64 protein-coding genes and 6 pseudogenes (2 of these 70 running past the window's edge) are annotated in these 52,297 nt (G+C 58.5%); 33 read left to right on the top strand and 37 right to left on the bottom strand.

The window, feature by feature from the left end; all coding sequences use genetic code 11:
- A protein-coding gene (locus ACM5SV_RS27920) for an NmrA family NAD(P)-binding protein (protein WP_419425458.1) crosses the window boundary here: on the bottom strand, positions 1–543 show its 5' portion. 330 nt of this gene lie to the left of the window's left edge; the window shows 543 of its 873 coding nt (coding positions 1–543); the start codon lies at positions 541–543; its stop codon lies beyond the left edge, outside the window.
- 44 nt (positions 544–587) lie between these two features.
- Positions 588–1,010 (bottom strand): DoxX family protein, encoded by a 423-nt coding sequence (locus tag ACM5SV_RS27915; protein ID WP_128405839.1) that lies wholly within the window; start codon positions 1,008–1,010, stop codon positions 588–590.
- Between the two features lie 113 nt (positions 1,011–1,123).
- Here ACM5SV_RS27915 and ACM5SV_RS27910 point away from each other — a divergent pair, with 113 nt between their 5' ends.
- Positions 1,124–2,029 (top strand): LysR substrate-binding domain-containing protein, encoded by a 906-nt coding sequence (locus ACM5SV_RS27910; RefSeq protein WP_222017750.1) that lies wholly within the window; start codon positions 1,124–1,126, stop codon positions 2,027–2,029.
- A gap of 258 nt (positions 2,030–2,287) precedes the next feature.
- On the opposite strand, the gene ACM5SV_RS27905 is transcribed toward ACM5SV_RS27910, so the two are convergent.
- On the bottom strand, positions 2,288–3,271 hold the full coding sequence (locus ACM5SV_RS27905; protein ID WP_222017748.1) for a phosphotransferase enzyme family protein: 984 nt from the start codon (positions 3,269–3,271) through the stop codon (positions 2,288–2,290).
- Between the two features lie 140 nt (positions 3,272–3,411).
- On the opposite strand from ACM5SV_RS27905, the gene ACM5SV_RS27900 reads away from it, so the two are divergent.
- On the top strand, positions 3,412–3,861 hold the full coding sequence (locus tag ACM5SV_RS27900; protein ID WP_409936803.1) for a hypothetical protein: 450 nt from the start codon (positions 3,412–3,414) through the stop codon (positions 3,859–3,861).
- A gap of 236 nt (positions 3,862–4,097) precedes the next feature.
- On the opposite strand, the gene ACM5SV_RS27895 is transcribed toward ACM5SV_RS27900, so the two are convergent.
- A complete protein-coding gene (locus ACM5SV_RS27895; RefSeq protein ID WP_222017746.1) occupies positions 4,098–4,433 on the bottom strand; it encodes an ArsR/SmtB family transcription factor in 336 nt (111 codons plus the stop codon).
- A 107-nt stretch (positions 4,434–4,540) separates the two neighbouring features.
- On the opposite strand from ACM5SV_RS27895, the gene ACM5SV_RS27890 reads away from it, so the two are divergent.
- A complete protein-coding gene (locus tag ACM5SV_RS27890) occupies positions 4,541–5,287 on the top strand; it encodes a glucose 1-dehydrogenase (protein WP_222017744.1) in 747 nt (248 codons plus the stop codon).
- 175 nt (positions 5,288–5,462) lie between these two features.
- Here the strand turns inward: ACM5SV_RS27890 and ACM5SV_RS27885 are convergent, their stop codons facing one another.
- Positions 5,463–6,362 (bottom strand): AraC family transcriptional regulator N-terminal domain-containing protein, encoded by a 900-nt coding sequence (locus ACM5SV_RS27885; protein WP_419425457.1) that lies wholly within the window; start codon positions 6,360–6,362, stop codon positions 5,463–5,465.
- A 151-nt stretch (positions 6,363–6,513) separates the two neighbouring features.
- Here ACM5SV_RS27885 and ACM5SV_RS27880 point away from each other — a divergent pair, with 151 nt between their 5' ends.
- Positions 6,514–7,272, top strand: a complete 759-nt coding sequence (locus tag ACM5SV_RS27880; RefSeq protein ID WP_222017742.1) for an SDR family NAD(P)-dependent oxidoreductase — start codon at positions 6,514–6,516, stop codon at positions 7,270–7,272.
- Positions 7,273–7,316: 44 nt separating this feature from the next.
- Positions 7,317–7,991: a glutathione S-transferase family protein gene (locus ACM5SV_RS27875; RefSeq protein WP_221971306.1), complete on the top strand. Its 675-nt coding sequence runs from the start codon at positions 7,317–7,319 to the stop codon at positions 7,989–7,991.
- On the opposite strand, the gene ACM5SV_RS27870 is transcribed toward ACM5SV_RS27875, so the two are convergent.
- Positions 7,948–8,865, bottom strand: coding sequence for an AraC family transcriptional regulator (locus tag ACM5SV_RS27870; RefSeq protein ID WP_222017740.1), 918 nt, complete (start codon positions 8,863–8,865; stop codon positions 7,948–7,950). The genes ACM5SV_RS27875 and ACM5SV_RS27870 overlap by 44 nt on opposite strands.
- A 157-nt stretch (positions 8,866–9,022) precedes the next feature.
- Between ACM5SV_RS27870 and ACM5SV_RS27865 the strand changes: the two genes are divergently transcribed.
- Positions 9,023–9,409, top strand: coding sequence for a limonene-1,2-epoxide hydrolase (locus ACM5SV_RS27865; protein WP_222017738.1), 387 nt, complete (start codon positions 9,023–9,025; stop codon positions 9,407–9,409).
- A gap of 186 nt (positions 9,410–9,595) precedes the next feature.
- Here the strand turns inward: ACM5SV_RS27865 and ACM5SV_RS27860 are convergent.
- Both ACM5SV_RS27860 and ACM5SV_RS27855 read right to left on the bottom strand, forming a co-directional pair.
- A pseudogene (locus ACM5SV_RS27860) lies at positions 9,596–9,793 on the bottom strand (transposase); the annotation flags it as partial.
- Between the two features lie 59 nt (positions 9,794–9,852).
- The gene (locus ACM5SV_RS27855; RefSeq protein WP_222017735.1) at positions 9,853–10,395 is read right to left on the bottom strand and encodes a BA14K family protein; all 543 of its coding nucleotides are present in this window, start codon (positions 10,393–10,395) and stop codon (positions 9,853–9,855) included.
- Positions 10,396–10,804: 409 nt separating this feature from the next.
- On the opposite strand from ACM5SV_RS27855, the gene ACM5SV_RS27850 reads away from it, so the two are divergent.
- A complete protein-coding gene (locus ACM5SV_RS27850; protein ID WP_222017733.1) occupies positions 10,805–11,476 on the top strand; it encodes a hypothetical protein in 672 nt (223 codons plus the stop codon).
- A 107-nt stretch (positions 11,477–11,583) separates the two neighbouring features.
- Here ACM5SV_RS27850 and ACM5SV_RS27845 read toward each other — a convergent pair whose 3' ends face one another.
- On the bottom strand, positions 11,584–12,474 hold the full coding sequence (locus ACM5SV_RS27845; RefSeq protein ID WP_222017731.1) for a LysR family transcriptional regulator: 891 nt from the start codon (positions 12,472–12,474) through the stop codon (positions 11,584–11,586).
- A 104-nt stretch (positions 12,475–12,578) separates the two neighbouring features.
- On the opposite strand from ACM5SV_RS27845, the gene ACM5SV_RS27840 reads away from it, so the two are divergent.
- Positions 12,579–13,448 carry an SDR family oxidoreductase gene (locus ACM5SV_RS27840; protein WP_222017729.1) on the top strand — a complete coding sequence of 290 codons (870 nt, stop codon included), beginning with the start codon at positions 12,579–12,581 and terminating at the stop codon, positions 13,446–13,448.
- Between the two features lie 115 nt (positions 13,449–13,563).
- Here the strand turns inward: ACM5SV_RS27840 and ACM5SV_RS27835 are convergent, their stop codons facing one another.
- Positions 13,564–14,256, bottom strand: a complete 693-nt coding sequence (locus tag ACM5SV_RS27835; RefSeq protein WP_164054747.1) for a type 1 glutamine amidotransferase domain-containing protein — start codon at positions 14,254–14,256, stop codon at positions 13,564–13,566.
- Between the two features lie 121 nt (positions 14,257–14,377).
- Here ACM5SV_RS27835 and ACM5SV_RS27830 point away from each other — a divergent pair, with 121 nt between their 5' ends.
- Together ACM5SV_RS27830 and ACM5SV_RS27825 are read left to right on the top strand one after the other, a co-directional pair.
- Positions 14,378–15,310 (top strand): LysR family transcriptional regulator, encoded by a 933-nt coding sequence (locus tag ACM5SV_RS27830; RefSeq protein ID WP_222017727.1) that lies wholly within the window; start codon positions 14,378–14,380, stop codon positions 15,308–15,310.
- A 301-nt stretch (positions 15,311–15,611) separates the two neighbouring features.
- The gene (locus ACM5SV_RS27825) at positions 15,612–15,971 is read left to right on the top strand and encodes a VOC family protein (RefSeq protein WP_003546229.1); all 360 of its coding nucleotides are present in this window, start codon (positions 15,612–15,614) and stop codon (positions 15,969–15,971) included.
- A 55-nt stretch (positions 15,972–16,026) separates the two neighbouring features.
- Here ACM5SV_RS27825 and ACM5SV_RS27820 read toward each other — a convergent pair whose 3' ends face one another.
- The 6 genes from ACM5SV_RS27820 to ACM5SV_RS27795 form a co-directional block, all read right to left on the bottom strand.
- Entirely contained in the window at positions 16,027–16,401 is a 375-nt protein-coding gene (locus ACM5SV_RS27820) for a VOC family protein (RefSeq protein WP_017993297.1), read from the bottom strand.
- Between the two features lie 110 nt (positions 16,402–16,511).
- Entirely contained in the window at positions 16,512–17,132 is a 621-nt protein-coding gene (locus tag ACM5SV_RS27815; RefSeq protein WP_222017724.1) for a glutathione S-transferase family protein, read from the bottom strand.
- Positions 17,125–17,610 (bottom strand): SRPBCC family protein, encoded by a 486-nt coding sequence (locus ACM5SV_RS27810; protein WP_012756484.1) that lies wholly within the window; start codon positions 17,608–17,610, stop codon positions 17,125–17,127. Before ACM5SV_RS27810 ends, ACM5SV_RS27815 begins: the two co-directional genes overlap by 8 nt.
- Positions 17,603–17,935 carry an ArsR/SmtB family transcription factor gene (locus ACM5SV_RS27805; protein ID WP_221975360.1) on the bottom strand — a complete coding sequence of 111 codons (333 nt, stop codon included), beginning with the start codon at positions 17,933–17,935 and terminating at the stop codon, positions 17,603–17,605. The genes ACM5SV_RS27810 and ACM5SV_RS27805 overlap by 8 nt, the downstream gene beginning before the upstream one ends.
- 297 nt (positions 17,936–18,232) lie before the next feature.
- Complete coding sequence (locus ACM5SV_RS27800) at positions 18,233–18,553, bottom strand: DoxX family protein (protein WP_113546259.1); 321 nt, start codon at positions 18,551–18,553, stop codon at positions 18,233–18,235.
- A gap of 1 nt (position 18,554) precedes the next feature.
- The gene (locus ACM5SV_RS27795; RefSeq protein WP_128405851.1) at positions 18,555–18,935 is read right to left on the bottom strand and encodes a DUF4267 domain-containing protein; all 381 of its coding nucleotides are present in this window, start codon (positions 18,933–18,935) and stop codon (positions 18,555–18,557) included.
- 123 nt (positions 18,936–19,058) lie between these two features.
- Here ACM5SV_RS27795 and ACM5SV_RS27790 point away from each other — a divergent pair, with 123 nt between their 5' ends.
- The 3 genes from ACM5SV_RS27790 (at position 19,059) to ACM5SV_RS27780 (ending at position 20,793) form a co-directional block, all read left to right on the top strand.
- The gene (locus ACM5SV_RS27790) at positions 19,059–19,661 is read left to right on the top strand and encodes a TetR/AcrR family transcriptional regulator (protein WP_128405852.1); all 603 of its coding nucleotides are present in this window, start codon (positions 19,059–19,061) and stop codon (positions 19,659–19,661) included.
- Positions 19,662–19,955: 294 nt separating this feature from the next.
- Entirely contained in the window at positions 19,956–20,318 is a 363-nt protein-coding gene (locus tag ACM5SV_RS27785; protein ID WP_222017722.1) for an ArsR/SmtB family transcription factor, read from the top strand.
- Positions 20,299–20,793, top strand: coding sequence for an SRPBCC family protein (locus ACM5SV_RS27780; RefSeq protein WP_222017720.1), 495 nt, complete (start codon positions 20,299–20,301; stop codon positions 20,791–20,793). The genes ACM5SV_RS27785 and ACM5SV_RS27780 overlap by 20 nt, the downstream gene beginning before the upstream one ends.
- A 136-nt stretch (positions 20,794–20,929) precedes the next feature.
- Here ACM5SV_RS27780 and ACM5SV_RS27775 read toward each other — a convergent pair.
- The 3 genes and pseudogenes from ACM5SV_RS27775 to ACM5SV_RS27765 all read right to left on the bottom strand — a co-directional run bounded on the left by ACM5SV_RS27775 (position 20,930) and on the right by ACM5SV_RS27765 (position 24,351).
- Positions 20,930–21,665, bottom strand: a pseudogene (locus tag ACM5SV_RS27775) (phosphotransferase enzyme family protein).
- A gap of 115 nt (positions 21,666–21,780) precedes the next feature.
- On the bottom strand, positions 21,781–23,715 hold the full coding sequence (locus tag ACM5SV_RS27770) for an adenylate/guanylate cyclase domain-containing protein (protein WP_222017715.1): 1,935 nt from the start codon (positions 23,713–23,715) through the stop codon (positions 21,781–21,783).
- A gap of 357 nt (positions 23,716–24,072) precedes the next feature.
- Complete coding sequence (locus tag ACM5SV_RS27765; RefSeq protein ID WP_026157280.1) at positions 24,073–24,351, bottom strand: hypothetical protein; 279 nt, start codon at positions 24,349–24,351, stop codon at positions 24,073–24,075.
- A gap of 135 nt (positions 24,352–24,486) precedes the next feature.
- On the opposite strand from ACM5SV_RS27765, the gene ACM5SV_RS27760 reads away from it, so the two are divergent.
- The 4 genes from ACM5SV_RS27760 (at position 24,487) to ACM5SV_RS27745 (ending at position 25,932) form a co-directional block, all read left to right on the top strand.
- Positions 24,487–24,783 carry a type II toxin-antitoxin system RelE/ParE family toxin gene (locus tag ACM5SV_RS27760; protein WP_012756493.1) on the top strand — a complete coding sequence of 99 codons (297 nt, stop codon included), beginning with the start codon at positions 24,487–24,489 and terminating at the stop codon, positions 24,781–24,783.
- A 9-nt stretch (positions 24,784–24,792) separates the two neighbouring features.
- Positions 24,793–25,101 (top strand): HigA family addiction module antitoxin, encoded by a 309-nt coding sequence (locus tag ACM5SV_RS27755; RefSeq protein ID WP_221975345.1) that lies wholly within the window; start codon positions 24,793–24,795, stop codon positions 25,099–25,101.
- Between the two features lie 128 nt (positions 25,102–25,229).
- Entirely contained in the window at positions 25,230–25,577 is a 348-nt protein-coding gene (locus ACM5SV_RS27750) for a hypothetical protein (RefSeq protein WP_222017713.1), read from the top strand.
- 1 nt (position 25,578) lies between these two features.
- Positions 25,579–25,932 (top strand): hypothetical protein, encoded by a 354-nt coding sequence (locus tag ACM5SV_RS27745; protein WP_222017710.1) that lies wholly within the window; start codon positions 25,579–25,581, stop codon positions 25,930–25,932.
- Between the two features lie 35 nt (positions 25,933–25,967).
- Here the strand turns inward: ACM5SV_RS27745 and ACM5SV_RS27740 are convergent, their stop codons facing one another.
- The 3 genes from ACM5SV_RS27740 to ACM5SV_RS27730 all read right to left on the bottom strand — a co-directional run bounded on the left by ACM5SV_RS27740 (position 25,968) and on the right by ACM5SV_RS27730 (position 28,070).
- Positions 25,968–26,546 carry a DUF308 domain-containing protein gene (locus ACM5SV_RS27740; RefSeq protein WP_222017709.1) on the bottom strand — a complete coding sequence of 193 codons (579 nt, stop codon included), beginning with the start codon at positions 26,544–26,546 and terminating at the stop codon, positions 25,968–25,970.
- Positions 26,547–26,779: 233 nt separating this feature from the next.
- Positions 26,780–27,409 carry a hypothetical protein gene (locus tag ACM5SV_RS27735; RefSeq protein WP_419425456.1) on the bottom strand — a complete coding sequence of 210 codons (630 nt, stop codon included), beginning with the start codon at positions 27,407–27,409 and terminating at the stop codon, positions 26,780–26,782.
- 70 nt (positions 27,410–27,479) lie between these two features.
- Complete coding sequence (locus ACM5SV_RS27730; RefSeq protein ID WP_222017705.1) at positions 27,480–28,070, bottom strand: TetR/AcrR family transcriptional regulator; 591 nt, start codon at positions 28,068–28,070, stop codon at positions 27,480–27,482.
- Positions 28,071–28,268: 198 nt separating this feature from the next.
- Between ACM5SV_RS27730 and ACM5SV_RS27725 the strand changes: the two genes are divergently transcribed.
- The 3 genes from ACM5SV_RS27725 to ACM5SV_RS27715 all read left to right on the top strand — a co-directional run bounded on the left by ACM5SV_RS27725 (position 28,269) and on the right by ACM5SV_RS27715 (position 29,620).
- A complete protein-coding gene (locus ACM5SV_RS27725) occupies positions 28,269–28,988 on the top strand; it encodes an SOS response-associated peptidase (RefSeq protein WP_128411576.1) in 720 nt (239 codons plus the stop codon).
- Between the two features lie 75 nt (positions 28,989–29,063).
- Positions 29,064–29,384, top strand: a complete 321-nt coding sequence (locus ACM5SV_RS27720) for a hypothetical protein (RefSeq protein ID WP_222017703.1) — start codon at positions 29,064–29,066, stop codon at positions 29,382–29,384.
- Entirely contained in the window at positions 29,381–29,620 is a 240-nt protein-coding gene (locus tag ACM5SV_RS27715; protein ID WP_222017701.1) for a hypothetical protein, read from the top strand. Before ACM5SV_RS27720 ends, ACM5SV_RS27715 begins: the two co-directional genes overlap by 4 nt.
- A 24-nt stretch (positions 29,621–29,644) precedes the next feature.
- Here the strand turns inward: ACM5SV_RS27715 and ACM5SV_RS27710 are convergent, their stop codons facing one another.
- Positions 29,645–30,472 (bottom strand): oxidoreductase, encoded by an 828-nt coding sequence (locus ACM5SV_RS27710; RefSeq protein WP_222017698.1) that lies wholly within the window; start codon positions 30,470–30,472, stop codon positions 29,645–29,647.
- A gap of 79 nt (positions 30,473–30,551) precedes the next feature.
- Here ACM5SV_RS27710 and ACM5SV_RS27705 point away from each other — a divergent pair, with 79 nt between their 5' ends.
- Positions 30,552–31,490: an AraC family transcriptional regulator gene (locus ACM5SV_RS27705; protein WP_222017696.1), complete on the top strand. Its 939-nt coding sequence runs from the start codon at positions 30,552–30,554 to the stop codon at positions 31,488–31,490.
- 8 nt (positions 31,491–31,498) lie between these two features.
- Here the strand turns inward: ACM5SV_RS27705 and ACM5SV_RS27700 are convergent, their stop codons facing one another.
- On the bottom strand, positions 31,499–32,101 hold the full coding sequence (locus ACM5SV_RS27700; RefSeq protein WP_012756505.1) for a TetR/AcrR family transcriptional regulator: 603 nt from the start codon (positions 32,099–32,101) through the stop codon (positions 31,499–31,501).
- Between the two features lie 51 nt (positions 32,102–32,152).
- Here ACM5SV_RS27700 and ACM5SV_RS27695 point away from each other — a divergent pair, with 51 nt between their 5' ends.
- The 4 genes from ACM5SV_RS27695 to ACM5SV_RS27680 all read left to right on the top strand — a co-directional run bounded on the left by ACM5SV_RS27695 (position 32,153) and on the right by ACM5SV_RS27680 (position 34,433).
- On the top strand, positions 32,153–32,602 hold the full coding sequence (locus ACM5SV_RS27695; protein ID WP_012756506.1) for a VOC family protein: 450 nt from the start codon (positions 32,153–32,155) through the stop codon (positions 32,600–32,602).
- 193 nt (positions 32,603–32,795) lie between these two features.
- The gene (locus tag ACM5SV_RS27690; RefSeq protein WP_222017694.1) at positions 32,796–33,194 is read left to right on the top strand and encodes a hypothetical protein; all 399 of its coding nucleotides are present in this window, start codon (positions 32,796–32,798) and stop codon (positions 33,192–33,194) included.
- Between the two features lie 185 nt (positions 33,195–33,379).
- Positions 33,380–33,787, top strand: a complete 408-nt coding sequence (locus ACM5SV_RS27685) for a GFA family protein (RefSeq protein WP_222017692.1) — start codon at positions 33,380–33,382, stop codon at positions 33,785–33,787.
- Between the two features lie 169 nt (positions 33,788–33,956).
- Complete coding sequence (locus ACM5SV_RS27680) at positions 33,957–34,433, top strand: hypothetical protein (RefSeq protein ID WP_222017768.1); 477 nt, start codon at positions 33,957–33,959, stop codon at positions 34,431–34,433.
- 659 nt (positions 34,434–35,092) lie between these two features.
- Here the strand turns inward: ACM5SV_RS27680 and ACM5SV_RS27675 are convergent.
- The gene (locus ACM5SV_RS27675) at positions 35,093–35,974 is read right to left on the bottom strand and encodes a dienelactone hydrolase family protein (protein WP_419425455.1); all 882 of its coding nucleotides are present in this window, start codon (positions 35,972–35,974) and stop codon (positions 35,093–35,095) included.
- A 716-nt stretch (positions 35,975–36,690) separates the two neighbouring features.
- Here ACM5SV_RS27675 and ACM5SV_RS27670 point away from each other — a divergent pair.
- The 4 genes and pseudogenes from ACM5SV_RS27670 to ACM5SV_RS27655 all read left to right on the top strand — a co-directional run.
- Positions 36,691–36,927 carry a spike base protein, RCAP_Rcc01079 family gene (locus ACM5SV_RS27670; RefSeq protein WP_222017688.1) on the top strand — a complete coding sequence of 79 codons (237 nt, stop codon included), beginning with the start codon at positions 36,691–36,693 and terminating at the stop codon, positions 36,925–36,927.
- Positions 36,928–36,949: 22 nt separating this feature from the next.
- Positions 36,950–37,423 carry a terminase small subunit protein gene (locus ACM5SV_RS27665; protein WP_222017687.1) on the top strand — a complete coding sequence of 158 codons (474 nt, stop codon included), beginning with the start codon at positions 36,950–36,952 and terminating at the stop codon, positions 37,421–37,423.
- Positions 37,389–38,093: pseudogene (locus ACM5SV_RS27660) on the top strand (terminase); the annotation flags it as partial. The gene ACM5SV_RS27665 and the pseudogene ACM5SV_RS27660, both read left to right, overlap by 35 nt.
- Positions 38,086–38,786, top strand: a pseudogene (locus ACM5SV_RS27655) (tail fiber domain-containing protein); the annotation flags it as partial. The pseudogenes ACM5SV_RS27660 and ACM5SV_RS27655, both read left to right, overlap by 8 nt.
- A gap of 454 nt (positions 38,787–39,240) precedes the next feature.
- On the opposite strand, the gene ACM5SV_RS27650 reads toward ACM5SV_RS27655, so the two are convergent.
- A complete protein-coding gene (locus ACM5SV_RS27650; protein ID WP_260690419.1) occupies positions 39,241–39,609 on the bottom strand; it encodes a hypothetical protein in 369 nt (122 codons plus the stop codon).
- Positions 39,610–39,677: 68 nt separating this feature from the next.
- Here ACM5SV_RS27650 and ACM5SV_RS27645 point away from each other — a divergent pair, with 68 nt between their 5' ends.
- Positions 39,678–41,000 carry a hypothetical protein gene (locus ACM5SV_RS27645; RefSeq protein WP_260690418.1) on the top strand — a complete coding sequence of 441 codons (1,323 nt, stop codon included), beginning with the start codon at positions 39,678–39,680 and terminating at the stop codon, positions 40,998–41,000.
- Between the two features lie 2 nt (positions 41,001–41,002).
- Positions 41,003–41,344 (top strand): hypothetical protein, encoded by a 342-nt coding sequence (locus tag ACM5SV_RS27640; RefSeq protein WP_222017770.1) that lies wholly within the window; start codon positions 41,003–41,005, stop codon positions 41,342–41,344.
- A gap of 63 nt (positions 41,345–41,407) precedes the next feature.
- Here the strand turns inward: ACM5SV_RS27640 and ACM5SV_RS27635 are convergent.
- Positions 41,408–41,644: pseudogene (locus ACM5SV_RS27635) on the bottom strand (IS66 family transposase); the annotation flags it as partial.
- A 167-nt stretch (positions 41,645–41,811) separates the two neighbouring features.
- Between ACM5SV_RS27635 and ACM5SV_RS27630 the strand changes: the two are divergent.
- Positions 41,812–43,131 carry a hypothetical protein gene (locus ACM5SV_RS27630; protein ID WP_222017685.1) on the top strand — a complete coding sequence of 440 codons (1,320 nt, stop codon included), beginning with the start codon at positions 41,812–41,814 and terminating at the stop codon, positions 43,129–43,131.
- 112 nt (positions 43,132–43,243) lie between these two features.
- On the opposite strand, the gene rffA is transcribed toward ACM5SV_RS27630, so the two are convergent.
- From rffA to ACM5SV_RS27585, 9 genes are all read right to left on the bottom strand, one after another.
- Entirely contained in the window at positions 43,244–44,392 is a 1,149-nt protein-coding gene (gene rffA, locus ACM5SV_RS27625; protein WP_222017683.1) for a dTDP-4-amino-4,6-dideoxygalactose transaminase, read from the bottom strand.
- The gene (gene rfbA / locus ACM5SV_RS27620; RefSeq protein WP_164578185.1) at positions 44,382–45,275 is read right to left on the bottom strand and encodes a glucose-1-phosphate thymidylyltransferase RfbA; all 894 of its coding nucleotides are present in this window, start codon (positions 45,273–45,275) and stop codon (positions 44,382–44,384) included. The genes rffA and rfbA overlap by 11 nt, the downstream gene beginning before the upstream one ends.
- 92 nt (positions 45,276–45,367) lie before the next feature.
- Complete coding sequence (locus ACM5SV_RS27615) at positions 45,368–46,249, bottom strand: class I SAM-dependent methyltransferase (protein WP_222017681.1); 882 nt, start codon at positions 46,247–46,249, stop codon at positions 45,368–45,370.
- On the bottom strand, positions 46,246–46,632 hold the full coding sequence (locus ACM5SV_RS27610; RefSeq protein ID WP_246711488.1) for a GtrA family protein: 387 nt from the start codon (positions 46,630–46,632) through the stop codon (positions 46,246–46,248). Before ACM5SV_RS27610 ends, ACM5SV_RS27615 begins: the two co-directional genes overlap by 4 nt.
- A gap of 10 nt (positions 46,633–46,642) precedes the next feature.
- Complete coding sequence (locus ACM5SV_RS27605; RefSeq protein ID WP_419425454.1) at positions 46,643–47,584, bottom strand: hypothetical protein; 942 nt, start codon at positions 47,582–47,584, stop codon at positions 46,643–46,645.
- Positions 47,581–48,246, bottom strand: a complete 666-nt coding sequence (locus tag ACM5SV_RS27600; RefSeq protein ID WP_222017676.1) for an acetyltransferase — start codon at positions 48,244–48,246, stop codon at positions 47,581–47,583. The genes ACM5SV_RS27605 and ACM5SV_RS27600 overlap by 4 nt, the downstream gene beginning before the upstream one ends.
- Before the next feature lie 2 nt (positions 48,247–48,248).
- Positions 48,249–48,878 (bottom strand): class I SAM-dependent methyltransferase, encoded by a 630-nt coding sequence (locus ACM5SV_RS27595; protein WP_222017674.1) that lies wholly within the window; start codon positions 48,876–48,878, stop codon positions 48,249–48,251.
- Positions 48,862–49,788 carry a glycosyltransferase family 2 protein gene (locus ACM5SV_RS27590; protein WP_222017672.1) on the bottom strand — a complete coding sequence of 309 codons (927 nt, stop codon included), beginning with the start codon at positions 49,786–49,788 and terminating at the stop codon, positions 48,862–48,864. Before ACM5SV_RS27590 ends, ACM5SV_RS27595 begins: the two co-directional genes overlap by 17 nt.
- Complete coding sequence (locus ACM5SV_RS27585) at positions 49,785–50,477, bottom strand: WbqC family protein (RefSeq protein ID WP_222017670.1); 693 nt, start codon at positions 50,475–50,477, stop codon at positions 49,785–49,787. The genes ACM5SV_RS27590 and ACM5SV_RS27585 overlap by 4 nt, the downstream gene beginning before the upstream one ends.
- Positions 50,478–50,819: 342 nt before the next feature.
- Between ACM5SV_RS27585 and ACM5SV_RS27580 the strand changes: the two are divergent.
- Positions 50,820–50,987, top strand: a pseudogene (locus ACM5SV_RS27580) (transposase); the annotation flags it as partial.
- Between the two features lie 297 nt (positions 50,988–51,284).
- On the opposite strand, the gene ACM5SV_RS27575 reads toward ACM5SV_RS27580, so the two are convergent.
- Positions 51,285–52,297: the end of a thiol-disulfide oxidoreductase DCC family protein gene (locus ACM5SV_RS27575; protein ID WP_222017668.1), read on the bottom strand. 1,033 nt of this gene lie beyond the right edge of the window; 1,013 of the gene's 2,046 nt are visible here — the last part of the coding sequence; its start codon lies beyond the right edge, outside the window; it ends in the stop codon at positions 51,285–51,287.

Genomic DNA, 52,297 nt, shown 5'->3' with positions numbered 1-52,297 from the left:
GCCGATGTCGTTCGTCGCGACCATGGTCGATTTCCGGTTTGTCGGATTGTAGAAGACCGGTAGCGTTCCGCCCTGCGCGACCTGCAAGCCGAAAAGGAAATTTTCGAAGAATCCGCCTGCGCGCACAAATGCGACTGGCAATATCAGGTCGCGAAAACCTTGCTCCAGAAGCGACAAGGCCGTGATTACCCCGTGCCCGGTGGTTCTGTTCGCACCCATTGACGAAAGCGCAACCACTCGCGGCGGCGCTGCCTTAGCGAGCGCTTCGACATAATTTGCAATCACGCCTTTTGCTTCTTTGTAATCGGGCGACGGCGCCCAGACAGGGGGCAGCATGACAAACGCGCCTTCGACGCCTTTGAGCGCTCGCTCGATGGCTGCCGGATCGTTCCAATCGCCGTCAACCAGTTCCACGCCCTGGTTCGCCCAGTTAACCGCCTTCTCGCGGTCGCGGACCAGCGCGCGCACCTTCTTGCCTTGCGCTAGCAAATGCCTTGCCGTCGCGCCGCCCACGTTTCCCGTGATTCCCATTACTAAAAACATGCGTTTTTCCTGATGTTGAGGGACAGAGCACTGTCCCGGTTGGTTCAATGAACGAGCGGTAGAATGGCCCGGATGCGGGGATCGCGCAGATAGAGGCCGCCCCAAGTCATCGCGCCCAGAAGCAGCGAAATGATTTCCGGCGGCGACCCGAACTCACCGATGCGGACATGGGCGCAGATCGCGCCTCCCAAAAAGCCCGTCACCAGGATCGCGCCGAGGACGGCGGTGGCCGGGATGGCGTAGAGGATGGCGCAGGCGAGAATGATCGGACCGACGACTTGGGTTAGATCCATCGCGAACCCTGTTTCCTGCAACATGCTCGCGATCTGCGCCGGCGCGAAAAGCTGAATAGTGCCGTCTGCCACCAGAGCGATAACGACAAACGCGCTCATGATCCGGCCGGCCCACAGGGCGCGATGCAAGGTCACTGCTTTAGGCACCTGATGCAGTTTCATGGTTTCGGACACTTTCTCCGGTGGGGAACCTCATTTTCCGGAGCTTACTGTGCCTCGCACATGTGATAAATACTGCCAAAAAGAACGCATTGTTCTTTCAGGATGAAACAATATCAAGGCGTGAAATGCAAAACCTCGAACCCATCCTCATATTCATAACGGTAGCCGAAAGGGGGAGCTTCACCCGCGCGGCCGACAGCCTGGGCATCCATAAGGGGCGGGCCTCCACGGCGGTCCGGAAGCTGGAAGAAGATGTCGGTGTCAGGCTCCTGCATCGGACCACGCGCAGCGTGCAGTTGACGGAGGATGGACGCGCATTTCATTCCCGTGCCCGCGATCTGCTTGCTGAAGTCGATGACTTACACTCGATGTTTGCTGGCGACCGCGTGGCACTCCGCGGGCGTTTACGGGTCGATCTTCCGACCGAGGTGGCGCGCACAACGATCGTGCCGGCCTTGCCTGACTTCATGGCGGCTCACCCCGACTTGGAGCTGGAAATGTCGAGTACGGATCGACAAGTCGATCTGGTTCAAGAGGGGTTCGACTGTGTATTGCGGCTTGGACCCATCAGGGACGAAACGCTGGTTGCTCGCCCGCTTGGCCTGTTGCGCATGGTCAACGCTGCGAGTCCGGCTTATCTGGCGCGCTATGGCATCCCTCGATCGCTGGAAGATCTCCAGCGTCAGGAACATCGGACAATTCATTTTTCGACGATGCTGGGCGCAAGACCCTACGGATGGGAATATCCGGACGGCGACAGCTACGCGACGCTTCAGTTGCCAGGTGCGCTGCACGTCAACAGTGCGCAGACCTACGACGCCGCTGCCCTCGCCGGCCTTGGCTTGATTCAGGCGCCACTCTTGGGGATTGGCCAATACTTTAAGAGCGGAGCGCTTGTGGAGATCATGCCCGATTTTCGTCGCCGGGCGCTCCCCGTGTCCCTCATCGTAGCACATCGGAGCAATCTGTCGCGCCGAGTCCGCGCATTCATGAAGTGGATCGAAGATGTGCTGACGCCGTATCTGGAATAGATGGCCGATTTCGGGACGACCCACTTTGCCCGAGAACGGCGAGGAGAAGGCGCAAAACAACCTTATCCTTCGATAACGAAAAAAGTCCGCTTAGGGCCAACGGGGCCGGTGGCCCCTAAGTGCTGATATCCCCGACAAGTCCCATACATCGACCTTCACGGGCGTCGCTTTACCTGCACCAGAACTGGGCGAAGGTCGAAGCGATTGCCGACTGCGCCGACGCACCGCCGATCCTCCGGCTGCCGAGCAGAGCTGAATTCAGAGCAGCCGATCGATACATCGCTCGGTCTCCCACCTCCTGAGGAAATTTGCTTCCCGGGCAATCCAGCCGACGGTCTCGTTTCCCCATTCCTGTGCCCGGCTGGCATATTCGCCCATCAGCCAGATGTGGCGGACGATCACAAACCGGTGGGCGGCTTCGAAGTCGTCCGGCGTGATCGGCCGGACGGCCCGATAAGCTTCGACGAAGGCGTCCCACATGGCGGTTGACCTCCGACCGAAGGATGTTTGCGCCCACAAAAACACCGACAGGTCGTAGGCGAGATATCCCGGACCTCCATCATCGAAGTCGAAAAAGACGGCTTCGCCGGCGTCGTTGATCCGCGCATTGAAGCCGTGACAGTCACCATGGCAATAAGTCGACGTCAAATCGCCGAAGGCTTCGATCGCCTTTGCGGTCCGCGCCGCGATGTCTTCAAGATCGCTGCGGACCTCGGCGTCTTCCACGACGCCGCTATCACATATGCGGGCGAGGGGCCGATGCAGCAGGTGTTCGAGGTCGAGCCGATAGAGCGCTCCGTCCGGCCGGAATGTCTCGGCGGCGTTGTGCATCAAAGCAAGGGTCTTGCCGTTGGACCGTGCGTCGCCGGCATCCGTCGCATCCGGCTTGCGGCCCTCGATCGCCCGGAAGAGCACTGCCTGACGCGGACCCTCCGGCGCCTGTCCCTCAACGAACAAGCTGCCCTCGCGTGTCGGGATGGGTCCGGCGACCGGAACGCCTGATTGCGAGAGATGCGCCAGGAATGCCGTTTCGGTCTTGACGTCGGCCGGGCCACGGGCGCGGCGGTGGGAAAGCCGGAACACGTACCGCTCGCCGCTGCTTGCGACGGCCAGATACACATCATTCAGGCCGCGTTGAAGCAACCGGCAGGAAACCGGCCCGGCAAGCGGATAATGCCGATCGATGAACTGTTCGATGGCCGCAACCTGCGGGGTCGAATAGAGCGGATTGAAGTCGAGCATGGGCGCTGTACCATCGGGCTTTTCTGGCAGGCTGCTTCCGCGGTGAAAAGACTATGAAGGCGGTGGCGGCCGCAGGCACGTGCGATTGCAATAGGCTGCTGATTGGATAAGCTGAATGGCGCTATTAATAAAACCAAGAGATGAAAAACAAAATGCAGGCTTCGCGATTTTTGAAAGAAAACTCTATTTCGATTTCTGTGCTTTCCATCATTTTAGCTCTGTCTGGATGCGTCACCACTCAAGACGGTGTCGCTATTTCTGCGGATCACAGTCGGGCTCTGAGTGGAGAGCGGACAAAGATGGGCCAGTCCTACAATTTGAATGAAGATTGCACGGCTGCAACAATCGCCAATATAAAATTGGTAGAAGCCCCGGCGCATGGCTCAGTTGAATTCGTCAAAGAGAATATTTATTCAAATTACAAGGATGGCATCCGCATTAAATGCAATTCCAGGAAATCTCTAGGCGTGTCGGAATACTATACTTCCAACAGCGGCTATTCTGGAGGTGACATGTATAAGGTGAGGGTGTCCTACGGCGAGGGGACCATCAAGGACGTCACCGTCAACATCAATGTGATCAAGAACTAAGCTAAGGCCAGCGATATCGATCGCGTCGATCATCGGCAAAGCCTGGGCCTCCGTCGTCGGTGGAAAGGGCAACTGGATCCATGCGACCATTCGTGTCGCCTGCAAGCACCTAGCCGAACCTCCGTCGGCAGCGGCCATTGGGGGCTATGCTGCTCTATCTCTTTGTTTTCACGCAATTCCGGACGGAAAACCGCTTCGCACTTTTCCTGGAATTCCTCTAGGGGCGATCAGTCCGCCTACGGCTGCCCGGGAAGCTGGCCGTAAGCCGTCAGGATGGCCCTGATCAGGCCCGGGAAGCGCTCGTCCAGCTCGGTGCAGCGCGTTTGATTGCGCATCTCCACACCCTGGCGCTCGCTCATGATCAGCCCGGACTCGCGCAGCACCTTGAAATGGTTGGACAGCGACGACTTTGGAATGACGCGGTCGCCGAGATCGGCAAGCGCAGAGCACGTCCCGCCATTGCTGGCGCCGGCAAGCTTTGCATAAATGGCAACGCGCTCCGGATCGGACAGCGCATAGAGGATCGCCTCGGGCTTGATGTCCTCCAGGGCTGGGTGAAAGAGCGGTCTCATGAATTTTATATAGCGTCCCTTGACATCGAGATCAACAGTTCCGAATTTCTGAACTATGGAACAAGCCTGCCAATCCCGGCGGCTATCCAGATCTGAAGGAACGAGAAATGGCTAAGCTCACAGGAAAGGTCGCTGTCGTAACGGGCGCCTCCAAAGGCATTGGCGCTGCGATTGCCAAGGCGTTCGCAGCTGAAGGTGCAAAAGTGGTGGTCAACTACGCGTCGAGCAAGGCGGGAGCCGACGCCGTGGTTGAGGCGATCAGCGCGGCCGGTGGCAAAGCCATTGCGGTGCAGGGCGATGTTTCGAAGGCCGGTGAGGCACAGGGACTGGTCGATGCTGCGGTCAAGGAGTTCGGCAAGCTCGACGTGCTGGTCAACAACTCAGGCGTCTATGAATTCGCGCCGATCGGTGAGGTGACCGAGGAACAGTATCGTCGCATGTTCGACGTGAATGTTCTCGGTGTTCTCCTGACCAGCCAGGCAGCGGTCAAGCATCTCGGCGAGGGCGGCAGCATCATCAACATCTCGTCGGTGGTCACCAGTCTGGCGCCGCCAGACTCCGCCGTCTATACCGGGACGAAGGGAGCCGTCGAGGGCATCAACAGCGTGCTTGCCAAGGAACTCGGCCCGCGCAAGATCCGCGTCAACGCCATCCTGCCAGGGATCGTCGAGACCGAGGGCACGCACTCGGCCGGCGTCATCGGCTCGGATTTCGAACAGACCCTGGTCGCCCAGACGCCGCTCGGCCGCATCGGCCAGCCGGATGATATCGCCGGTGTCGCCGTCTTCCTCGCTTCCGACGATGCCCGCTGGCTGACCGGCGAACGATTGGCCGCCAGCGGCGGTTTTCGCTAAAGCGCGTCGCGATCTTTTAGATGCGCTTGGCCCACGCTTTTGGGTCTTGGTTTTGCGCATGTCGCGCAAAACCGCTGCACAGTTTTGCGCGACATGTTTTAGTAGGGTGAGACGCACCCCCACCGCAATGCGGGCTGGCAGCTCGGCGTCTTGGAGATTGGCCCGCCGCAGACGTCTAAGCCACCGTCGGGTGTTCAATCGCTTGACGCATCTCCTGGACATGCCGCGCCGGCGGCGCGCCAAATTGCCGAAGATACTCGCGGCTGAATTGCGAGGCGCTCTCGTATCCGACCGCGAACGCCGCATCCGACGCGCTATGGCCGCCCGCTAGCAACAGTTGGCGGGCTTCCTGCAATCTGAGCTGCTTTTGATACTGAAGAGGACTGAAGCCAGTGATCGCCAGGAAATGGCGATGCAAGCTTGCGCGGCTCATCCCGCTGGCATCGCAAAGGGCCTCGATGCGAAGCTGCGCGTCGGGGTGGTCCCTAATCCACGCGATGGCGCGCCGGACGCGGGCCAAGGCACCTTCAGGCCGTGCGATCTGACGCAGCAATCGCCCCTGTGGGCCCTGCAGCAACCGGTAGAGTAGCTCGCGCTCGATCATCGGGCTGAGAATGGGAATATCCGCCGGGTTATCGAGCAACGACAGCAACCGGAGCAATGTATCGCGAAGCGGAGCGATCATTGGATTGACCGCGACGCCCATGCCTTTCTGATCGCTCTCTCGTACGGAGGGCATGGTCGCAGCCAGCTCTGCCAACAGCCCCGGCTCCAGGACGAGTGAGACCGCGACATAGGGGCGACCCTTGCCGGCATCCAGAATTTGCCCAGTCAGCGGTAGGTCGAGAGCACTGATGAAAAACTGCGCGCTGTCGTAACTCAGAAGGGTGTCGCCGATTGCAACGCGCTTAGACCCTTGCAGAATGAAGCAGATCATCGAGCGATAAAGGCAAGGCACCTTGCCCATGGTGTCTTGTCCTACGAACATGTCGAGGCGGGGGATCAGTGTGTCCGTCGAGCCCGTCGCGGCATGACGCAACACAATGTCCAGATGCAGCGCGAGATCGTCTGTCATTTCTCCAGTGTGCCACGGCTCCGCGAAAAAGCAAAGGTTTTGAGACAATCAGGCAAGAGGTTGAGCCGATCGGGCGTGTTCCCAACCCGGCGTTTGCCTATCTTGGATCCAACAAAAGCGCCTGAGGGCGCGACATCCGAGAAAGGCAGCCATGACCCACCCTATCGCACTTATCACCGGCGCAAGCCGCGGCCTTGGCCGCAACATGGCGCTTCACCTGGCCAAGCGGGGGGTCCATATCATCGGCACCTGCCGTAATGGTATGACCGAGGCCAACGCCTTGCGTCAGGAAATAGAAGCGCTGGGCGGCAAGGCGTCGATGCTGGCGCTCGATGTAACCGACACGGCGAGCTTCCCGGCATTCGTTGGCGCCGTCACCGAGACGCTCAGGTCGGACTTCCACCGAGATCGTTTCGACTATCTCGTCAATAACGCCGGCAACGGCCTGTTTTCGAACTTTGTCGATGCGACCGAGGAGCAGTTTGCTTCCCTGGTTTCTACCCATCTCCAGGGCCCCATTTTCCTGACCCAGAAGCTTCTGCCGCTGATCGCGGATGGCGGGCGCATACTGAACGTCTCCTCTGGCTTCGTGCGCTTCACCTTGCCGGGATACAGCCTCTACGCAGCAATGAAGGCGGCGGTCGAGGTGCTTTCACGTTATCTGGCTGTGGAGTTGGGTGAACGCAGGATTCGCGTCAACGCCATCGCGCCGGGCGCTATCGCAACCGATTTTGGTGGCGGCGCAGTGCGCGATAATGAGGGCGTGAACGCATACGTGGCGCAGGGCATCGCGCTGGGCCGCGTCGGCCTTCCGGACGATGTGGGCGGCGCCGTCGCCGCGATCCTGTCCAACGACATGGCTTGGGCCAATGGCACCACGTTCGACATCTCGGGAGGACAATTGCTTTAGACCAGGCAAGTGCTCCCCAGATTGTCGGTTATCGAGAGGCTATCATGACGACCAGCAAGCTCACCCTCATCAGCCATCCGCTTTGCCCGTTCGTTCAGCGTGCGGCGATCGTCCTTTTGGAGAAGGGCGTGTCGTTCGACAGGATCGACGTCGATCTCGCTGACAAACCGGACTGGTTCCTGGCGCTTTCTCCGACAGGCAAGGTGCCCTTGCTGAAGGTGGAGCGGGCGGATGACAGGGACGCAACTCTGTTCGAAAGCATGGTGATCTGCGAATATCTCGAAGAGACGCAGGGCGGCGCAAGGCTCTACTCTGAGGACGCGCTGTCGCGCGCTCAACAGCGCGCGTGGATCGAATATGGCACGGCGACCCTCGCCGAAGCCTGGCAATTCCTTAACGCCAAGGATCGTGCGACCGCAGACGCCAAGCGGGCAGCGTTCCGAAACCGGCTAGAGAGGCTCGAAGATGTGCGTGACCGGGGGCCCTACTTCTCTGGATCGACGTTCAGCATGGTCGATGCGGTGTTCGCGCCTCTGTTCCGGTATTTCGACCTCATCAACCCGACCGTGACGCAGATGATATTTCAGGGGCTCCCACGCGTATCCATATGGCGTGAGGCTTTGGCACTACGAGCGAGCGTCGTCGCGGCCGTGGGGCGGGACTACGGTCGCCGTTTCAAGCAACATCTGGCCGAGCAACAAGCGATCTTGGCCGATTGATTCCCCCCAAGCCCGCTTTCGCTCTCTCGGTGTCTTGACCCGGCGGCGCTCCGAAGAGACGCTTGTACTCACGGCTGAACTGCGAGGCGCTTTCATAGCCGACCGCAAACCCCACCTCGGCTGCACTTACCTGGTTCGCGATCATGCGACGGCGGGCCTCGTGGAGCCGGATATATTTCTGATACTGAAGCGGGCTGACGGCGGCAACGGCTTTAAACCGGTCGTAAAAGACGGATACGCTCATACCCGCGAGTGCAGCGACCGCCTTGAAATTGAGGCGCTCGGTGTAGTGATCGCGGATCCAAGCCATGGCCTTTCGGATGTGCATCAGGCGCGAGTCAGATCCGGCAATCTGACGGAGCAGGCCGCCGTGCGGTCCCATCAGCAGCCGAAACATGAGCTCGTGCTCCAGAGACTGAGCCATGACGGGTATTTCGGTTGGGCGATCGAGTAGTTCCAGTAGTCTACCCCAAGCGCCCAGAAGCGACGCGCTCGCGGTGCTAACGCCGTATCCCGATTCAATCGGCAACTCTGGTATCGCTGCCATTTCAAGTACGAGATCCGACAGCAGAGCTGGGTCCAAAAATAGACCGATTGCGAGAAACGGTTGATCCTCTGACGCCTCACAGATCTGACCCAACGCAGCGATCTCAGCCGCGACAATCATGCTTTGACCAGGACCGTACTCAAACATCTTGTCGCCGATAAACATGCGCTGAGTTCCCTGGATCACCAGGGACGCCGCAGGATCGTAGATCAGCGGGTCAATCTCGGTTGTGTGGTCGAGGGTGTAAGCGAACAGTCTCGGCAGTTGAGGACTCTGACGGCCAGCGTGGCGCACCGCCATGGCGCGGATTTTGTCGAGTTCGCTCATCATGGCATCTTAATTCGATTGCCCAGAATTATCAATCATTCCGGAAAATCAGGCAATGATAGCGGAAGATCTGGCATCGTGGCGTCGCGGTTCAAAGCCTATCTTCAGGCTCAACACCGAGGCCATGAGGCTTCTAAATCACCGATGAGGAACTGCCATGCCCACCCCAATCGAAACTGTTTCGGCTTTTTGCGCCACGTTCGTTGAAGACGGCGGAAGGCCAGCCGTCCGTCGCTGGTTCACACCCAGCACGCGCTGGGTCAACGAAGGTGTTTCAGTTACGACGGGCGCCGAAGAGGCTATCGCCATGATCGACGGGCTGGAAACGTCGATGGGCATCTCGACGGTCCATATCGACATGCTCGCGATTGCCGCCGACGGATCTCGCGTTCTGACCGAAAGGCTCGACCGGTTCGAGCGTGCCGACGGCAGCGAAATCGGACGCGTGATGATCATGGGCATTTTCGAGATCGAAGGTGACAAGATTGTCGAGTGGCGGGACTATTTCGACGTTACAGCCGTCCAGAAGTTCGCTGCCGGCTGAGACGCCGGCTTGCGAACAAAGGGGCTGGACGCGGAGATTATTGTCTCCGCGATCGCGCCCAATTGGGAACATCCCCTTTTTAAGCAGGCTCGCAGCCGTCCGGCGGGCTTTCAGATGAGTCGCGTCGATCATGATGCGCTCAGGCCTGGGCCGTCCGCCGGTGAGCCCGGCGAAGATCCAGTCGAAGACGCCGAGCCGGCTCCAGCGGATGAAGCGATTGTAGAGCGTTTTGTGCGGCCCATAACCTGCCGGCGCGTCCTTCCACTGCAGGTCATTGCGGATCACGTAGACGATCCCACTCGACCGCGGAACCCCGCGCGACAGCGGGAAGAACGGCGATATCCGCGCCATCTGGCGCTTGCTCAGCGGAAACAAATCACCCATCACTGACCTCCTGTTGGAAGCCAGAATCACATCTCAAACCAAATTAATAGGTCCTGATCCTAGTAGGGCGAGACGCACGCCCGTCGCCGACCGTAATAGGGCTGGAACGTGTTGTCGTAAGCCCTGTAAGACCGGTAGCGCGAGTAGCACCAGCTCGTATGTCCGTTGCCGCCACTATAGACCTGGCGGTACGAGCGCGGCGCGTAGTAGCGCGGACGGTAAATGGTCGAGCCGTAGTAGCGCGGCGGACCGTAATAGGGCGATCCGTAGTAGCCCCGGTCGTAGTAGCCCTGATCGTAGTAGCCCCGACCGTAATAGCTTCGGCCATAATACGGCTGCGCCAGCATTCCGCCGATGATTGCGCCGGTCGCGAGCCCGCCGAGACCCCAAGCCCAATTGTCGTTGCGGTAGCCACCCCCGCGGTAGCCTCGATAGCCGCCTCGGTATCCACCGCGGTAGCCGCCGCGATAATTTCTGTACTGGACCGGCTGTGCCTCTGCGGCTTCGATCTTCGGCACGGCAACGGTGGGAAACGCCATGGCCGGCGGGACGCTCGTCAGCGCCGTCACCAGCGACAGGATAACGATTGCTAACCTTTTCATTGGCTCATCTTTCCTTCGTAAGCGCTGCGCGACGCATGCGGCGCGCAAGGACGTTTCAGCCCCTAAATGCACTGGTTAATTTTACCCTAAAATCGACTTTGAATCGAGGAATTATGCAGGAAGGCTTTTCTTCGACGGCGGGGTCGCGGCGAAAGCACGCTCCCACCCTCCGTCGTCTCGTATAAGCCGGTGCACGCTCCATGAATCATGCGACGTGGGGCACGGCATATGTCGTCGGGCGGCGCTGCGTCTGCGCAACTCCGCACTCCTCTCGTTGGACGCCGACGTGGAGAAAGCATTGCGCGACCTTGCCCACGAATTCGGCGTGACGTGCAGTCATATTGACGCCGACGGCGTCACGATAGACTGATAGGTCTTCTGGGGACGTGCAAAGTGGGGACGAGTTTGCATGAAAAATTTCTTATCGCTATGCGCAGGGGTTGGGTTTCTCGCATCAGGAGCGATTGCACAAGACGTGACGCCGGGATCGGTTGGGGAGCTAATGAATGAAATTGCAAGCACCAACCCTTTGCTCCACGTGATTTTCACAGATCATATGGATGAAGCGAAGGAGATAAACGAGAAGTTTAAGGCAGGAGACGAGGAGGCCGCGTTGAAAGCGGCGTACGACATGCTTCGAAAATACGGACACCCGGCACTCTCGCGTGCGAGCGACGCTTCTGCGATTGAGGTGCTGAAGAAGGCAGGCGATGTCATTGATGCTCTGGGCGATCACTATCCGCGAGGATGCATCGAGTTAGTTCACAATGATATCTCTGACGAAGCGCTGACTTTTCGCAGCGTGAATGAAGCCTATCGGAAGTATCAGAAGGCTGAGCTTGATGCATATGAGGATGGAAAGTATCGCGAACCGATTCCGAGGATGGAAATCGGAGATATGTTCCAGGTAGTTACCGAGGATCTGAAAGTAAGCAGAGACGAGATACATACGTTGCTGAATCCAGAGAACGTTGCCGCCATCGAACTATGCGCAATTATAAGAAAGAACTTCAACGTATCGGCCGTGCGGGAGCCATTGCGCGGGCCATACGCGAGGGCCAATATATCATCGAAGAAATAAGCATTTCCGAATTGTGGTAGAGAAATGGGCGCGCCGTTGGAAACAAAGTAGCGAGCTAGAGAGCCTAACGCGGTAAACCCGCCGAAAATGCCGGCAAAGCGCGGTCATCACCTGCCGATATAGGCGGCCAGTTCGTCAGCCGTCCCATTGGGGAAGGCCTGTTTGAGAAAGTCCAGGAACGCCGAGACGCGCGCGCTGAGCAGCCGCCGTGAGGGGTAGAGCGTCCAGAGAGCGATTTCGGGGCCGTCTATATCCCCCCAATTGACCAATGTGCCGTCCGCCAGGTCGTGGCTCACCAGCGAAATCGGAAGACGTCCTGCGCCGACGCCAGCGCGCACCGCATCGCGGACCATGATCAGCGTCGCCAAGGTGAGCACAGGTTCGATCCTGATCGTCGACCGACCGCCTGATGTCTTCACCTGCCATGTTTGGGCTTCGCCCACCCCGCGCGAAACGCCGGGAGCGGCGTGTCCGCCGGTCGGGCGGGGAAGATCGGGGCTTGCCACCACCACCAGCCGGTCGCGCAGAAATACTCGTCCGACCAGGCTTTCGTCGGGATCTGGATTGACCCGGATGACCAGATCGTAGCCTTCCTCGATCATATCGACGGGCCGGTCCTCACTTGTCACCTCAAGCCTCACCTCCGGATATTTGAGGGCAAAGCCGGCGGCGATCCTCCCCATTGCGGTCTGGGAAAAATGCAAGGGTGCGCTGATCCGCAATCTGCCCTTGGGTTTTTGACCGCCGGAGGCAATCGCCGACGCCGTCTCGTCCAGTTCGGCGAGCAGCGCCCCCGTCCGCTCGAACAGCGCCCGTCCTTCCTCGGTAAGCTTCAGATTACGCGCACCCCGTTCAAACAGCCGCAAAGCGAGGCTGCTTTCCAGCTCGGCGACACGCCGCGACAGGGTTGCCTTCGGCCGGCCGGTGGCCCTTGCCGCTTTTCCGAAGCCACCATGGCGGGCAACGAGATTGAAATCGGCAAGTGCAAGAAGATCCATAAGTGTTCCACCAGCGAGACGGCGTGTCTAAAATCGCTGTCTATCGGACTACCAGTGAACCACACATATTCGAGGTGTCAAGCAACCCAACACGGAGAAAGACCATGACCATTCTCGTCACCGGCGCCACAGGCAATGTTGGCCGCCAAGTCGTCGAACACCTCGTCAAGCGCGGCGCCGATGTCCGCGCTCTTGTCCGCGACCCATCGAAAGGCGAATTCCCGGCTGGCGTCAGCGTCGTGCAGGGCGACTTCCTGGACGTCGACTCGCTGCGCAACGCCATATCAGGCGTGTCGACCCTGTTCCTGCTCAACGCCGTGGTGCCGGACGAATTCACCCAGGCTTTGATCGCGCTGAACGTCGCCCGGTCGGCCGGCATCGAGCGGATCGTCTATCTGTCGGTGATCCACGCCGACGTCTACGTCAACGTGCCGCATTTCGCCGGCAAGTTCGGCGTCGAGCGGATGATCGAAGAGATGGGTTTCAAGGCGACGATCCTGCGCCCGGCCTACTTCATCCAGAACGATCTGACGGTCAAAGACGTCATCACCGGCTACGGCGCCTACCCGATGCCGATCGGGCCAAAGGGTCTCGCCATGATCGACGTGCGTGATATCGCCGAGATCGCCGCCCTTGAACTGCTGCGCCGCGAACAGGCTGCAGCGCCGCTGGCGCTCGACCGGATCAACCTCGTCGGTCCGGAGACCCTGACCGGAACCGATATCGCCGCCATCTGGTCCGACGTGCTCGCCCGCCCGATCCACTATGGCGGCGACAACACCGAGGGCTTCGAGCAAAATCTCAAGCAGTTCATGCCTGCCTGGATGGCCTATGACATGCGGCTGATGGGCGAGCGCTTCCTGACTGACGGGATGCTGCCTGAGGCCGGCGACGTCGAGCGCCTGACAAAGCTGCTCGGACGCCCGCTGCGCTCCTATCGCGCCTTCGCCTCCGAAACTGTTGCTTCCGCCTGAGGAAGCAACAGAAGCGGACCCGCGAACTGCTGGCAGAGGGAAAGCTCTGAGTATCGCCGCAACAAAAATAACAGAGCGGCTGGTCCTGGGTTTATCCCCGACCAGCCGCCGTGTGTCAGGCGGCCTTTGCCGCCGTCAGGGCAGCGAGCAGAATGCCGGCAGTCTCCACCGATGAACCGGGGTTCTGCCCGGTGATGAGCAGGCCGTCCTTGATAGCATAGGACGACCAGTCATCGCCGCTGGAATAGATGCCGCCGTTCTCCTTCAACATGTCCTCGACCAGGAACGGCACCACCTGGGTGAGACCGACGCCGTCTTCTTCGGAGTTCTTGAAGCCGGTGACTTGTCTGCCCTGAACCAGCGGCGTGCCGTCCAAAGCCTTGACGTGGCGCAGCACACCCGGGGCGTGGCAGACAAAGGCGACGGGCTTGCCGGCCTGATAGAGCGATTGGATGAGGGCGATCGAATTCTTGTCTTCCGCCAGATCCCACAGCGGGCCATGGCCGCCCGGATAAAACACGGCGTCGTAATCGTCAGGGGAGACCGAAGCGAGCTTTACGGTCGAGGCGAGTACCGCCTGGGCATCCGGGTCGGCATGGAAGCGGCGGGTCTGGTCGGTCTGGAAGCCGGGTTCGTCGCTCTTCGGGTCGAGAGGCGGCTGTCCGCCCTTCGGCGATGCGACGGTGATGTCGGCGCCGGCTTCGAGGAAGGCATAATAGGGGGCGGCAAACTCTTCGAGCCAGAAGCCGGTCTTCCGGCCGGTGTCGCCCAGTTCGTCGTGCGAGGTGAGAACCATGAGGATTTTCATCTGGAGATCCTTTCGAGACAGATGTGATCGGTTGCTTTCGATGAGGGGATCATGCCTCGGCGGCTCTCATTCCGGAAATTTATTTCTTTGATTTCAGTTATTCATTCGGCAATATATCTGGATGAAGTATGACCTCAACCTCCTGCCTGTCTTCGTGGCGCTGATGGAAGAGCGCAATGTCACGCGCGCAGCCGAACAACTGGGCATGACGCAGCCGGCCGTCTCCAACGCCTTGAACCGCCTTCGCGAGACGCTGCGCGATCCGCTGTTCATCCGCGAGCGCTATGGCATGAAGCCGACTGAGATGGCAGAGGCGCTTGCTCCGGTGATCCGCGGGGCATTGGCGAGCCTGGATGACGTCATTCTCGGTCAGCAGGCGTTCGATCCGGCGCGAGCGACACGGCAGTTCACCATCGCCCCGAACAGTTACGTCGAGTTTGTCCTGATGCCGGTGATCGTGGCGCGGCTGCGCGAATGCGCGCCCGGGATCAGGCTGCGCCTGACGCCCTTCGGCAATGATCTGGCCGAGACCGGCGCGATGTCAGGGGCGACGGAAATGGTGCTCGGCAGGATCGTCGAGCCGCCTGATAACATGGTCGTGCAGCATCTCATGGATGATGGGCTGGCCTGTGTGGTGCGCAAAGATCATCCCGAGATCGCCGAAAGCATTTCCGAGGAGCAGTATCAGCGGATGCGGCATGTCAACGTGCTTCCGCCCGGCCGGATGCGCGTCGGCCTGTTCCAGATGCTGCAGCAGGCCGGTCTCAGGCGCGACGTCTCGGTCTCCGTCACCCATTTCCTGGCAGTCCCGGAAATGGTTGCTGTCACCGACTACTGCGCTACACTGCCCCGGCTGATCTGCCAGCGCCTTGCCCGCGACCCGCGTCTCAAAGTCCTGCCCGCACCGGTCGATCTCGGCAGCTTCCCGGTCGAGCTGGCATGGCATGTCCGCTACCGAAACGACCCCGCCCATCGGTGGCTGAGATCATTGATATCAGAGGTGGCAAAGGAAATCTCCGACGCTGCGGTGGCAGAAGCGATGGCTGGAAAGTGAAAACGCGTGTTCGAGGCCTCGGCGAGGCCTTCATGGGCGAAATTGCGGGGCAAAAATCGGTGTTGATGGCACCCAATCACGGGATACGTCGCTGTTCCTGCTGCAGGCGCCACCCCGCGCTCCGTCCTCCTCGGGCTTGACCCGAGGATCCACTCTGGCCTCCTCCCTTCCGGGAAGTGGATGACGCGAGCGCCTGCCGGTGATCAGCCAGCCCGAAGCGGACACCGCGTCCCTCCCAACCTTCAGGTTGCACACGTGCCCGATCGATTGCATTGTTCTGTTTCAAGATGAGGAGAATTCCATGCCGAAGGCCGTTGGAATCGGCGGTGTGTTTTTTAGGGCGGCGAACCCGGCCGGCCTGGCTGAATGGTATCAAAAGCATCTCGGTATTGACGACCTGCACAAGTCGGTGTGGCATCAAGAGGCCGGGATGACGATATTTGGTCCGTTCTCGAAGGATACCGACTATTTCGGTCGTGCGGAACAACAATGGATGGTCAATTTCCGCGTGGACGATCTCGATGGGCTGATCGCCAGCCTGACGGCAAGTGGGATCGCGGTGGAAACCCGGGACGAGTGGAACTCGGAGGTAGGCCGCTTTGCCCGGATTCACGATCCCGAAGGCAACCCAGTCGAGCTGTGGGAGCCGGCGCAGGATTGATGGCACATGGGTCGCTCTCGACCACGCTGTCCAGTAGGCGCTGCTGAAGGCTATCTCATTTCGTCGGCTGCGATCGTACGGTCAGTTTATTTCCGTCAGGATCGCGAAGATAGGCGACGAATGACCCGTTCGGACGTTCCCGTGGCGGGCTCTCGATCGCTGTGCCACCATGCGCAGTACCGGCGGCATGCCACGCTAGAACATGGTCGGGGCTCGCGGCGGCGATACCGATAGTCCCACCGTTGGCTACGGTCGCCGGCTTGCCATCAATCGGTTTCGTGATCATCAGCCGACCACCCTCGTGGACATAGATCAGCCTGCCTCTTGCATCCATCTCGCCGGGCTTGCCTCCCAATGCAGCGAACGTGGCGTCGTAGAAGTTTCTGGCCCGCTCCAAGTCGTTGCTTCCAATCATCACGTGGGTGAACATGCTTCATCTCCAGAAACGTAGCCAATAGATCAGTGGCCGATCTCGATAATTTGCGTGCCTTTGCCAACGCCTTTGACCCTGGCAAAAAAAGGTCCTTCGCCCGTACCCTCTTAGGCTGGGAACGGGTTTCGCCACGCATCTAGTTGTTCAAGCCGTTCGTACCACGCCTGTATATGCCGAAACTCGGCAAGTGGAATCTCAGCAGAAGTCGCATAAGGAAGTGCAGCGGCCAATGCGAAATCTGCGACAGTCAGTGTCTTCCCGACCGCGACGCTGTTAGTGGCCAAATGGTCGTCGAGCACGCGAGCATGTAGTCGGAAGCTCGTCTTCGCATCTTCGATCACGGCGACGTCAGGCTCCCCGCCGAACAACGGCTTGATCAAGGTTTCAAACCACAGCGTTGCCCCGTGCTGGGTGAAGTGACTGGCATCCCAACTCAACCAGCGCAGCACGTCGATCTGCCGGTGGTCATGCGGCCAAAAATCCGATTCGATGCTGTCAGACAGCCTGCACATGATGGCGTTCGCTTCCCATAAAGTTCCGGCATCATCCTGCAGTACCGGGACTTTCCCGTTCGGGTTCAGCGCCAGGAATTCTGCGGTGCGCTGTTCTCCGCTTGCCAGGTCAACCCTGACGAACTCGACGTCGGCTTTGAGAAAACGAGCGGCGGCGCAGGCCTTCCGGGGATTGAGCGTCTCGCAGTAATAGAGCTTCATCGCCGCCTTAGGCATGATCCGGCCCTTCGGGTCTAGTCCCGAGAAAGAAGCTCAACCGCTCGAGACTTTGCGACCAGCCGTCTTCGTGACCCTTTAGTGACGATGCGCTATCAAATCCACTCTGCCGAAACGTCATTTCCGTGCCTCCGTCGCTGTCCCTGAACGTGATGGTGACGACCGTTTCCGGGCTGTTTTCGCCGCTTGCGAGCTCCCAGGCATGTGTGAAGACAAGCCTGTGCGGCGGCTCGACCTCCAGATATTTTCCGCCGACCCAATGCTCTTCTCCATCTGGCGCGATCAGACAGGCGCGGTGTCTGCCGCCTGGCCAGGCTTCAAGCCGATCGCCCACCGCCTTGAAACCGTGAGGACCGCACCATTGCACCAACGCTTTCGGGTCGGTCCATGCCCTGAAAACCAGATCGCATGGAGCATCAAACCTTCGGACAAGAACCAAGTCGCGGGTGTTGTCGGTGTCGGTCTCTGGATTAGTCATTGTCGTATCCTTGTACCTTGGACAGATAGTCATCGAGACGATCAAAGCTTTGATCCCAGAAGCGTCTGTAATCGGCGACCCAATCAGCAATCGTCTTCAACGCAGCCGGCTCGAGCACGCGGGGACGCGAATTCGCTTCACGGCCGGAGCGGATCAATCCGGCCTGTTCCAGGACCTTGAGATGCTTGGATATGGCAGGCTGAGACAACTCGAAGGGATCAGCGAGTTCAGCCACCGTCGCCTTGCCGTTCGCAAGCCGCCCAAGAATTGCGCGCCTCGTGGGATCGGCGAGTGCGGAGAAAATCGCATCGAGCTTGTCGTCCATATATCACCACATAGCTATATAGCCATGTGGATATATTTTGTTCAGCGAAATGTCAACGGTTTTGCATGGGCGAAATCACGGGGCAAAAATCGGTGTTGATGGCTCCCGATCATGTCGGGAGACGTCGCTGTTCCTGCTGCAGACGTCATCCCGCGCTCCGTCCTCCTCGGGCTTGACCCGAGGATCCACTCTGGCCTCCGCGATCAGCCGCGGGCATGGATCCCAGGCTCAGGGCCTGGGATGACGGAGGGTGGGGGCGGGTTGCCCACGCCTGTCGGTGAAGGCGGCCGATCGTGCTCAAGATGAGATCGCGGCAACAGCAATCAAGGTGACAAAGACGCTGAGCGGCGCAAGATGTGCATGGTCGCGGTGGCGTAGAACCGTAAAAACCGCAGCCGCGATGATGACCGCCCCAAGCGCCACGCCGACAATGCGACTGGCAGGAAGCGCAATCAGCACGGCGCTCGATATTTCCAGTCCACCGGTGACGATGCCCCACCAGCGCGGATAGCCCCAGCGGGCGAAATCATCTTGCGTCCCGGACGTACCGATGGCGTTGACGAGGCCGGCGCCAGCGAATGCGACAACCAGGAACCAGATTGCAAGAAGGTGAACCATCTCAGTCAGCCCCGATCATCATCGGGATGGCAACCAGGACCATGATCATTGCCGTCAGGCCATGAATGGCGAAGGCGCTTTTGGTGGAGCCTTTCGCGGCGAGGATGAGCAGCATGTCACCTGCGGGGATCATCGCTTCGATCAAAAGCACGATGCCGACCTCGCGCTCAACGCCCCACACCATGAACGCCAGCACCAGCAATCCGGCGACGATATCGCGCACCCCTTTGAGGCGAAGCCACCAGGCGACGTTTGGGCCATCTTCAGGCAGCGGCAGGCCGAAGCCGCGCATCGTCGTCGTTGGGCTGGCAATATAGCTGGTGCCGATCGCGATAATCGCGAGGGCAAGCAGCAACCCTGTGCCATTTAACAACCACTGCATTATGCACTCCTTCTGTCGATGCTATATAAAATAGCGTTGCTAAATAAATGCGCTAGCATTGCTAGTTTGTCAAGCGTGGATATAATCTTCGCTATTGATCTGCCGGCCGTGGAGATTTTGGAAATGGGTACCGTAGAGCGAAAAACTCGGGAAAGGGCCGAGCGCGAAGATCGCATTGTCGCGGCGGCCCGTGCCGTCGCAGAAAGCGAAGGATGGGATGCGGTGACGATCCGCCGCCTAGCCAAGGAAATCGAATACAGCCAGCCGGTCCTCTATTCGCATTTCGCCAACAGGGACGCCATCGTTGCCGCAGTCGCCGTCGAGGGCTTCAAGGAGCTTGCAACCGTTCTCCAGGCCGCGGCGGGCGAGGCGAAGGGACGACGACAGTCCCTCATGGACGTCGCGATGGCCTATTTTGCCTTCGCCCTCAGTCGCCCGGCACTCTACGAGGCGATGTTTATCCTGCCGACCCAGTTGCAGTTCGCCGAGGCTGAAACGAGACCGGAACTTCGGGCCGGTTTCGATGCCATCGCTGCTGCCGTGTCTCCGTTCTGTGCCGATGCGGAGATCGTGACCGAGACCTTCTGGGCAGCCCTTCATGGACTTGCCGAGCTCGAACGTGCAGGCCGCATCAGGCCCGGTATGCGTGACAGACGCATCGCGCTTGTTGTCCAGGCGATCATCGATGCAGGGGTTCATCAAACCGGGTCGTCAGATCAGGTCTGAAGGCTGGGCCGGTGGCCGCCGCACTGCGAGAACTGGCTGGCGCCTATTTCTCCTCCTTCATTCCTGTGCTTGTCACAGGAATCCAGCCACGGCGCGTCCGTGCCGTGAATGACTCTCATCCAAACAAGAAAGTCTATCGCGCCCAAGGACTTGGGCGCACTGGATTCCTGTGACAGGCACAGGAATGACGGAGGGTGGGGCGGCGACTTCCACGCCGAGATATCTGCGCCGATCGCCTGAGGCCGATCTCGGCCGCTTGCATGACGCCGATCTGCGTGCTAAACACTGAACTAGATGGTTCAGTTTTCGACAGCTCGCCTTGATGCCTCCTTTGCCGCGCTCTCGGACGCCACGCGACGTGGCGTTCTGGAGCAACTCGGGAGTGCCGATGCTTCGATCACCGAGCTCGCAGAGACGTTCCACATGACCCTCACGGGCATGAAGAAGCACATCGGCGTCCTCGAGCAGGCGGGGCTGGTGACGACCGAGAAGGTCGGGCGTGTGCGGACCTGCAGGCTGGGCTCACGCGGGCTCGAGGAAGAGGCGGCATGGATCGAAGCGCGCCGCGAGATCTGGAACGCACGCTTCGACGCGCTTGATGACGTCATCGAGGCCCTGAAACGGAAGGAGAAAGTCGATGGGGGACAGAGCGAGTAACGGCCGCACGGCGGTCGAACGGATATCCGAACTTGAACTCGTGGTAACGCGCACCTTCAACGGCCCGGTTCGCCTCGTATTCGACGCGTGGACCAAGCCGGAGTTGTTCAAGCTGTGGTGGGCGCCGAAGTCGATGGGCGTGCCCCTTCTTTCCTGCGAGATGGATGTTCGCACCGGGGGCAGCTATCGCATCACGTTCGGACACGACGCTTCGGACGCCATGGCCTTCTTCGGCAAGTATCTCGACGTGTCGCCGCCATCGCGCCTCGTCTGGACCAATGACGAAGGCGGGGAGGAGGGCGCCGTCACCACGGTGACCTTCGAGGAAGAGGACGGCAGGACGCTGCTGGTACTGCGGGAACTCTATCCCTCGAAGGAAGCGCTCGACCAGTCTTTCGTCGGCATGGAAGACGTTTTGCCGGAGCAGTTCGAGCAGTTGGATGAACTTCTCGTCACGCTCAGCGCGAGCATGTGACAGCTCGACTCATTCGGCCATGCCGCAAACAGTGACGAACCAGGGAATTGGCGCAGCGTGACTGCTTCCTGAAGTCCTACCAGCCCATGTTCCGCCGGCGATGGCGCAATTCACGGGTGGATGCGGCCTGTCGATCTTAGACCGCCCGAACTTCGGCAAGCCGCTTGACTGCGTATTCGTCCTGCCAGCAGACGGCGGCTTCCCATGCGGCCGAGGCTTGCGCGGCGATGTCATGTGCGCCGTCGTCGAGATCGGCAGCGTTGTCGGGCAGCACCAGGTCAAGGTCGGGGACGTCGACATGTGACTCATCCCAGTCGATCAACGCGACCCGATCTGCAGTCATGCGGATGTTGCCAGGGCTGTTGGGATTGCCGTGGACAACGCATGTCTGACGCCCGATGAGCCGCGCCCACGCTGCTCGACATCGAATAACGCCCTCAGACGGCATCGCGGTCAGGTTGATCCTCGTTCCGGTCTCAGTATGCAGGAGGTCGCTCGAGGATCGCCAGCCCGGGCGCTGCGGCCAGCCCTGCGTCAGCCGATGCAGCTCGCGCAGCGTGTCGGCGACGCGACGCCAGTCGGACCCCGTCTCGGGCGGTCCGCCCTCCATGTATTTCATCACCACCAGACCGTTTGCGAATAGGCGGCCGTCAGTCGTCGGGATCGGCACTGGAACGATCATGCCTTCACGGTCGAGGTGTTGGAGCAGCTCGGCTTCCCATTTAAGATCAGCGTCGCTCCTGGAGCCGAGACGAGCGACCGCGATCTGCCCTTGGACGCGTAACGCTCCACACGTCGTTGGCAACGCCACCCGTGAGCCGTTCGATGCGAACCGCGTCTTCACCCCATTGCCCGAGTGCTTCCCATCCCATTGGCGATACCCTTGGCGGCCATGATTAAATTGACGGAAGAAATAGAGAAAGTTTACGACGCCACAAAGGCCGCTGGCGGCGCGAAGCTGCCGTTGGTCGCAACCTGAACGCTCATTCATTCCTGCGTCCTCAGGCTTTCCCCGACAAGTTCCCATAAATCGACCTTCTCGGCCCGCCCCTTGAGCTGCACCAGGCCCAGCGGGCGAAGGGCGAAGCGGGTGCCGACGGCCTCGTGGATGGCGGCGCTCACCAGGATCGAGGTGTTGAATTCCTTGTTCAGTCCTTCCAGCCGTGAGGCGACATTGATCGTATCGCCCATGGCCGTATACTGCTGCCTGGAAATCGCGCCGAAGCTGCCGACCACTGCCGGGCCGGTGTGCAATCCAAATCGGGTGATGAGCGCGGGACGGCCATTCCGGCGGTTGGCTTCATTCAACTCGTCGACCGCCGCTTTCATGGCAAGCGCGCACCGGCAGCCGTTTTCGGCATGGCTGGTATCCGGAACAGGGGCGTTCCACATGACGAAAATGGAATCGCCGAGATATTGGACGACAGTGCCGCCATGGTGTTCGGCGATGGTGTTCAACAGTTCGAAATAGGCCGACAGCGTATCGACCACGTCCTCAGGCGAATGCTGCTCGGATATGGTGGTGAAGTCGCGAATGTCGGTGAAGAGCACCGTCACATCCTGCCGCTGCGCCTTGACGACCGCTCGTCCCTCGGGATTGACGATCCGCCTGACGACTTCACGCGGAACATAGAGGGCAAACTGGCTGATGGCGTGGCGGCTTGCCGCCAGCGCGCTTGCCAGCGTGTTGATCTCCGATATCCAGGAGTGGGAAACGCCTTTCTCGCCGACGTCGAGATCGCCGATCCTGCGCGCCTCGTCGGCGAGGCGATAGAGGGAACGGCTGACCATGCGCGAAAGCATCACCGAAGCAGCAACGCCTGATATCACGAAGGCGGCCGCAATCAGGAGATTGTGCAGGAGCAGCCGATTGGCTTCAGCCACCAGATCTTCCAGGGGCACGACGATTGCTGCAACGCTTCCCTTGAACAGACCGGAGACGGCGACAGGGGCGATCTGCAGGATCTGGCGTTCGCCATCGAGATCGATCCGCACCACGCCGCCATTTGCAAAGGCCGGATCCCGCCTGAGCCTCGCCACCGTTTCGAGGCTCGTGTCGTAACTGTCTGTCGTCGTATCGACGGCAACGGCGCCGTCATCGGCACTTTTCGACCATATGCCGAGAAGCCTGTTCATGATTGCCGGGTCGGAATGGGCGATCAGATCATCGGCATCATCGATGATATAAGCGCGCGCCCGCGGCGAAATCTCCTGCGCATCCAGCAGGCGGCTGACAGTCATCAGGTGGATGTTGATGCCGACGACAACCTGATCGTCGTCTCTCATCGGTGCTGCGATCGTCAGCGTTGGAAGCTGCAGCGTTCCCGCGAGATAGGGTCCGACGGATACTTCCTCGCCATGCTGGATGACGGATTGGTACCAGGGGCGTTGCCGCGGATCGAATGATGCATAGTCGACGTCACGCTCGGCGATCGGCCTTGCCTGGAGGTCTAGGAAGCGAAACGTCGATATGACGTCCGGGCCCTGTCTGCGTGCAATCGTGCGGATCGCAAAAGCCGTGCCATCGGGTGCTGCGAGGATCCGGCGGACATCCTGCCTTTGCGTGTTGATGACCTGCAGATACGAGCCGTCAGGATAGCCGGTGTAGACGCTCGTCGCGTTGGGGACGTTTCTGAGAACCTCCAGAAAGAATTGCTGTTTGGCCGTGATATCTTGGGGCGGCGGGGAGGTGAGCTGCGGCAGGGTCGATGCCAGTGCCACCGCCTCGGTGCCGCCCTGCAGCGTATTGCGGTACCCCTCGATCAGCCGCAGGCTCATCTCGCGCATCTGCTGCACGCCCGCACTGACCGCAGCATCGCTTCCTTGCCTGAACGCCAGCCAGATGATCGGCGTCGACGTGCAAAGCAGCGATGCGACGACCAGGACGCCGAGATGCAGTCTTAGGGGTTTGGACCAGTGCACGAGATTTCCCCCGAAATGCGGACACGTCTCAGCGCACGAGGCATAGTCAACGATGGCAGCTAACCGCTTTTTGAAAACTTACACAAGGCGGTGAGTGCGGTCACGACGCCGCTGCGCGTTTCGGTAGAACAAAGTCGCCGACCGTATGAACTGTCGCCGATCATGCCCGCATGCGTCGCTGTCCTTGCTCCAGCCGCCACTCCGCGCTCCGTCTTCCTCGGGCTTGACCCGAGGATCCACACCGGCCTCCATTAGCAACGGGCATGGATCCCAGGCTCAAGGCCTGGGATGACGGAGGGTAGGTTCAATGGCAGAGAACCAGCGACGCGAGACTGAGGCCCTATCAATTGATGCGGCCTACCGCCGGTGAAGCGCCTTCAGCTTCTCATAATGTTCCTCGACCCGGCGGCATGCCTCTCGCGAGGTTTGCTCCGAGCCGCTGCGAGGCATGATCTCCTTTCGCACCCATGGAAGGTGGGTAGCGTTCCACTTCCACAGGCCGGGTTTCAGGTCAGCCGCGTTCTCAAGCTCGACGCGGCCGAAAGACTGGTCGCCGTCGAAGCCGCTAAAATCCTGATGTCCTTCTCCAGGCCAGGTCTCGCGCCATGTGTAGATCGGTTGGTATTGATCTTTCATGTTGTGGCCCATCCGCTTTGCGCGCCATCGTCGATAGATGGCTTTAAGCATTTGCGGGCGCTCCAGTTCCGAAGAAAAAAGCGGTTGCCGAATGACCCATAGAGTGGTACATCAACTAAGCATTGGAGGCGTGGAATGATCGTCGGGTTTCAGGACGAATGGCTGCGGGCCTTTTTCGTGGAGGATATCCACTCCCGCAACATTCCGTCCGATCTCGAAAGCCGGTTGTTCCGCAAGCTCCAGATGATCGACGACGCGATGACCGATCAGGATTTGCGTGTGCCACCCAGCAATCATTTCGAGAAGCTGCGCGGCACGCTCGACGGCCTGCATTCGATCCGCGTCAACAAGCAGTGGCGGCTGATCTTCCGATGGGACGGCGGTCGCGGCGAAGCGTCGGATGTTTATCTCGACGACCACAGCTATCGATGAGGTGACGCCATGTTGATGACCACACGCAAACCGGCCACGGTCGGCGAAATCCTGAGGGAAGAGTTCATGCAGCCGCTCGGCCTGACGCAGGCGGTGCTTGCCGAGGCGATGGGCGTGCAGCGCAAGCATGTGAACGAACTCTGCAACGACCGGCGCAACGTGACGGCGGCGACCGCGCTCATTCTGGCGCGCGTGTTCGGCAACAGCCCGGACTTCTGGCTGAACACGCAGCGTCGCAGCGATCTGTGGAGCGTCATGAATTCGCCCGAGGAGCGGGCGCGGGTCGATCGTGCCAAGCCCTTGGCGAAGGCGGCATAGCGCGGAGCGATCCCACCGATTTGCCGCCGTTTCTTCGCCATGACCGCACGGCCTGCGATTTGGCTTTCGGTTCTACTCTTGCCGCCGCTTGATGTCTGTTTGACTCGAACCGAGAAACAGGCGGCGACATGGAAGGCGATGACGACGAGAAGCCGGACGAGACCGTCCCGGCCAACGGCAAGGACGGTGCGGACGGCGAGCCGGAGGCGGAGACATGGCAACGCATCGACCGCGCGGCGCTGACGCTGGCCCGGATCATCGGTCGCCGCATGGCGCGAGAGGACTTTGCGGCGCTCGCCGCCGCCAATGACAACCACAGGCCCGATGCCGCCGGGAAGACGGAGGACGAGGCCGACAAGGATGCCGAGAGTGATCCTGAACCCGCATATGCGACTGTGCTTCACAGCAGTTCTTGCTCTATTGGCTATTGGTCTAAGGCCAGCCGCCGGAACGCCGAAATGTCCTGCTCAGGATGAATTGCTGGCGAAAGCGGAGATCGTGGTTGATGCGCGCGTGAAATCGCTGTCGATCGGCGAATCCGGTTTCATAGGGACAAAAGACTCTCCGACGCGGTGGATAAGGGCAGATCTGGAGATCAAGAGAGTTATCAAAGGCAAATTCTTGGGAAATGAGGCGACAGTGTACGGCACGCTGTATCCCCCAGGGCCTTTCATGGAGTTGACCGCGATGGCGTTATCTTACGGTTTCGATGGCCATGACACCTTCGAATGGGAGCTTTCGCGCCACGAAATCGGTGATGATGTGGCGTTGTTTTCAATGAACGCCTGCAACTATCGCAAATTCCCCGACTGGGCAGTTGGTCCCCGCTGATCGACGGTGTCACATCGCGATTGGCGCATGTCGGCTCACGCCCGCTTTCGCCGCATCTGCGTGACGCTCCGCCAGACGGCCGAGACCAGGAAGTAGAAGGCGCCGAGGCCGGCATATCCGGCGATGTTGGCGATTGACGGCGCTTCCGGCATTTGCGCCTGGGCGATGAAGAACGTGCCTGCCACCGCGGATTGGCCGCCGCTGAGGATCATCGCCCACTGGCCGCCATTGGTCTTCCAGCGCCGGACAGCGGTTCCAAGCTGCAGCAGGCCGGAAAAAATAGCCCAGAGGCCAAAGACGCCGAGAACCCAGTTCATGCTCATTGTCAGTGCGACGATCACCGCCGCTGTCGTCACCGCGCTGACGGCGACGTTGATTGCCTGGCTGCGGTTGTTTGCCAGGCCGCCGTTCCGCGCTGCGTCGATGAGGTTGGCTGCGGCATCCCAGGCCGGGTAGAGGATCAGCAAGGCCGCCGCGACGGCGAGCGACTGCTGGCCGGCCGTCAAGGCGGCGGCGACCCAGATGGCGGAAAAGGCTGCTCGCGTAAAGTAATAGCGCGTCAGCCACTCTTCCCTGTCGCCAGACGCGACGGTGGTTTGATCGGTGGTCATCATGATCTCTTTCCTGAATGTGATGGTGTTGGTCTGATAGGGGCGGGCTCACCGTCATGAGCGGCGGCGTCCGTCATCGCGATGGGATTTCCTGGGCTTGCCGGAACCGCCCCAGCACCGCCGGGCTGCTGTCCGGTGTTCTCCGTCGTTCGAGTCCATCGGCTGCGGTCAGGCGGCATTCCCTGGTAAATCGCCGGTCGAACCGGGGGCGGCCCGGCCGACCGGCGACGACGTGGTCACATGGGCGGGACCACGCCATTCTTTCCGACAAGCACCTGATGGGCGAGGGGCCCCGAGGCAGCCTTTTCGGCGGGGATGAAGACGACGGCGCCGGGAACGAGATCGTCCTTGGTGGCCGGAGCGATGGTCACCACGGGCGTGCCGTCCGGAATGGCGATCTTCTTTTCCTTGCCGTGATAGGAGACGGTGACGGTGCGGCCGTCGACGCCCTTGACGGCGTCGGCCACGGTCGCATTGGTCATGCTGCTGTTGGGCTTGAGGTCCCAGCCGTAGCTGCCTTCACCCGCACCCTTCATTGCCGGCGGGAAGATCAGCACCTCAAGCGCGCCGTCGCCGCCGCCTGCGCTGGGCAGCGATGCGATGCCGACGAAGTCGCCCGGCTTGATGTCGGTGACCGCAGCATTTGCAACGCTCGCCAGTTTCCAGCCGTCGGCGAGGGTGACATCGACAGTCTCTCCCTCGCGGGTCTTCACCTTGAGAGCGGAGCCGCTATAGGCGACGATGCTGCCCCTGACATGGATCTGCTCGGGTTTCTGGTCTTCGGCATGGACGGGCGCTGCCGGAAGTGCCGTCGACGCGATAGCGGTGAGCCCCAGCACGAGGGCGGGGAGAATGTTCTTGATCATGTCGTTCTTCCTACTAGTTGGTAGTTTTGCTGACGTCGTTGTCGCTCCGGGCTTTATTCCGCCCGGAACTTTATCGAGCGGCGGTCGGAGTGAGCCGCTGCAAGGTGGGGGCCAGAATGGTGGCGAAGACCTCCGGGGTCCCGTAAGCACGGGCTGAAAGCATGGCGCCGTGGACGGAGGCCATGAAGGCTTCAGCCTCGACACGCGGTTCGCTCGACAGCGTCAAACTCCCGTCTTTAGCGCCGCGTTCCATCACCGAGGTCAGCCATGTCGACGCAAAGCGGAAGAAAGCCTTGACCTCGGACGCGACCTCCGGCGGCAGGGCCGGCAGTTCGCTCGCCAGCAGGGCGCAGACGCAAAATGGCCGGCTTGCATCCTCGATGCACTGGGCCCAGTGGCCCGCATAGGCTTGGAGAAGCGCCAGCGGATTCCGCACCTGCTGCTCCAGGCCCGCGATACCCGCCTCTGCATCTTCGCGATATCGCACGACAAGCGTGTGCACCAGATCGGTCTTGCTCGGAAAATGGTGATGGATGCTGGCCTTGCGGATGCCGACGACGGCAGCGATATCGGCATAGCTGAAGCCGTTATAGCCTCCGGTCATGATCAGCGCTCGGGCGGAGGCCAGGATTTCGTCGGAGGTCGTCAAAAGATTGCTCATGGGCTGTATCTACCTTCCAGTAGGAAGGCTGTCAAGCGCAAAGCAGATTTTCCGCCGGCAGCGGTCGTCGAGACGGTGACAGGCTTCACCTTGATTCTGGCGAAAGTGATGGCGGCATCGGTTGTAGCGAACGGCCTTGACTCGCCTCGAATACCCAGAACATAATCAGAACATCTAATATGCGGGATGGAGTTCTCAATGTGCGGCCGCGTCTACATCAAGACATCGCTTGAGGAGCTGGTGCGCAATTTCGCCTTTGCAGAGCGAGGCGCGATCGATGCGCTGGGGAACCGATTTCCGCGCTATAACGGCGCGCCGACGCTGGATTATCCGATCATCATTCGCGACATGGTCCGCGAGCCTGATATCATGGGACCGGTGTTCGCCTCGGCGCGCTGGGGTCTAATGCCGGCATGGATGAAGCCGGGTGGCCGGCCGCCGCCGATCAATGCGCGCTGCGAGGGCATTGCCACCAACGGCCTATTCCGGTCGGCCTACAGGTCGCGCCGGTGCCTGGTGCCGATCAACGGCTTCTTCGAGTGGAAGGATATTTTCGGCACGGGCAAGAACAAGCAGCCCTATGCGATCGCCATGGCCGACGGCTCGCCCTTTGCGCTCGCCGGCATCTGGGAGATTTGGCGCAGCCCGGAAGGCGTAGACGTCAGAAACTTCGCAATCGTGACCTGTGAGCCGAATGCGATGATGGCGCAGATCCATGACCGCATGCCGGTCGTCCTGCACCGCGAAGATTACGAGCGCTGGCTATCTCCGGAGCCTGATCCGACCGACTTGATGAAGCCGTTTCCGGCGGAGCTGATGACCATGTGGCCGATTGGCCGCAATGTGGGTTCGCCCAAGAATGACACGGCTGACATTATCGATCCGATCGACCCCGATCCGGAACCGACGCTGATCTGAATTCACCGGCTCGGGCGGGAGCCATCCATCAACCATGCGGTCAAAAGGATACCTCGCGAGAGGACAGGACGACGCATGCCAGAACAAATCACATGGAAATCGTGGGAACATGTCAGCGGCCGGGAAATCAAATACAAATGGCGGCACGCCTGGAAGGAGAAACCCGGCGACGACTACGTCGCTTTCGACGGCGATACCCAGATCGGAAGGATATTCCGGTCACAGGCCGGCGAAGGGATCGATAATCGATGGTTCTGGATCGTGGCGACAGACGGCAGCAATCGATTGGATTGGCCGTCAGCCGGATACGAGGACAGTGCCTATGTCGCCTCGAGGCGGCTGGAAATGATCTATGAGAGCATCAAGAGCGGGAAACGGAGGACGGTGCATCCATGAGCATCGAAGGCCATTCGAACGCGCCGGGCGCCAATGTGATCGTTGAGCATTATTGCGAGCACCGGCTTGCCGACGGCACACGCTGCAAGGAATGGGGAGGCTGGGGCCACAGCCCATCCCCGGCCGTGCCAACGCGCTGGTGGTGCTTTGAGCATTTCCCGCATAAATCATACGAACAGGAACAGGCGCTCAGGCGGAAGCTGGAGGCGGCCGAGGGTGGGAAAATTATCCAATGAGGGCTGGCTGATTGATGTTCCGCGTCAGTCGTCGGTCGAGACGGTAACGGATTTCCACGCCTCGATCTCTTGCTGCAGGCGAACGATCCTCTCCGACACATGCTTGAGGGCGTCGCTACCGAGCAGCAGCTGCGGCGGCGGATTGTCGGATTCGATGAGCTCCAGAACCGCGGCGGCCAGTTTGGCGGGATCGCCGAGCTGCTTGCCGCTGACGGCCTGTCGCGCCTCGCGGATTGGATCGAACAGGCCATCATAATCGGCGATCGACCGCTCCGTGCGGACCATCGATCGTCCGGCCCAGTCCGTCCGGAAGGAACCGGGGCAAAGGGTCGTCACATGCACCCCGAACGGGGCCATTTCCGCCCGCATCACCTCCGATATGCCTTGAAGCGCAAACTTGCTGCCGCAGTAATAGGCGATGCCGGGCATGGTGATCATGCCGCCCATCGAGGTGACGTTGACGATGAACCCTTGGCGTCGCGCGCGAAACCGCGGCAGAAATGCCTTGGCAACGGCGACGGCGCCGAAGACATTCACCTCGAACTGCCGCCGCATCTCTTCGATCGGCGACTCCTCGATCACGCCCTCGTGGCCGTAACCCGCATTGTTGATCAGCACGTCGACCGGCCCATGCTCGTCTTCCGCGTCGGCGACGCCATCATCGATGCGGTCGAACTCGGTGACGTCGCAGACGACCGGCCGCAGGGCAGGCAGGGTTTTTGCGAGCGCCGTGCGCGAGGATTCTGAGCGCACGGTACCAATCACCGTGTGGCCCGCCTGAAGCGCCGCAGACGCAATGGCCAGCCCGAAGCCGGAATTCGATCCGGTGATGAAGAAGGTCTTTCGTGACATCAACGATATTCCTTGAATGAGGATGGAATTTGACAAATAGTATGAAGAAGCTCAGGCTTCGATGGCGGATTCTCTCAAAATGTTGCCAAATCCTATGAATGGTGATCGCGGCCCATCCAGGCGAGGGGAGATGGTCGCCTTGGCTGCACGTCTCGCCCCCCGTCACGGATATAATCCGACCGCGCTCGCTCCCGTCCGCATATTGCGCACGGAAGCCGTGCTCCACGATATCCCTGTCCTCTATAGACCGGGCGCGGTTTTCGTCTTGCAGGGCAGCAAGCAGGGCATCCTCGAAGGCGAGGTCTTCCTCTATGATGAGGAGCATTATCTGGCGGTGTCGCTGCCCGTTCCGTTTCGGATGACGTCGATGGCCAGTCCCGAGCGGCCCTTGCTTGCGGTCTATGTCGAGTTCGATATGCAGATGGCGGCCGAGATCGCGCTGCAGGTGGAAGAGCATGCCGACCTGCCAGGCGACGAGCCGAGAAGTCTCGTCTCGAGCAGGATGTCCGGCGATATCGAGGATGTCCTGCTGCGCCTGCTGACGGCACTACGCAGCAGCGTCGAGACGGATGTGCTTGGCGCCGGCATTCTGCGCGAATTGCACTACCGTGTCCTGGTCGGCCCGCAAGGCGGCGCGATGATCGCAGCCCTTCAGCAGAAAGGCAGGTCCGGAAAGATCATCCAGAGCCTGGCCTGGCTGCGGGAAAACTATGGCCTGGAGATCGCGGTCACCGATCTGGCAAGGGAGGTGGGCATGAGCGTTCCCTCCTACCATGTCCATTTCAAGGGTCTGACCGGCAACAGTCCGATGCAATACGTCAAGGCCATGCGGCTTCACGAAGCGAGATTGATGATCGCGCGCCAGACGAGAACGATCGCTGATGTCGCGGCTTCGGTCGGCTACGCCAGCCCGGCGCAGTTCAGCCGCGACTTCAAACGGCATTTCGGGCGCACGGCATCGGAGGAGATCAAGTGGGTCCAGCGCCATCTTGGCGAACTGGGTGACGATCACGGCTAAAGCATGTCTCACACGCCCGACGGTGCAACGGCCCGCAGCGCGGTCCTAACGATCGCATCGCCGAACTCCGGCGAGACCGGGCGATGGCCGACCAGCAGCCGGAAGAAGACCGGTCCGTAGATCATGTCGAGCAGCGCCTCCATATCAGGCGGCGGAACGATCTCTCCCCGAGCCAGAGCCTCCTCCAGGATGACACGACCCGCGTTGCGGCTCGACAGGATCACCTGGTTGCGGAAGGCCTTGGTGAATTCGCTTTCCGGGTCGGCGGCCGCAAGTGCCATCGTGATCTGCCGTCCGCGCGTGCTCGCAAAGGCAGTCACCAGTCCGCTCATCTGCGCCCCGAGAGCCGCCTGCGCCGTGCCCCCTCCAAATTCCGCTTCCGGTAGCCGGTTGACCAGAAGAGCGGCCATCGCCAGTTCCTGCGCGTTGGCCCAGGAACGGTAGATCGTCGGCTTGCCGACACCGGACCGCGCCGCCACGGCTTCGATCGTCATGCGGCCAAAACCTTCGGCCATCAGGATTTCATGGGCGGCCTCCAAGGCACGCCTCTGCGCGGCAGCGCTTGGCGGCCGCCCTCGTTTCTTCGGTGTTGCATTACTCTCTTGACTCATATCTTTACGATACGTAACGTTAATGAAGAACCCAGTCAAGGAGGATCATCCATGCCGAGTTTTGCCCGAAAAGTGAGCGCCTACTTCATCGTCAAGGATGCGGCGCGGGCCATCGACTTCTACAAGGAGGCTTTCGGCGCCACGGAAGTCTTCCGAATGACCGATCCTTCGGACGGGCGGATCGGCCATGCCGAGCTGCGTTTCGGAGAGACGATGATGATGTTGGCAGACGAATATCCGGACTTCGGCGCCCTGTCTCCAGATACCATCGGAGGCTCGCCGGTGACCTTCCATATGGACACGATGTCGACCGACGCAGCACTGGCGCAGGCGCTGTCGGCCGGGGCGACGATGTTGCGTCCGGCGACCGACCAGAGTTTTGGCGAGCGGGTGGCGCAGGTGCTTGATCCCTTCGGTCACCGCTGGATGTTGTCGCAAACCATCGAGCAGGTCACGCCTGAGGAGATGCAACGCCGCTGGAACGCGGACATCTCGGCGTGAGTGCCACAGCCCTTGGAGCGCTCGAGGAGGCCGGTGGCCGGCGTCCGTCCCGAGCGGCTGCACCAGTTCTCTGGCGGTTCACTGAAGGCAGCTCACATCAAAACATCCGTCTTGACTCTCTTCGCTATCAGAACATAATAAGAACATCGGCGCGGCGGCCGCCATCTGAAAACCGAAGATGTGGAGAGCGGATATGCGTGAGCAGCCGATCGGCGAAGCCGTGGAAGATGATGCGTGGCCTGCAAGTGATGTGATGTGGCCGCCGGAAAAGGAGATTGAGGTCTCCGAGGCGCATGCAAGCCTGATCAAGGCCGTGGCGGGGAGCCGCGGCGTGAGATTTTTCACGGCCTTCATCATCGACATCCCCAGCGATACCTATCTTGGCGATGTCCAGATGGCGATCGACGAGGCTGCCGGCGAGGCCTGCGGCATCCTGCTGACGAAGCATGTCACCGGCCGTGACGCCGCAACAGGCGAGCCAGTTCTGACCGAGGAAGCCACGCGACCGTTCAAGTTTCCTTGCGGCGAGGGCGTCGCGAACGCCATATCGGCATTCTGCAGCAAACTCAAAATGGCGGGCATCTTCCCTTGATCGCCGTCATGCAACGCTTCCAGCCGGACCTCTCGAAAACGCCGATGCATCGTCGCAGCAAAGAAGGTGGAGTTCCATCCGGCCATGCTTTGCCGCATGCGAGGGCCATGGTAAATTTCGATAGACCGTGTCGATTCCGGCGTCGTAAAATCGACAATCGTGAGAAAAACACGGAATGAGCCCCCATGCCCATCTTTCATGCGCAGTGTACCTGTGGCGCCCTTGCCCTGGAGGTCTATGGCGATCCTGTGCACAACCACGTCTGCACGTGCACGCGCTGTCAGCGTGCATCCGGCAGTGCGCTTTCACACAATGTGTGGTTCCGTGAGGAAAATGTCCGGATTATCTCCGGGGAATATTCCGTCTGGTTTCCGCAAGGCGAGACCACACCTGATGTGATGAAAGCCTTTTGCCGGGTCTGTGGCGGGGGCGGGTTTTCGAAATCCGGAACATACTTTCCCGGCACTGTCGTCATCGCCGGCGGCACATTCGCCGATCCGTCCTTTCCTGTGCCGGATCATGTTCATTGGTGGGAGAGTCGCCCGCATTGGCTCGATCTGGCCGAACCGATCGAGCGTCTTGCCGGAAATTGACCTCTCCGGGCATCGCCTGCGTCACCCCTGAATGATGCCGCTTATGTTTGAAACCTGCACAACACGGAGGCTCTCTTTTGCCCCCGACGCAGCGGATGGCGCGTCAAGTAGCCAGGGATAGCGGAGTTGAGTTGCGGGCAACCATATGCTGATGCAGAGTGCCGTGGAAATGGGAAGCCCAAAAGTGACCAGGAAAAACCATAGCAACCCGCGCTCGCGAAAACACACCGCCGACGCTCCAGCGGTCGACGTGTTCACCCGGAGCGCGCTCGCATCCGATCTGACCTGGCTGCCGGATATGACGGCTGTTGGAAAGCCACCGCTTACCGCTGATGCCTATATAGAGGCCTATCTCGCAGATCCCGGCGAATGGTATTGGACGACGATTTTACTGCACGATCCGCGCGAGGTCGTCTTGAAACGAGTGCTCGCCATCATCGAGCAAGCCCAATTGCCTGGCCACGAAAAAGCGCTCGGCCAATTGGGCGCCGGCCCGCTCGAGGACATGATGTCGGAGGAGTTGCTGGATCATTTACAAGATTGGCTGCCGTTCACGCCTGCCATGCGCTATGCGCTCAGTCAGGTTCGAATGTCTAGCGAATCTCCTGCCCTGCAACAGCGTCTCAATGCCATGTTTTTACGCTAGTGCCTCTGACGGTAGCGGGCATGGATCCCAGGCTCGAGGCCTGGGATGATGGAGGTTGGGGGGCGTTTTCGTCAAACTCCTGCCAGCGGATGGTGCGTCGCGTAGCCGAGGATGGCCGAGGCCGAGGAGAGCGATCAGAAAGCGCGATTGCGCACTCATTCCCCGACGTCTCGGTATTTGCCGCGGAGTTCGCCCCTTGCTCCGTCTTCCTCGGGCTTGACCCGAGGATCCACTCTCGCCTCTAACAGCCGCGGGCATGGATCCCAGGCTCAAGGCCTGGGATGACGGAGGTTGGGGGGTGCGTTTTCGCCAAACTCGCGGTCGGCGCGGGAACCCTGCGCAAATCAATGCGACGATTGAACCCGCGTGCCTCATGCCTCGGCAATGGTTTACCTCGGACCCTTCGTTACCTGTGTCCGTGATATTGGCATCATACGGATCTACGGAGTTCCCGCTCGGCTGCGGGAGCCACGATTTTCGCTCGGAAAAGGACGGCGAGATGCCGAACCAGATCGTGAGGCCGAGCAACGCCAAGCCGATCAAGACGCCGATGGCGGAGTAGATCCAGATCATCCGCTCGTTCCTCTTGCGCGCACCCACCATAACACCGGGCGCCTTGTTTCAACAATATCAGCGCTCAAGCGGACAAACCTCGGGCTTTAGTTCGAGAGGTATTGTTGAAGGAATGTGCGAACGCTGCGGATGGACTTTCCTGCGGCGTCCGGATTGTATTTTTCGATGTGGCCCAACACCCTCCGTCCCACCTTAAATTCCGGGGCGTCAAAATCGTGGTAAGTGCCCTTGTAGATATTGAACTCGATGGGCGGGCTATCGTCACTCAGCTTGGCAAGCCTCTTCCGGCATCGGTCAGCCGGGCTCCAATTGTCTCGTTCGCCAGTTAAAATCAAGATCGGCACCGTCGCATCGCCCTGAGTTGCCGCGCAGAGGGGATAGTAGGCAACCGCCGCCCTGAACTTGCTGTCCATCAGCTGTTCGTTGCCTTCGATTTTTGTTCCCTCCAGCGTCGCCGTGCCGCCGGTTGAAAAGCCCATCAGGGCAACGCGCCTGGCATCGACGAAGCTTTGCTTCGATAAAAAATTCAAAGCGCCATAGGCGTCGAAGACCCGATCGGGGAGACGGTTTTGACAGGTGTCCTTGATGTTGCGGGAGGTGAAGCTATCGACGACCAGCACGACGTAACCCCATGCGACCAGCCGTTTCGGCCAAAGCTCCTTGACGCTCAAACGCATGCCCTCGCATCCATGCAGAACGACGACTGCCGGGAAAGGGCCATCACCCTGGGGGCGGGATAGATATCCCAGCAGGGGCGTACCTTGCGGTTGAGAAAGAATTTCTCCCTGTTCTCTCGCCTTGCTTATCCGAAATGGGCTGAGCTTGACGGGCGCGCTTTCGAAGTGAACCAGTTCGTCGGCATCAGCCGGGTTTCCAGCGAGCGTGACGCTGAGAAAAGCGATGAGGCAAAGAAAAAGTCTCGTGGTTTTCACTGAACTTCTCCACCGTTTGATCAACAGCCCACTCATTGTACGCCGGACCTGAAGGCTCGCAAAGCGGTGAGGCGTTCTGCCGCCGGTTGGACCGGGTTGGGCAGATTTCAATTAATCGCATGCTGCGGTTAGAAGCCCTTGATCACCCCCCGGCGGATCATTTATGACTACCGTAAATCCAGGCTGCGAAATTTGAGTCCAGAAGCGATGTCGACCAAATCGGCGCCGCGCTCCGATCGTACGCGCCATTTGCCAAGACTTGCGGATTTGCCACAGGGCTCACCTCTTGCTCCGTCCTCCTCGGGCTTGACCCGAGGATCTACGTTGACCCTCCACCAGCAGCGGGCATGGATCCCAGGCTCAAGGCCTGGGATGACGGAGGTTGGGAAGCGAGATTTGCCAAATCCGGCGCCGGCGCGGCGTAAGTCGTTCTGCCGCCGACCGTGTCGAGCAGGCTCGGTTTCGAACTGGCGCGAGGCCCACAATTAGCCCTTGATCACCCCCCGGCAGATCATTTATCACTACCGCAAATCCAAGCTGCGAGATTTGAGTCCAGAGGTGATGTCGACCAAATCGACGTCGCCCTTCAATCGTTTGCGTCACTCGCCAAGGCTTGAGAACCGGTCATCTCAGACGTCCGGACAGCTTCCTCGGATCGTCGTTGATCCCCCATCCTCTGCCGCCTGACCGCTCATCTTCGATCACATCGGGATCGGGCGGGGTCGCGCTCGCCTCTTCCAAGGAGAACTGCAATGGACCCTTCGATTGCTCCGGCCTCGCGGGCCGCAGTGGTGACGCCGAACGATACCGCCATTGTCGGTGCGTGCGCGCTTTATATCGGCACGACGGGTGACGTTGCCATTGCGCCGCGTAGGGACATGGATCCGGTCATCTTCAGGAGCGTGCCGGCCGGGACGATCCTGCCGGTTCATGCCGCCATCGTGGCGCTGACCGGGACTACGGCATCCAACATCGTCGCGCTGTTCTAGAAGCCTCCAGAAGCGGCGCCTCATGGGCAGACCCATCAAGTTCACCCAGGCGATTGCCGACAGGATTTGCGAGCGTATCGCCGACAGGGAAAGCCTCCGGTCGATCTGCCGGGATGAAGGGATGCCGGCGATGTCGAGCGTGCTCTCCTGGCTCGCCGATGACGACAAGGCCGGTTTTCGGGCCAAATACGCCCTAGCGCGCGAGATTCAGGCGGATGGTTTTGTCGACGAGATGGTCGAGATTGCCGATGATCGCGCAGACGACTGGATCGAAAAGAAGAATGCGAGCGGCGAGACCACCGGCTGGCAGGAGAACGGCGAGGCCATAAGGCGTTCGCAGCTCCGCATCGCCACCCGTCAGTGGGTCGCCGAGAAGCTGAAGCCGAAGAAATACGGTTCCAAGGTCGAGCCCGACCAGGGCGTCGTCACCGGCGAGGTTTCGCAGTTGCTGGAAGATATCAATGGCAAGACGCGCGGACTTCCAAACGGCCGTTGACCAGTTTTCCGACTGGCGCTGGCGGCTCAACAACCTCTATTGGATCACCGACAAATCGGGCAAACGCGTCAGGTTCGAGATGAACTGGACGCAGATGACCTTTTTCGAGCAGATGCATTATCTGAATGTGCTGCTGAAGGCCCGCCAGCTGGGTCTGACGACCTTCATTCAGATCTTCATGCTCGATGCCTGCGTCTTCAACAGGGATATCCGCGCCGGCACGATCGCCCATACGCTGGGCGACGTGCAGACGATCTTCCGGGACAAGATCAAATACCCTTATGACAATCTGCCCGACGGTATCCGCAACGCCGTGCCGGTCGTCAGAGCCAACCAGACCGAACTGCTGCTGGGCAACAATTCGAGCATCCGCGTCGGAACCTCGCTGCGCTCGGGAACACTGCAATATCTTCATATCTCCGAATATGGAAAGCTCTGCGCGAAATATCCTGACAAGGCGAGGGAAGTCCGCACCGGCGCTTTGAATACGGTCCAGGCCGGCCAGCTGGTCTTCGTCGAAAGCACGGCGGAGGGCCAGGAAGGGCATTTCTACACGCTCTGCGAAGATGGCCAGGTTAAGCAGCGCCAGGCGCTAGAGCTGACCGAGCTGGACTTCAAGTTCCATTTCTTCTCCTGGTGGAAGGAGCCGCAATATGCGATCGCGCCTCAGCCACACCAATCAGTACACGCCGGATGGTTCGCTGGAATACAAGGTGGCTACCAGACGATGACCGACCAGAACGGCAAGACCTATCGGCTGCCGACCTATTCGGCCTATCAGACCTATTCGCCCGAGAACCAGGCGATCTACGACCAGACGCAGCAGACGCAGCTCGGCCTTGCCAGGCTCGCCAACGACCAGACCGGCAAGATTTCGGGCGTGTTGGGCACCAATGTCGATCTCAGCGCCGGCAATGTCGACAGATACGTCAACGATCACTGGCAGTCCGGCTTCAACAACCAGTGGGATCGCGATCAGGCGAGCCTCGACCAGAGCCTGGCCGACAAGGGCATCTCGATGGGCTCGGCCGCCTATGACAATGCGCTGCGCGATTTTTCGACGCGAAAGCAGGCCGCATCCGACCAGTATCTGGGCGACATGTATTCGAATGCCCAGAACTCGATCCTGACCGAGCGAAACCAGCCGCTGAACGAGATTTCGGCGCTGATGTCGGGCTCGCAGGTCCACCAGCCGAGCTATGTCAACACGCCGACGACGCAACTTCCCACTGTGGATCAGGCTGGGCTGATCAATGAGAATTTCAATCAGCAGATGGGCCAGTACAATCAGCAGCTAGCTAAGTCGAATGCGGCGATGGGCGGTCTGTTCGGACTCGGCTCGTCGCTGCTTGGCGGCTGGGCTATCGACCCGCTGCTGCCTGATAGTTGGATTCCGGATCTGCCCGGCCGAACGTTAGGAGAGCGGTATGACAACGCACTCGCTAGGCAGCGCGGGGCAGATAAAGCCTTCGATGACAGGCACCCCTATATTTCCCAAGCGCTGCAGCTCCTCGGAAAGGCAGGCTCTGCCGCTGCCTATGGGCCGGGGCCTATAATAGGCGACATTGCGGCCGCTGGTATTGAAGGTTTCGGGTCGGAGGAAGGTGGTTTTAGCAACCGAGCCGAGCGCGCCGTTCATGACGCGGCTGAAGAGGCTTTGAAAGTATTCGGTTTAGATGCCTTAAAAGGGCGAGTTATGCCGGCGAAAGCCGGGACCGAAGGTGGTCGTAAAGCCGGCGCGAAGGCTGCTCTTACGCGCGCGCTTCTTAGAGCCGGCGGACGAAATGGCGGTGGTGGCTGGTAACAGAAATCACCAGCTATACCTTCCTCGATATTGCCTGTTGGTTTGACGTTTTAAACCTCATTGCGATGGCGGCGATATCAAGAAAAGCAAAGGCAGCAATCAAAGGTATATTTTTGACGCCGAAAATCTTCGTCAAGGAGCTCTTCCAGCCGAAACGCGCCTGCACAGCTCCTTGGAGGGAGTAAATCCAGATCAATGGAGCGGGAAGATTGCGTTGAGATTCAACGGCCAACCCCACTCTGTGCAGGAGTTCAGCCAATCGCTCAAAACTGTAAAGGTTCAAGTGGCGCGGGAAATAATACCCGCCCCACGCACCGCGCGCGAAGAGCCGCCTGTCCCAACCGTCAGTATTAGGCGTTTCGATCAACAGCCGGCCGCCCATGCACCCGCCGTCGCAACATCACCACAATGGCCTCGCAAATCGCGGGGCTTTTCTTTTGGAGAAGGTGAATGCCCAGAAACCCATCAACCGGCGTCTATTCTAAGCCCGCCGGCACGACACCTTCCGTCGGCCAGGTCATCGACCCGGCGCCGTGGAACGCGCTGACCACCGACCTCGGTAACGAAATCACCAATTCGCTGCCGCGTGACGGCTCTGCGCCGATGATCGCACCCCTCAAGGCCGCCAGCGGAACGGTTTCGGCGCCGGGGGTCGGCTTCGCCTCGGTAACGCAGACGGGCCTCTATCTGAAGGGCGGCGGCCTTCTCGGGTTCGCACAGAACGGTGTCGACATGACCTTCGATAAGGCCATGGTCTATGCGGCAAAGTCCGCTGACTATCTGGCTCTTGCGTCCGATGATAACACTGTGCATCGCTTTACAGCCGCCGCCACGCTTACGTTGACCGCTGCTGCCACGCTCGGGGCCAACTGGCATTACACCATCATGGCAGATGGTGGAGACGTGACGATCGACCCGAATGCATCCGAAACAATCAATGGCGCCCTGACCCTTCGCGTCCCCAATGGATCGAAGTGCTTCATCATTTGCAGCGGCTCGGCGTTCTTCGCCTTTGTCACATCGGACGACACGCATAGTGAATGCCGCCTCGCGCTCTCTGGCGGCAATCTGCTGCTTTCCCGCTTCAATGGTCGGCGCCTGACGATCGGCGGCGCGTCTGAGGTCATCCCAAGCGCCGGCATCACCCTCGCTGCTGCGGGCCTAACGCCTTCCACACTCTATCACATCTACGCCTATATGAATTCAGGCACGATGACGCTGGAGGGGTCAACGACAGCATATACGACTGACGCGACGACCGGGGTCCAGATCAAAACCGGCGATGCGAGCCGCACGCTTGTCGGTATGGGCCGTCCTGTCACTGGCCCAGCATGGTCTGACACGGCAAAACAGCGCTTCGTTCGGTCTTGGTATAACGATCTCGGTGTGTCGTTATTCAACAACTTCACGGCAAACCGGGCTACAGCGAGCACTTCTGCCGTTGAGCTTAATTCAGAAATTCGTTGCGAGACGCTTCTTTGGTCAGGCGAATTGTTTGATGCCACTTCGGTAGGCTCAATCATCAACGGCGCGGCGAATGGACGAAACAACTCGTCTCTCGGGTTTGACGGGACCACGTCAGAACCAAATGGATCGCAAGCCGTCCTCTCTAGCACTGACACAGTGCCGTTTTCGTGCACGGCTCTGAAAAGCGGTCTTTCGGAAGGCTACCACTATGTGACCTTGCTCGGGCTCGTCAACAGCGGAACGGGGACATGGTATGGCGACGTTGACAGCCGCAGAACCTGCATTCGCGCGCGCGCGGGACGGTAATCATGATCTCTGTCCCATACGGCTGCGGCCTTCTGGTTTTCGGAAACAGCATCGCGTCCGGGGCAAATCCTTCAGCCGGTGGTGGCTATACCAACCGCGTCAACAATTGGATTGGCGGCGCGCTCGACAACGAGGCGGTTGGCGGGACTGGCGTCAGGAGCATCACAGAACAGGGGAATCTATACCTGCCGTATGGCTCAAGGTCCAAGCTTGTCATCTGGGATGGCCCGCTCAACGATATCAGAGCAGGGGCGGCCGATGCCCTTGCCTGCATCGCTCCACCCATGAATGCCTTCCTGTCTTCTGCATTCATGGGTGGCGGCCGCGGCGCTTCTCATTCTTAGGTGACGAGAACAGGCGTCTCGAATGTAACCGGTGTTCCGCTCCCACGTTGTCCTCGCCGCCGTAATATGTATGTGTTCCGGTGTGCAAATTTTGGACGCCGATTGACAGCGCACACACTCCTCGATCTCCCATAACCTCGCCATACTCTCGACGGTGTCTGTAGCGACCTTCGAGCTCTTTGCGACATGCAACTCGTAGAACTTTCTCGGGCTGTGCGACCAACAGCCGGCCAGGATGGCGCTGCCATTGCTTCCATCTTTCCGGACGAGCTTGTTATAAGCGGCATATCCATCGACTTGTCGTGCAGCCGGCGTAAACCACGGGCTGTGCCCTGACCATCGTGGCCGACCCCATCGCCCTAAACTCGAATGATGGGGCACAGTTAAAAAAATTTGTTACACATCCTCAATTGGGGGTGACAAGTTCATGCTGCTGCGCAATTAGTCTCGCAACTGAGAGGCGAGGCATGGACGGCATCAGATCAAGAGCGGGAATTTTATTCTCGCTTTCCATTACGACACTAGTCTTTTTCAACTATCTCTATTTTCTGAAATGGTACCAGTTTTCGGGAAGCCGACTTTGGGTTGCTGGACTTATTCTTCTCTCCGCCCCGTTCGCTCTGATGGCTTTTCGCGACTATCGAAGCATCCTGCTACCGACAACGATCCTGGCCGTCTACTGTCTTTATACTGTGGCCGGCTATTTTGTTTTCCGCACTCTCGAATTCGACATCCGCTATCTGTATCAGTTCGTTCTGACTGCGGCGCCGTTCTTCGCGGCAGGTGTCCTGGCGGGGCGGCGACCGGCCGGCATCGTTGTGGTGGCGCTGATCTCTGGCGGCACGTTGTTGCTTGCTCTACCTATTGCGTGGATCCACTACGGTTCACTTTGGGATGGTGATGACTTTCGAGATGTTCTCGGCATTCCGCAAATCCCAGGCAGGGTGCCCTACTACAGCTATTATCAGCTGGTGGCTTATGGCGTCGCGTTGGGCGCTATTCCCGTGTTCGTGTGGCTGCTGACCAGGGTGCGCGCGATCGCGCTGGTGACCGGCCTGGCGGTCACTCTTCTGCTCGCCGAGCTCGGGTCGAGGACGATCTTTTTCCTGCTGCCAGTCGTGTTTACGGTGCTCGTGTTCCGGACCAAAGGGATGGTGAATGCCGTGATATTCTTCAGCCTGTCGGCGGCGCTCGTGGTTGGCGTGTTCTACGCGCCGATTGGACGCAATCTCTCTGTCGTCCAGCGAATGGAAGGCGAGACTGAGCGTTACGAGCAAGGCGCTATCTTTCGGCCGAAGACCGACGATCATAACCCTTATAACGCCGCCGGTGCATTCGACACGGGAGATGGCGCCGACCATCGCACATGGTCACGCCGCACCTTGTTTGACTTCGCGTTCAAAGGTTGGCTTTCCAGCCCGGCGACGATCGCTTTCGGGCATGGTCTCGGATCTTTCTCGCTTGATCTGACAGGCGTCTATCCGGGCTGGCTGCTGGCCCCGCACGATGGCGAGATCTATCCGCACAACTGGATCCTTGAGGCGGGGTATGAAGGCGGCATGATCGCCGTCGTGTTACTCGGCTTGGTGCTCGTGTTTCCGTTCTGGCGCATTCTCCTGCAATGGCAAACATCGCCAGGGGCGCTTTCAATCGCCGGCATGTATCTGCTGATCTTCGGGGCGGCGTTTCTCTCCGGTGGGCTCGTATTGAACTATACGCTATTCTTCCTGTGCGGCGCGACGATCTCAGCACAGGCGAGAGCGGCTGATGGCCACTTGATCATCTGATAGGGGTCGTGCTGCGCCCTAAGCTCTGGATGGCAGCTTGCGTATCCAGCCTCTGTAAGGAACAGCCGCTCGTTCGCGGAATTTTGGGCTGAGGTTAGGCGCGGATGACAAACTACGCCGCCCATCCTTCCAGCGCGTCAGCCAGAACTGCCGCAACGCGGTTCTGTTGCTCGAACGTCAGGCCTACCCACAAGGGCAAGCGTATCAGACGCTCTGACCGCGAAGTCGTTACCGGCAACTCGCCTGACATCCGAGCGTATCGTCTTCCTGCGGGCGAGGAATGAAGAGGGACGTAATGGAAGACTGACGAAATGCCGTTGCTTTTCAGCTCACCTAGTACCTTTTGACGGTCTCTCTCTTCCGGCAGCAGTACATAGTACATGTGGGCATTATGCTGGCAATCATCAGGCACGATAGGGCGACGGAGCAGCCCCTTGGTTTCGAGCGGCTCAAGGATCGCGTGATAATAATGCCAGATCGCCAGACGGTCTTTTGTAATGCGCTTTGACTCTTCGAGTTGCGCCCACAAGAAGGCCGCGATCAACTCCCCCGGCAGGAAGGACGAGCCCACTTCCTGCCAAGTGTACTTGTCAACTTCACCCCGGAAGAAACGACTGCGATCAGTGCCTTTTTCACGGATGATTTCGGCCCGCAGAGCCAGCGCAGGATCATTGACCAATAGCGCTCCGCCTTCGCCAGAAATGACATTCTTGGTCTCGTGAAAACTGTATGCCGCGAGATCGCCGATGCTGCCGAGCGGGCGCCCTTTATATGCGGCCATCACGCCCTGTGCCGCGTCCTCTACGACCTTGAGACCGTGTTGTTTGGCGATGCGCATAATGGTGTCCATTTCGCATGCAACGCCCGCGTAATGAACTGGGACTATAGCGCGAGTGCGCGGGGTGATCGCCGCTTCAATCAAGCTTTCATCTAGATTCAGAGTGTCTTCACGGATGTCGACGAATACCGGGACACCGCCGCGCAGGACGAAGGCGTTTGCAGTCGAGACGAAAGTGTATGATGGCATTATGATCTCGTCACCCGGCTGAATGTCGAGAAGCAGAGCCGCCATTTCGAGCGCCGCAGTGCATGAGTGAGTTAGTAGCGACTTGTTGCAGCCGCTTGTTTGCTCAAGCCACTCATGACATCTTTTGGTAAATGGGCCGTCTCCGGCAAGCATGTTTCCAAACTTTGCTTCGGCAATGTAATAGAGTTCCTTCCCTGTCATGAAAGGACGGTTGAATTCTATTTTATTGCTCACTGCTTCCCCCTTGAAGTCTGTGCCATTCCTCGGAGACACTGTGCAGGTATTCGCTGTATTCGCATTTTGGCATGCGAGTTATCAGGCCTTCGAATTGCTCAATACTGAGGAAGCCTCTTACGAGAGCAGCCTCTTCCGGGCAACCAATTTTTACGCCCTGTCTTCGTTCGATCGCTTCGATATAGCTAGACGCCTCATGCAGAGCAGTGCTGGTTCCGGCGTCAAGCCAGGCGAAGCCACGGCTCAGGCGTCGCACCTGTAATTGGCCGCGTTCAAGGTATTCCAGATTGACAGCGGTAATCTCCAGTTCGCCGCGCGCGGACGGCTTGATCGCTCTTGCAATCTCCAGCACACTGTTGTCGTAGATATACACCCCGGGTACTGCAAAATTGCTTTTTGGGTGGCTGGGTTTCTCTTCAATGGAAATCGCTTTGCCGTTTCTGTCGAATTCCACAACGCCGTAGCGTTCTGGATCCTTGACATGGTAAGCAAATATCGTCGCACCCCCCGTAAAACTTGATACCGCTCGGGGAAAATCGTCCCCGCCGGAAAAAATGTTGTCACCTAGCATCAGGATGACATCATCGGAACCGACGAAATCGGAGGCGATCAAAAATGCCTGCGCAATTCCTTCAGGCCTTGGTTGCTCGCGGTACTGGATCGCCACTCCCCATTGTTCGCCGTTTCGGAGCAGTTGCTGGTATCGAGGTATGTCTGCTGGCGTTGATATGATGCAGAGTTCCTTGACACCCGAAGCAATCAGGACGGTCAGAGGGTAATAGATCATAGGTTTGTCGAAAACAGCCTGGAGCTGCTTACTGGAGACTTGCGTCAGAGGATACAGGCGCGACCCCGCGCCGCCAGCAAGAACAATCGCTTTCATTCATGTCTCCCCACACGATAGCCTCGCCGCGATCGGCGTCCGTTAGATGAATGCCCTTCCACTCGACAAAAGGGAAAGGGACAACATCAGCCTCACCTCTTTCTGGCGACGAGCAGTCGCGAACCACCCAAAGGGAAATCCAAACCAGTTCCGATGAGAGCGTTTTCCGCACGCAATATCCATCTGAAAGCGTTATTGAGCAGGCTTGGGAGTTGCATCTCGGTTCGAACGTCGATCTCGTCAACCGATTTATTTCGGCTCATTAAACGCGAAGCAAGCATCGCCGGCAGCAGGAACGAGACGAAGGAGGTGTTGCGAAGGATGGTGAAGCCCGCGGCAGTAACTTTCCTGTTCAATTCGCTGGCCGTGTACCGACGGCAATGGTGAGCGTAATCGTCAAGGGGACTCCACAGCCATGGATGCTGCGGAACAGTCACCAGCAGCGTACCTTTAGGCTTCAGCGCGGCGTGCATTTGCTGCAGGACGGTTTCATCTTCCTCGATGTGCTCAAGAACATCAAATGCGCCGATGGCATCAAATTCCTCCGCGAATGGAATTGCCCGGGCATCCATTTGCATGAGTCGTGCATTAGGCAATCTCTCAGAAGCGAATCGCAGACCCTCGATAAATATCTCGCTTCCGAAAATCTCAGCTTCTGGATATTTCCCGGTGACGCCGGAAAGAACAAAACCCGTTCCACAGCCAATTTCCAGAAAAGAGCAGAATTTGGAATGGTACTTGCGCAAAGCCCAGAGGATAAGATCGTTTCGGGACCGGAACCAGAAATTTGTGGCCTCTAATTCCGACAAAACTTTGAAATAAGAAGCCTCAAATCCACCTCCTTGGTTAGCAAACTGTGGAGCGTAAGCTGCAATTCCGCCTATTTCCTCAGGCTCCCAACGGCAAGCGGGGCAATGAGGCCTGCCGGCTTCGCTGTCGAATTTAGTTCCACAACCCAAACAACGGGAGCTCACGGATTTTGTTTTCTCTTGCTGGTGGAAGGGAAGGCATAAATGCTGCACGCCGCATATACGAATGCGGCCACAGCAACTATACCAAATGCTTGCACATAAAAGTGAGCGTAATGGAGCCTATCCACAAACACGTAGAGGATGCTGTAGTTCAGCGCGTAACCAACGCCATAGATGATTCCATATCGGACTAGGGCGCTCTGCTGCTCCGCAGCCTGAATGAAAACCCACCGCCGATTGGCAGCAAAGCTCATAACAACTCCGAGCAAATAAAGTATAGTCATTGCCAACTTTGGTGGAATCCCAGCAAAGGTGACCGTGAGGTACAGGATATATCCGAAGCCGTTCGTCAATAAGCCGATAAATCCAAAACGGGCCAGCTGCAATATACTACTTTTAGATAGAATCAGACCTCTCCACCTTATTGTCGTCCAGAACGGCCAAGCCAAAACCCGTTTTCCCGAAACTATCGCCATTGTATAGCATATATGTATTGTCCCCGTGTCGAAACACGTAAGGGTACTCGATCATCGTGCTGTCCCAGCCGTTTTCGGAAACGTCTATACCCGCTTGGTCTAATTTCAAGATCCACGCGATTCCGTCTCGGCTTTCAGAATACCCGATCCGATAAGCTTCGCCTTGACCGCTGCGGTAAGAGAACCACATCCGGTAACCACACACTGCATCAATGAGAACCGTGGGCCTGGAGAAGGCTTGCGCCTTCCCTATTTCATAGGGAATTGCCGTACCTTCCTTGTGCCATATATGGCCATCCCTTGAACTTGCAGACTTGATAACATGGAGCATTTCGCCGTTGCCCGCGTCCCAGGTTACGGTAGACCCGTACCACATCCTGAACGTTCCACTATCTGTCTTTTCAACCCATGGATAGGAAAGACTGACTGAATCCTCCTCATCCGAGGCCATAAACGCTACGTCGGCGTCCAGTTCAAGCGTTAGATCGGGTCGAACCTTTATGCGGCCTATATCGCCTCGCCAGTGCCCTCCCGGGGGCCTCTGCCATCCCATGAATAGCATATAGCGCTGCGGACCCGCATAATAACAGTTACCGATGCTGATACCCGCTTCAAAGAAACTGCCGTCAGGGCCGTGGATCAGAAAGGGCTGCTTGTGTTCGTGCACGACTTCTCGCGTCAAGAGATTGATATCAACGGCGCCCACAGAGGAACGATTCTCGCTGTCACGCCCGCTAAAAAACACCCTGCACGTGTCACGTTCGAGGTGAAGTGCGAGCGGGTTCGCAGCGTGACTCCTCAGCTTGGGGTGAACGCCGGACGGCTTGAAGAGCAGGCCGGTTTTGATCCATGTGCCGGTCATATCTTGCGCAGTTTTGAGCTGGGAACACGCGAGCGTTCAGTGGTGCTAGATACGTAGACTCCATCAGCCTCGGCATCGGACATTATGAGCGCTGCGGCACCGATAACGCATCTTGCCCCGATACTAACATGATCGCGAAGCGTGGCATTGACCCCTATGAAACATTGCTCGCCAATCCTGACCCCGCCGGATACCACCACATGCGAGGAAATAAACGTGTGACTTCCAATATCCGAATGATGACCGATATGGTTACCGCTCCACAACGTGACATTATCACCAATATGCGAAAATGGTTGAATGGTATTGTCTTCAAGAATAAAACAATTACGTCCGACGGAATGCTCGTTGAGGACTGTTGCGCTAGAACTGATATAGCTTGCCAGGTCGTAACCGAGAGCCAGCCCGGCCTCGAACTTCTGCTTGCGGATTTGATTTAGCTTGGAGTAGCTGAGTGCGACGAAAAGGGCATGGTCGGCCGGGGGATAGCGATCAGCGGCGTTTTCGAAGGCAACGACCGGCAGGCCACAAAACTCTCGATCAGTCAAATAAGCTTCGTCCACAGTGAACGCGACCACATCATAATCGCTGTCATTTTCGAAATAGTAATGCGCGAGTTGGGCAATTTCACCTGTCCCAAAAATGACGAGCTTCCGTATCATAGCTACTTCCTCACGATCATCGTAAACTCGTATAGCTCATAGTCATGTAACAAAGCTACCTGCCGTGAATAGCGCCGCTTGCAAAGATCGAATAAGTCCAGCGGGTTGGCGTAAAAAAGATCACCCCGCATCCGGTCTGCATCAGAATAGGATGTTAGACAATTGAAAGAAAAACCTGCCCCGCTGGATATGTTCATCATGTCCAGTGTTTCCACCAGATACGCAAGCCACTCCTCGTCAGTCCGATCCAGCCGCACATTGAAAATCCCGGACGCTATGGAATAGTCGACGACCTCACCTGGCGAGTTACCCAACCTAAACGTAACCTCAGGCGACGCGGCAATGCGCGAACGCGCTACTTCAATCATGGGCAGGGCAATGTCGACACCTATGTACCGGGTGGTGTGTCCCAACTGCGAGAGGTGGTCAAGCAAAGCTCCATATCCGCATCCTATATCGGCGATAGAATATGGTTGCGAAGAATCGACCACCTTGAGAAGTTGATTGAAACGCATGACCTGGCCCGCTTGGCTGTTCCAGTCCACACCTGCTGGGGTTTGGCCATGTTCAGCAATCCGCCCTGCGTAATAATTTGCCACATCCTTCAGGATGCCGTCACTGGTTCTGGCCATAAATATCTCTCACAATTGTATAGGGGCGCTGCTTAGTTTCCGAAAAGATCTTTGCTAGATAGATCCCGACCACACCGATAAACGAGATAACCATGCCCCCGAGCAACCAGATAGATGCCATTACGGAAGTCCATCCACTCAACGGGGCAGCCCAGAATAGTCTCTGCGCGATAAGGTATACTATGTAAAAAATTGCAAATAAAGAAATTGAAATGCCGATATAAAATATACTAACCAATGGCGCGTTGCTGAAGGAAGTTACAGAGTTCACTAAATTCGACATTTTTTTTCGGAACGTGTAAGTTGTTTTGCTTGTGTTGTGCTTTTTAACCCGATGAGGAGACTGTACAAATCCAGTAATATGCCAAAGTCCTGCCATAAACACTTCCCGTTCCTGATGCATAAGAAGTGCTTCTACGAACCGTTTCGTCATCAGGCGTGCAGTGACAACATTTTGGGGAAGTGCAAATCCGGTCAACACTTTGAACAATTGGTAAAACCACTGACCAGTCCAGCGTTCAAACCAATTGCCTTTTCTCCGCTCCTGAACTCCGTAGACCACGTCGCAAGATTCCTGTCCCATCTGCCTGGAAAAATCCAAGAGCCACTCTGGCTCTTCTTCAAGATCGCTATCGAGCAAAAAAACACACTCACCTCTAGCATGCGCTAAGCCGGTCATCATAGCCTTGTGGTGGCCAAAATTCCGGGAGAGATCAACAACGACAACGTGGGGGTCCTTTTTGCTGAGCTTAATAGCGAGTTCTAGACTGTCATCCGGAGAGCCGTCATTAATAAGAACGATTTCATGGTCGTCACCAACCAACCGCTGAGCGACTGTGCTGGCCCGCGAGTGAAATTCATTGATGTAGAGGGCAGACTGATAAAGGGTTGCGACTATGGAAAGCTTCATTTTACGTATCTCATGTAATGGTGGGCGTCTTTTCCGCAATTAAAGAGAAGATCCAGGATGGTCACTCCATGAGTAAATCCCGCCCAGAGTTGGGGGTATTCAGGATAGCCAGCATAGTCGAACCAGGTGAGCTCTATTCCTCGTTCTTTGAAGACTTCCTCATCTACATAGTCTTTTGCCGCGGGGCCAGATACGTACTCCGTGCCACCCGCTTGAGCACAAAGCGCAGCCAGACGCTCTGTCTTTCCTTCCACTAAAGTGTAGTCCCATGAATTGGAAATTGCAGTTTGGATTGAGAGATAATTGCAGATTGCTTCGATGAATCGGCGATTGAGCGGCGAAAGGTGACTTGGCGGTTCATTTAGGTAAACAGGCTCCAGCCACACAGCGATTTCCTCAAAGTATGGGGCACGACGATAGTTCTGGATCAGATTCTTCCAATGGGCGTTCGCCCATTCTGTGCCTTCTATCTCAGTTTCTCGGATTTTCTGGTGGTACTTGCCCTTTACCTGAACGGGGACCGTGAGCCATTGAATTCCTTGAGGCGTCTTGATCTGATTCCGATTGCGCCAATCACGTCGCGTATATTGCATGTCGTCGTAGAGTATAAACTCATCCACGGCAGCGATCATGTCGAAATAGCCCTTCCACGGGATATAGTTTGACTGGACGATAGCCACCTTCTTCACTTCATTTTCCTTCGCTCGAATGGCGCGGCAGGCGTTCAAAGCCTCACTCGGCGCCGTCGGTTTGTAAAGCTCTTGAGTACGGCTGGCAACATAGACGCCTGCGCCTGCAGCTGTTCGCCAAGTACCTAACTGCTGTCAGTACCGGAGCTATGCTCCCCAATAGCGCCGTTTGAATCTTCCCCGGGTGCTGCGGCCGCTGGTCTTCCGGGGCGCGCGCCGGAAGACCAGCGGCGCGTCATCGCTGATACTCCTTCCAATGGTTGACGTGCCCCCGTTAAATTAGGCCGTTTGGAACTGGAATTTTCCACTTATGACCCCCGATGGGAAGAAGAGGAGAATTCGATGAAGGCCTCGAAGTTTTCGGAAGCGCAGATCGCATTCGTGTTGAAGCAGGCAGAGGGTGGCACGCCGATCGGCGAGGTCTGCCGCAAGGCAGGAATTTCGGACGCGACGTTCTACAATTGGCGCAAAAAATACGCAGGTCTGATGCCGCCTGAGATGAAGCGGCTTCCAGCTCCCGCTGGCCCAGATTCGGGGAGCACCTCATCGTCGCGTGGGTCTCGGTCCATTTTCTAAGGTTGACAGGAATCTCATTTCATGGAGGTCGAAGCAGCAAAACCAGGGTCGATAAACAAGGCCGACCGAAGACGCTGTTCGAGCCTTATGTCTTCCATCGAAATCTGTCCGGCAAAACGCGCGACAGCGCAGTCAAGCACAAAAACGGTTCAGGACAGGCAAACTTACCTCCCAGTCCTGATGCAGGACGATTATATGGACCGTCGCCCCGAGCAGACGTTGACCGTTCCGCTAGAACGCCACTTCGCAAACCAGTCGTCTCTCGCTTGCCATATATTGACCCCGCAATAGCAAATCCACGCTGGGTAGCGGCTCTACGTACTGGCGATAAATCAGAGTGTCACCGCTTAAGTGTTCGTTTTCGACCAAGTAGCTGACCTGCTGGCGAAACGCTTCAAATTGGCAGCCGTCCTTCCCTATTACCCCCCGCCTGAACGCCAAAGTGTGCCCAAAATAGACCCGGTCCGATCTGTGAGCTGCGAGACGTTTCCCATCCTCCGAGAATATCGGAAGAAGTTGTTCGAGACCGTCCTTGGTTTTCTTGCTGAGGGTAAACCAGTTCTCAGCCATCCGAAGATCGGTAGAATTAAACACGTCGATTGGACCGACCCCGTAGATACCAGCTGCGTTCGTCGGCGCCGCAACGGATCTCTGGATTTTCCGCAGGACCGTCGGAGAGTTCTTCACCAAGTACGGCAGAGGAAGCGAGATAACAAAGCATGCCAGCAAAATCATTACATGACAGAAGACGGTGGAGATCGGATCACCCGGGACGATGTCCTTGTGGACCATCTGGCCCGTTGGCAACAGCGTATACTCTGGCTTTGGCGTAGGGATTTCACAGACGCCGAACATCCTCGTCCGACGCTCGGCAACGAACCTGTACACTGCCGGTCCGCCCAAATATCGACCGACTATGAGCAACGGATGAAGCGGCAGCAAAAGGAACACGTGCTTCGATAAAAGCACATAGAACTCGTAACCCTTGACGGCATTCCCGCTGCTGACGTCGACAGCGTAAAGGTCCTTTCGTGCATCATCTGGATCGATGCCGACTTCGATAAGCCAAGGAATGTTCTTGGACAACGGCTTAAGGTGGACTCGCCTGAAGAGATCGACGGCCTTTACGAACGTCACCGTTCTATCGCACAGGTTGCAGCGGTCATCGTACGCCACCTGCAGCCTGTTTGCGCCACTGATGAATGTCTTGGTCCAAAACAAGGCGGCCAAGAACAGGAACTCGA

Source organism: Rhizobium sp. CRRU65 (assembly GCF_048551595.1).
In the GTDB taxonomy this organism is placed as follows: Bacteria; Pseudomonadota; Alphaproteobacteria; order Rhizobiales; family Rhizobiaceae; genus Rhizobium; species Rhizobium leguminosarum_J.
The sequence above is the reverse complement of the archived record's forward strand: the minus strand, read 5'-3'. Positions and strand labels throughout refer to the sequence as shown.

Excerpts from the sequence above, each read along its gene's own strand:
- ACM5SV_RS27910 (WP_222017750.1), top strand. The coding sequence starts at position 1,124 with ATGCAAAACCTCGAACCCATCCTCATATTCATAACGGTAGCCGAAAGG.
- ACM5SV_RS27905 (WP_222017748.1), bottom strand. The coding sequence starts at position 3,271 with ATGCTCGACTTCAATCCGCTCTATTCGACCCCGCAGGTTGCGGCCATC.
- ACM5SV_RS27900 (WP_409936803.1), top strand. The coding sequence starts at position 3,412 with ATGAAAAACAAAATGCAGGCTTCGCGATTTTTGAAAGAAAACTCTATT.
- ACM5SV_RS27895 (WP_222017746.1), bottom strand. The coding sequence starts at position 4,433 with ATGAGACCGCTCTTTCACCCAGCCCTGGAGGACATCAAGCCCGAGGCG.
- ACM5SV_RS27890 (WP_222017744.1), top strand. The coding sequence starts at position 4,541 with ATGGCTAAGCTCACAGGAAAGGTCGCTGTCGTAACGGGCGCCTCCAAA.
- ACM5SV_RS27885 (WP_419425457.1), bottom strand. The coding sequence starts at position 6,362 with ATGACAGACGATCTCGCGCTGCATCTGGACATTGTGTTGCGTCATGCC.
- ACM5SV_RS27880 (WP_222017742.1), top strand. The coding sequence starts at position 6,514 with ATGACCCACCCTATCGCACTTATCACCGGCGCAAGCCGCGGCCTTGGC.
- ACM5SV_RS27875 (WP_221971306.1), top strand. The coding sequence starts at position 7,317 with ATGACGACCAGCAAGCTCACCCTCATCAGCCATCCGCTTTGCCCGTTC.
- ACM5SV_RS27870 (WP_222017740.1), bottom strand. The coding sequence starts at position 8,865 with ATGAGCGAACTCGACAAAATCCGCGCCATGGCGGTGCGCCACGCTGGC.
- ACM5SV_RS27865 (WP_222017738.1), top strand. The coding sequence starts at position 9,023 with ATGCCCACCCCAATCGAAACTGTTTCGGCTTTTTGCGCCACGTTCGTT.
- ACM5SV_RS27855 (WP_222017735.1), bottom strand. The coding sequence starts at position 10,395 with ATGAAAAGGTTAGCAATCGTTATCCTGTCGCTGGTGACGGCGCTGACG.
- ACM5SV_RS27850 (WP_222017733.1), top strand. The coding sequence starts at position 10,805 with ATGAAAAATTTCTTATCGCTATGCGCAGGGGTTGGGTTTCTCGCATCA.
- ACM5SV_RS27845 (WP_222017731.1), bottom strand. The coding sequence starts at position 12,474 with ATGGATCTTCTTGCACTTGCCGATTTCAATCTCGTTGCCCGCCATGGT.
- ACM5SV_RS27840 (WP_222017729.1), top strand. The coding sequence starts at position 12,579 with ATGACCATTCTCGTCACCGGCGCCACAGGCAATGTTGGCCGCCAAGTC.
- ACM5SV_RS27835 (WP_164054747.1), bottom strand. The coding sequence starts at position 14,256 with ATGAAAATCCTCATGGTTCTCACCTCGCACGACGAACTGGGCGACACC.
- ACM5SV_RS27830 (WP_222017727.1), top strand. The coding sequence starts at position 14,378 with ATGAAGTATGACCTCAACCTCCTGCCTGTCTTCGTGGCGCTGATGGAA.
- ACM5SV_RS27825 (WP_003546229.1), top strand. The coding sequence starts at position 15,612 with ATGCCGAAGGCCGTTGGAATCGGCGGTGTGTTTTTTAGGGCGGCGAAC.
- ACM5SV_RS27820 (WP_017993297.1), bottom strand. The coding sequence starts at position 16,401 with ATGTTCACCCACGTGATGATTGGAAGCAACGACTTGGAGCGGGCCAGA.
- ACM5SV_RS27815 (WP_222017724.1), bottom strand. The coding sequence starts at position 17,132 with ATGCCTAAGGCGGCGATGAAGCTCTATTACTGCGAGACGCTCAATCCC.
- ACM5SV_RS27810 (WP_012756484.1), bottom strand. The coding sequence starts at position 17,610 with ATGACTAATCCAGAGACCGACACCGACAACACCCGCGACTTGGTTCTT.
- ACM5SV_RS27805 (WP_221975360.1), bottom strand. The coding sequence starts at position 17,935 with ATGGACGACAAGCTCGATGCGATTTTCTCCGCACTCGCCGATCCCACG.
- ACM5SV_RS27800 (WP_113546259.1), bottom strand. The coding sequence starts at position 18,553 with ATGGTTCACCTTCTTGCAATCTGGTTCCTGGTTGTCGCATTCGCTGGC.
- ACM5SV_RS27795 (WP_128405851.1), bottom strand. The coding sequence starts at position 18,935 with ATGCAGTGGTTGTTAAATGGCACAGGGTTGCTGCTTGCCCTCGCGATT.
- ACM5SV_RS27790 (WP_128405852.1), top strand. The coding sequence starts at position 19,059 with ATGGGTACCGTAGAGCGAAAAACTCGGGAAAGGGCCGAGCGCGAAGAT.
- ACM5SV_RS27785 (WP_222017722.1), top strand. The coding sequence starts at position 19,956 with ATGGTTCAGTTTTCGACAGCTCGCCTTGATGCCTCCTTTGCCGCGCTC.
- ACM5SV_RS27780 (WP_222017720.1), top strand. The coding sequence starts at position 20,299 with ATGGGGGACAGAGCGAGTAACGGCCGCACGGCGGTCGAACGGATATCC.
- ACM5SV_RS27765 (WP_026157280.1), bottom strand. The coding sequence starts at position 24,351 with ATGAAAGATCAATACCAACCGATCTACACATGGCGCGAGACCTGGCCT.
- ACM5SV_RS27760 (WP_012756493.1), top strand. The coding sequence starts at position 24,487 with ATGATCGTCGGGTTTCAGGACGAATGGCTGCGGGCCTTTTTCGTGGAG.
- ACM5SV_RS27755 (WP_221975345.1), top strand. The coding sequence starts at position 24,793 with ATGTTGATGACCACACGCAAACCGGCCACGGTCGGCGAAATCCTGAGG.
- ACM5SV_RS27750 (WP_222017713.1), top strand. The coding sequence starts at position 25,230 with ATGGAAGGCGATGACGACGAGAAGCCGGACGAGACCGTCCCGGCCAAC.
- ACM5SV_RS27740 (WP_222017709.1), bottom strand. The coding sequence starts at position 26,546 with ATGATGACCACCGATCAAACCACCGTCGCGTCTGGCGACAGGGAAGAG.
- ACM5SV_RS27735 (WP_419425456.1), bottom strand. The coding sequence starts at position 27,409 with ATGATCAAGAACATTCTCCCCGCCCTCGTGCTGGGGCTCACCGCTATC.
- ACM5SV_RS27730 (WP_222017705.1), bottom strand. The coding sequence starts at position 28,070 with ATGAGCAATCTTTTGACGACCTCCGACGAAATCCTGGCCTCCGCCCGA.
- ACM5SV_RS27725 (WP_128411576.1), top strand. The coding sequence starts at position 28,269 with ATGTGCGGCCGCGTCTACATCAAGACATCGCTTGAGGAGCTGGTGCGC.
- ACM5SV_RS27720 (WP_222017703.1), top strand. The coding sequence starts at position 29,064 with ATGCCAGAACAAATCACATGGAAATCGTGGGAACATGTCAGCGGCCGG.
- ACM5SV_RS27715 (WP_222017701.1), top strand. The coding sequence starts at position 29,381 with ATGAGCATCGAAGGCCATTCGAACGCGCCGGGCGCCAATGTGATCGTT.
- ACM5SV_RS27710 (WP_222017698.1), bottom strand. The coding sequence starts at position 30,472 with ATGTCACGAAAGACCTTCTTCATCACCGGATCGAATTCCGGCTTCGGG.
- ACM5SV_RS27705 (WP_222017696.1), top strand. The coding sequence starts at position 30,552 with ATGTTGCCAAATCCTATGAATGGTGATCGCGGCCCATCCAGGCGAGGG.
- ACM5SV_RS27700 (WP_012756505.1), bottom strand. The coding sequence starts at position 32,101 with ATGAGTCAAGAGAGTAATGCAACACCGAAGAAACGAGGGCGGCCGCCA.
- ACM5SV_RS27695 (WP_012756506.1), top strand. The coding sequence starts at position 32,153 with ATGCCGAGTTTTGCCCGAAAAGTGAGCGCCTACTTCATCGTCAAGGAT.
- ACM5SV_RS27690 (WP_222017694.1), top strand. The coding sequence starts at position 32,796 with ATGCGTGAGCAGCCGATCGGCGAAGCCGTGGAAGATGATGCGTGGCCT.
- ACM5SV_RS27685 (WP_222017692.1), top strand. The coding sequence starts at position 33,380 with ATGCCCATCTTTCATGCGCAGTGTACCTGTGGCGCCCTTGCCCTGGAG.
- ACM5SV_RS27680 (WP_222017768.1), top strand. The coding sequence starts at position 33,957 with ATGGGAAGCCCAAAAGTGACCAGGAAAAACCATAGCAACCCGCGCTCG.
- ACM5SV_RS27675 (WP_419425455.1), bottom strand. The coding sequence starts at position 35,974 with ATGAGTGGGCTGTTGATCAAACGGTGGAGAAGTTCAGTGAAAACCACG.
- ACM5SV_RS27670 (WP_222017688.1), top strand. The coding sequence starts at position 36,691 with ATGGACCCTTCGATTGCTCCGGCCTCGCGGGCCGCAGTGGTGACGCCG.
- ACM5SV_RS27665 (WP_222017687.1), top strand. The coding sequence starts at position 36,950 with ATGGGCAGACCCATCAAGTTCACCCAGGCGATTGCCGACAGGATTTGC.
- ACM5SV_RS27650 (WP_260690419.1), bottom strand. The coding sequence starts at position 39,609 with ATGGGCGGCCGGCTGTTGATCGAAACGCCTAATACTGACGGTTGGGAC.
- ACM5SV_RS27645 (WP_260690418.1), top strand. The coding sequence starts at position 39,678 with ATGCCCAGAAACCCATCAACCGGCGTCTATTCTAAGCCCGCCGGCACG.
- ACM5SV_RS27640 (WP_222017770.1), top strand. The coding sequence starts at position 41,003 with ATGATCTCTGTCCCATACGGCTGCGGCCTTCTGGTTTTCGGAAACAGC.
- ACM5SV_RS27630 (WP_222017685.1), top strand. The coding sequence starts at position 41,812 with ATGGACGGCATCAGATCAAGAGCGGGAATTTTATTCTCGCTTTCCATT.
- rfbA (WP_164578185.1), bottom strand. The coding sequence starts at position 45,275 with ATGAAAGCGATTGTTCTTGCTGGCGGCGCGGGGTCGCGCCTGTATCCT.
- ACM5SV_RS27605 (WP_419425454.1), bottom strand. The coding sequence starts at position 47,584 with ATGACCGGCACATGGATCAAAACCGGCCTGCTCTTCAAGCCGTCCGGC.
- ACM5SV_RS27600 (WP_222017676.1), bottom strand. The coding sequence starts at position 48,246 with ATGATACGGAAGCTCGTCATTTTTGGGACAGGTGAAATTGCCCAACTC.
- ACM5SV_RS27595 (WP_222017674.1), bottom strand. The coding sequence starts at position 48,878 with ATGGCCAGAACCAGTGACGGCATCCTGAAGGATGTGGCAAATTATTAC.
- ACM5SV_RS27590 (WP_222017672.1), bottom strand. The coding sequence starts at position 49,788 with ATGAAGCTTTCCATAGTCGCAACCCTTTATCAGTCTGCCCTCTACATC.